At 39.2% G+C, this 57,671-nt stretch carries 44 protein-coding genes (1 of these 44 running past the window's edge); 23 read left to right on the forward strand and 21 right to left on the reverse strand.

Translation table 11 applies throughout. The features are described from left to right. Positions 1-192: 192 nt before the first annotated feature. The gene (locus GM920_RS22280) at positions 193-384 is read right to left on the reverse strand and encodes a hypothetical protein (protein ID WP_182961614.1); all 192 of its coding nucleotides are present in this window, start codon (positions 382-384) and stop codon (positions 193-195) included. Between the two features lie 254 nt (positions 385-638). Next, entirely contained in the window at positions 639-1,214 is a 576-nt protein-coding gene (locus tag GM920_RS22285; RefSeq protein WP_182961615.1) for an RNA polymerase sigma factor, read from the reverse strand. 258 nt (positions 1,215-1,472) lie between these two features. Between GM920_RS22285 and uvrA the strand changes: the two genes are divergently transcribed. Both uvrA and GM920_RS22295 read left to right on the forward strand, forming a co-directional pair. Then, positions 1,473-4,274, forward strand: a complete 2,802-nt coding sequence (gene uvrA / locus GM920_RS22290) for an excinuclease ABC subunit UvrA (protein ID WP_182961616.1) — start codon at positions 1,473-1,475, stop codon at positions 4,272-4,274. 53 nt (positions 4,275-4,327) lie between these two features. Then, positions 4,328-4,909, forward strand: coding sequence for a lysine transporter LysE (locus GM920_RS22295; RefSeq protein ID WP_235964612.1), 582 nt, complete (start codon positions 4,328-4,330; stop codon positions 4,907-4,909). A 53-nt stretch (positions 4,910-4,962) separates the two neighbouring features. On the opposite strand, the gene GM920_RS23775 is transcribed toward GM920_RS22295, so the two are convergent. The 9 genes from GM920_RS23775 to GM920_RS22340 all read right to left on the reverse strand — a co-directional run bounded on the left by GM920_RS23775 (position 4,963) and on the right by GM920_RS22340 (position 13,904). Next, a complete protein-coding gene (locus GM920_RS23775; protein WP_235964613.1) occupies positions 4,963-6,201 on the reverse strand; it encodes a DUF2157 domain-containing protein in 1,239 nt (412 codons plus the stop codon). 283 nt (positions 6,202-6,484) lie between these two features. Further along, positions 6,485-8,710: a cation:proton antiporter gene (locus tag GM920_RS22305; protein ID WP_182961618.1), complete on the reverse strand. Its 2,226-nt coding sequence runs from the start codon at positions 8,708-8,710 to the stop codon at positions 6,485-6,487. A gap of 59 nt (positions 8,711-8,769) precedes the next feature. After that, on the reverse strand, positions 8,770-9,132 hold the full coding sequence (locus GM920_RS22310) for a hypothetical protein (protein ID WP_182961619.1): 363 nt from the start codon (positions 9,130-9,132) through the stop codon (positions 8,770-8,772). Between the two features lie 60 nt (positions 9,133-9,192). Then, a complete protein-coding gene (locus tag GM920_RS22315; RefSeq protein ID WP_182961620.1) occupies positions 9,193-10,128 on the reverse strand; it encodes a bifunctional riboflavin kinase/FAD synthetase in 936 nt (311 codons plus the stop codon). 41 nt (positions 10,129-10,169) lie between these two features. Then, positions 10,170-11,036: a YitT family protein gene (locus GM920_RS22320; RefSeq protein ID WP_182961621.1), complete on the reverse strand. Its 867-nt coding sequence runs from the start codon at positions 11,034-11,036 to the stop codon at positions 10,170-10,172. Positions 11,037-11,042: 6 nt separating this feature from the next. Next, on the reverse strand, positions 11,043-11,795 hold the full coding sequence (gene truB, locus GM920_RS22325) for a tRNA pseudouridine(55) synthase TruB (protein WP_182961622.1): 753 nt from the start codon (positions 11,793-11,795) through the stop codon (positions 11,043-11,045). A 202-nt stretch (positions 11,796-11,997) separates the two neighbouring features. Then, positions 11,998-12,792 carry an undecaprenyl-diphosphate phosphatase gene (locus GM920_RS22330; protein ID WP_182961623.1) on the reverse strand — a complete coding sequence of 265 codons (795 nt, stop codon included), beginning with the start codon at positions 12,790-12,792 and terminating at the stop codon, positions 11,998-12,000. Positions 12,793-12,801: 9 nt separating this feature from the next. Beyond that, positions 12,802-13,026, reverse strand: a complete 225-nt coding sequence (locus GM920_RS22335) for a DUF3098 domain-containing protein (protein ID WP_182961624.1) — start codon at positions 13,024-13,026, stop codon at positions 12,802-12,804. Next, complete coding sequence (locus GM920_RS22340; RefSeq protein ID WP_182961625.1) at positions 13,026-13,904, reverse strand: cell division protein FtsX; 879 nt, start codon at positions 13,902-13,904, stop codon at positions 13,026-13,028. Before GM920_RS22340 ends, GM920_RS22335 begins: the two co-directional genes overlap by 1 nt. A 336-nt stretch (positions 13,905-14,240) precedes the next feature. On the opposite strand from GM920_RS22340, the gene GM920_RS22345 reads away from it, so the two are divergent. From GM920_RS22345 to GM920_RS22360, 4 genes are all read left to right on the forward strand, one after another. Continuing rightward, positions 14,241-14,657, forward strand: a complete 417-nt coding sequence (locus GM920_RS22345) for a hypothetical protein (RefSeq protein WP_182961626.1) — start codon at positions 14,241-14,243, stop codon at positions 14,655-14,657. Between the two features lie 196 nt (positions 14,658-14,853). Next, positions 14,854-16,125, forward strand: a complete 1,272-nt coding sequence (locus tag GM920_RS22350; RefSeq protein ID WP_182961627.1) for a chloride channel protein — start codon at positions 14,854-14,856, stop codon at positions 16,123-16,125. A gap of 94 nt (positions 16,126-16,219) precedes the next feature. Further along, positions 16,220-19,027, forward strand: coding sequence for a leucine--tRNA ligase (gene leuS, locus GM920_RS22355; protein ID WP_182961628.1), 2,808 nt, complete (start codon positions 16,220-16,222; stop codon positions 19,025-19,027). A gap of 460 nt (positions 19,028-19,487) precedes the next feature. Next, positions 19,488-21,941 carry an outer membrane beta-barrel family protein gene (locus tag GM920_RS22360; RefSeq protein WP_235964614.1) on the forward strand — a complete coding sequence of 818 codons (2,454 nt, stop codon included), beginning with the start codon at positions 19,488-19,490 and terminating at the stop codon, positions 21,939-21,941. Positions 21,942-22,040: 99 nt separating this feature from the next. Here the strand turns inward: GM920_RS22360 and GM920_RS22365 are convergent, their stop codons facing one another. After that, on the reverse strand, positions 22,041-23,672 hold the full coding sequence (locus GM920_RS22365) for an ABC transporter substrate-binding protein (RefSeq protein WP_182961629.1): 1,632 nt from the start codon (positions 23,670-23,672) through the stop codon (positions 22,041-22,043). A gap of 45 nt (positions 23,673-23,717) precedes the next feature. Between GM920_RS22365 and GM920_RS22370 the strand changes: the two genes are divergently transcribed. Continuing rightward, positions 23,718-24,173 (forward strand): substrate-binding domain-containing protein, encoded by a 456-nt coding sequence (locus GM920_RS22370; protein ID WP_182961630.1) that lies wholly within the window; start codon positions 23,718-23,720, stop codon positions 24,171-24,173. Between the two features lie 5 nt (positions 24,174-24,178). On the opposite strand, the gene GM920_RS22375 is transcribed toward GM920_RS22370, so the two are convergent. After that, positions 24,179-24,700, reverse strand: a complete 522-nt coding sequence (locus GM920_RS22375; protein WP_182961631.1) for an NADPH-dependent FMN reductase — start codon at positions 24,698-24,700, stop codon at positions 24,179-24,181. Positions 24,701-24,884: 184 nt separating this feature from the next. On the opposite strand from GM920_RS22375, the gene GM920_RS22380 reads away from it, so the two are divergent. The 8 genes from GM920_RS22380 to GM920_RS22415 all read left to right on the forward strand — a co-directional run bounded on the left by GM920_RS22380 (position 24,885) and on the right by GM920_RS22415 (position 35,878). Further along, a complete protein-coding gene (locus GM920_RS22380) occupies positions 24,885-25,688 on the forward strand; it encodes a ParA family protein (protein ID WP_062546947.1) in 804 nt (267 codons plus the stop codon). 10 nt (positions 25,689-25,698) lie between these two features. Then, complete coding sequence (locus tag GM920_RS22385; RefSeq protein WP_182961632.1) at positions 25,699-26,619, forward strand: ParB/RepB/Spo0J family partition protein; 921 nt, start codon at positions 25,699-25,701, stop codon at positions 26,617-26,619. Continuing rightward, positions 26,619-27,323: a DUF5683 domain-containing protein gene (locus tag GM920_RS22390; protein WP_182961633.1), complete on the forward strand. Its 705-nt coding sequence runs from the start codon at positions 26,619-26,621 to the stop codon at positions 27,321-27,323. The genes GM920_RS22385 and GM920_RS22390 overlap by 1 nt, the downstream gene beginning before the upstream one ends. Positions 27,324-27,363: 40 nt before the next feature. Further along, positions 27,364-28,104 (forward strand): 4-hydroxy-tetrahydrodipicolinate reductase, encoded by a 741-nt coding sequence (gene dapB / locus GM920_RS22395; protein ID WP_182961634.1) that lies wholly within the window; start codon positions 27,364-27,366, stop codon positions 28,102-28,104. A 6-nt stretch (positions 28,105-28,110) separates the two neighbouring features. Continuing rightward, a complete protein-coding gene (gene lepB / locus GM920_RS22400) occupies positions 28,111-29,307 on the forward strand; it encodes a signal peptidase I (protein WP_182961635.1) in 1,197 nt (398 codons plus the stop codon). Positions 29,308-29,516: 209 nt separating this feature from the next. Continuing rightward, a complete protein-coding gene (locus GM920_RS22405) occupies positions 29,517-30,710 on the forward strand; it encodes an ROK family transcriptional regulator (protein ID WP_182961636.1) in 1,194 nt (397 codons plus the stop codon). Positions 30,711-30,811: 101 nt separating this feature from the next. After that, a complete protein-coding gene (locus GM920_RS22410) occupies positions 30,812-33,925 on the forward strand; it encodes a SusC/RagA family TonB-linked outer membrane protein (RefSeq protein WP_182961637.1) in 3,114 nt (1,037 codons plus the stop codon). A gap of 69 nt (positions 33,926-33,994) precedes the next feature. Further along, a complete protein-coding gene (locus tag GM920_RS22415) occupies positions 33,995-35,878 on the forward strand; it encodes a SusD/RagB family nutrient-binding outer membrane lipoprotein (RefSeq protein ID WP_235964615.1) in 1,884 nt (627 codons plus the stop codon). Positions 35,879-35,952: 74 nt separating this feature from the next. On the opposite strand, the gene GM920_RS22420 is transcribed toward GM920_RS22415, so the two are convergent. The 8 genes from GM920_RS22420 to GM920_RS22455 all read right to left on the reverse strand — a co-directional run bounded on the left by GM920_RS22420 (position 35,953) and on the right by GM920_RS22455 (position 42,364). Then, positions 35,953-37,038 carry an Ldh family oxidoreductase gene (locus tag GM920_RS22420; RefSeq protein WP_182961639.1) on the reverse strand — a complete coding sequence of 362 codons (1,086 nt, stop codon included), beginning with the start codon at positions 37,036-37,038 and terminating at the stop codon, positions 35,953-35,955. 2 nt (positions 37,039-37,040) lie between these two features. Continuing rightward, positions 37,041-38,630 carry a bacillithiol biosynthesis cysteine-adding enzyme BshC gene (gene bshC / locus GM920_RS22425; RefSeq protein WP_182961640.1) on the reverse strand — a complete coding sequence of 530 codons (1,590 nt, stop codon included), beginning with the start codon at positions 38,628-38,630 and terminating at the stop codon, positions 37,041-37,043. Between the two features lie 46 nt (positions 38,631-38,676). Beyond that, positions 38,677-40,011 carry a 30S ribosomal protein S12 methylthiotransferase RimO gene (rimO, locus tag GM920_RS22430; protein ID WP_182961641.1) on the reverse strand — a complete coding sequence of 445 codons (1,335 nt, stop codon included), beginning with the start codon at positions 40,009-40,011 and terminating at the stop codon, positions 38,677-38,679. 41 nt (positions 40,012-40,052) lie between these two features. After that, positions 40,053-41,015 (reverse strand): signal recognition particle-docking protein FtsY, encoded by a 963-nt coding sequence (ftsY, locus tag GM920_RS22435; protein WP_182961642.1) that lies wholly within the window; start codon positions 41,013-41,015, stop codon positions 40,053-40,055. A 71-nt stretch (positions 41,016-41,086) separates the two neighbouring features. Beyond that, positions 41,087-41,245 carry a DUF4295 domain-containing protein gene (locus GM920_RS22440; protein WP_082461406.1) on the reverse strand — a complete coding sequence of 53 codons (159 nt, stop codon included), beginning with the start codon at positions 41,243-41,245 and terminating at the stop codon, positions 41,087-41,089. Positions 41,246-41,283: 38 nt separating this feature from the next. Beyond that, positions 41,284-41,466 carry a 50S ribosomal protein L33 gene (gene rpmG / locus GM920_RS22445; RefSeq protein WP_008242799.1) on the reverse strand — a complete coding sequence of 61 codons (183 nt, stop codon included), beginning with the start codon at positions 41,464-41,466 and terminating at the stop codon, positions 41,284-41,286. 40 nt (positions 41,467-41,506) lie between these two features. Then, positions 41,507-41,740: a 50S ribosomal protein L28 gene (gene rpmB / locus GM920_RS22450; protein WP_182961643.1), complete on the reverse strand. Its 234-nt coding sequence runs from the start codon at positions 41,738-41,740 to the stop codon at positions 41,507-41,509. Positions 41,741-41,926: 186 nt separating this feature from the next. Beyond that, the gene (locus GM920_RS22455; protein WP_182961644.1) at positions 41,927-42,364 is read right to left on the reverse strand and encodes a hypothetical protein; all 438 of its coding nucleotides are present in this window, start codon (positions 42,362-42,364) and stop codon (positions 41,927-41,929) included. A 191-nt stretch (positions 42,365-42,555) separates the two neighbouring features. Between GM920_RS22455 and GM920_RS22460 the strand changes: the two genes are divergently transcribed. From GM920_RS22460 to acs, 8 genes are all read left to right on the forward strand, one after another. Continuing rightward, on the forward strand, positions 42,556-43,146 hold the full coding sequence (locus GM920_RS22460) for an RNA polymerase sigma factor (RefSeq protein ID WP_182961645.1): 591 nt from the start codon (positions 42,556-42,558) through the stop codon (positions 43,144-43,146). A 90-nt stretch (positions 43,147-43,236) separates the two neighbouring features. After that, positions 43,237-44,445, forward strand: a complete 1,209-nt coding sequence (locus tag GM920_RS22465) for a FecR family protein (RefSeq protein ID WP_182961646.1) — start codon at positions 43,237-43,239, stop codon at positions 44,443-44,445. A gap of 167 nt (positions 44,446-44,612) precedes the next feature. Then, positions 44,613-48,044: a TonB-dependent receptor gene (locus GM920_RS22470; RefSeq protein WP_182961647.1), complete on the forward strand. Its 3,432-nt coding sequence runs from the start codon at positions 44,613-44,615 to the stop codon at positions 48,042-48,044. Positions 48,045-48,051: 7 nt separating this feature from the next. Further along, positions 48,052-49,800 carry a RagB/SusD family nutrient uptake outer membrane protein gene (locus tag GM920_RS22475; RefSeq protein ID WP_182961649.1) on the forward strand — a complete coding sequence of 583 codons (1,749 nt, stop codon included), beginning with the start codon at positions 48,052-48,054 and terminating at the stop codon, positions 49,798-49,800. A gap of 46 nt (positions 49,801-49,846) precedes the next feature. Beyond that, a complete protein-coding gene (locus GM920_RS22480; protein ID WP_182961650.1) occupies positions 49,847-52,576 on the forward strand; it encodes a SusC/RagA family TonB-linked outer membrane protein in 2,730 nt (909 codons plus the stop codon). Between the two features lie 21 nt (positions 52,577-52,597). Further along, the gene (locus GM920_RS22485; protein ID WP_182961651.1) at positions 52,598-54,244 is read left to right on the forward strand and encodes a RagB/SusD family nutrient uptake outer membrane protein; all 1,647 of its coding nucleotides are present in this window, start codon (positions 52,598-52,600) and stop codon (positions 54,242-54,244) included. Between the two features lie 55 nt (positions 54,245-54,299). Next, complete coding sequence (locus GM920_RS22490; protein WP_182961652.1) at positions 54,300-55,703, forward strand: arylsulfatase; 1,404 nt, start codon at positions 54,300-54,302, stop codon at positions 55,701-55,703. Between the two features lie 132 nt (positions 55,704-55,835). Next, on the forward strand, positions 55,836-57,671 hold the 5' portion of the coding sequence (gene acs / locus GM920_RS22495) for an acetate--CoA ligase (protein ID WP_182961653.1). Its footprint extends 57 nt past the window's final position; only the first 1,836 of its 1,893 coding nucleotides appear in the window; it begins with the start codon at positions 55,836-55,838; the stop codon falls past the right edge of the window.

The following is a 57,671-nucleotide window of genomic DNA, read 5'->3' on the forward strand; positions in this document are numbered from 1 at the left end:
AAATAACTAGTTTAAGGGCAATCCAAGATATTATTAGAACATAAAAGATGAAGTGTAATAAAATAAACTTAAACACATAAAGTCAACCTAGGCTTGAGAAAAAACAGCTTCATAGTCAGGTAGGAATAGCAAATCCTTTTAAAAAGAAAAAGCTGCCAGTAGGTTATCTGGCAGCTTCAATTCGTTTTTAAATTACTTGGCTCTGGAGTAAGCTAAAATTTTCGCGATGGTTTCATCGGAAGGATTTTTGATTAAGCCATCCAGTTGGTGCCTGATTTGGTCATAAAACATCATGTCGAGTTCTATAACTGCATCTGCAGCAGGTTTTTCCTGCTTTTGCAAAGCGCAATTTGACTTGTTAAAAGAGGTAAAGGTTTCCATCATAAGCAACAATAAATGTTCGTTCACTAATAGAAACGTTATTGTTATACATTTATTTTAACCTAAACTACATTTTGTGTAACTAGTTTGTTGCATGTTTTACAAGCGCTAAGCCCTTAATTTTATATGACCATTATTGCCTGTTTAAAGGGCGAATTGTGTATTATCTAACCGATAACCAATCATTAAATCAAATTTATTAAATTCGAATAACTACGCTTTGTAAGCGTAGATTACGCTTCGCTTCATCAAAAAAATCAAGAAACCTCTTTCACTTTCATCATCTTTCTAAGATTGCTCAATGCATAACGCATTCTGCCTAAAGCAGTATTGATACTAACCTCAGTGAGGTCTGCAATTTCTTTAAAACTTAGATCAGCATAATGGCGCATGATGAGCACTTCTTTTTGATCATCTGGTAATAAATGGATCATTGCGCGAAGATCGTAATGAGTTTGTTCTCTCAACATTTTTTCTTCTGCACTCTCTTCATGAACCTGAAGTAAGTTAAATATATCTGTTCCATCGGCACTTGTAATAACCGGTGCTCGTTTTTCACGTCTAAAATAATCGATTACTAAGTTGTGTGCAATTCGCATTACCCAAGGTAAAAATTTACCTTCTTCATTGTATCGACCAGATCTGAGCGTATTGATCACTTTAATAAAAGCATCCTGAAAGATATCCTCCGCGAGGTACTGATCCTTTACTAAAAGATAGATGGAGGTGTATATTTTTGACTTGTGTCTTTTGAGAAGTTCTTCTAAAACCGATTCTTCACCGGTAAGATATGACTTCACCAAGTCCTGATCACTATATAATTCTAATTTCATAGGAGTATCCGTACTAATAAGTTCCCTGCTAATTGCTATAAAATACTTAGTAGATGTTTTAATCGATATATCTCTCCTGTTAGTTAGTGGTTTAGTTTGTTCGTTAGTTCCCCAAAAGAACCAATTTTTTATTAGAATCCAATAGAAAAACTGTTAAAAAAAAATAAAACTGGATCTGGGGTCTTATTTTTGCATGATCTCAAAAATGGCAATATTGCTTTTTTTGGGTTAACTTAGCACTATTCTATCCAGAAGTCAATGAATAACGAAATCGATAAAGATCCACATCAACATATAATCATAAAGGGTGCCAGAGTCCATAATTTGAAAAATATAGACGTTGCCATTCCTAAAAATAAATTGGTAGTCATCACCGGAATGTCTGGTTCAGGGAAATCATCCTTGGCTTTTGATACGCTATATGCCGAAGGTCAAAGGCGTTATGTAGAGAGTCTTTCTTCTTATGCTCGACAATTCATGGGGCGTATGAACAAGCCGGATGTGGATTATATTAAAGGAATTGCACCAGCAATTGCGATTGAGCAAAAAGTGATCACTTCAAATCCGAGGTCTACTGTAGGCACTTCTACTGAAATTTATGATTATTTGAAACTTCTATTTTCCAGAATAGGTAAAACATTTTCACCGGTATCCGGCGAAATCGTAAAAAAGGATACGGTTAGCACAGTGGTTGATTTTATTTCTGGTTTAGAGCAGGACAGTGCAGTAACTATTTTTTGCCCACTGTTTCCACACAACAACAGATCAATTAAAGAAGAATTGGCCGTATTACTACAAAAGGGTTTTCTAAGAATTTTCTATAAAGGGGAGGTTTTGAAAATTGAGGCCATACTTGAAGATACTTCATTTGAAGATTTTGAGCTTTCGGATGCGGAAACTGTAAGAATTTTGATTGACAGGATTGTCGTAAGCACTGAGGAGGAAACGTTGAGTCGAATCGCGGATTCTGTACAAACAGCTTTTTTCGAAGGAAAGGGTGACTTATATGTAGAGCATGATGGGAAATCGAATCATTTTTGTGATCGATTTGAGTTGGACGGTATACGCTTTGACGAGCCTACCCCAAATTTTTTCAGCTTCAATAATCCATATGGGGCTTGTAAAAGATGTGAAGGTTATGGAAATGTGATCGGAATTGATGAGGATCTAGTAATTCCTGATAAGAGTAAGAGTTTATATGATAATGCAATTGCGCCATGGCGTGGTGAAAAAATGCGGGAATGGTTAAATAAATTGATCAAAAACGCGGATAAATTTAGCTTCCCTATTCATCGCCCTTTTAATGAACTGACAGAAGAGCAGCAAAGATTAATCTGGACAGGAAATAAATATTTTGAGGGATTAGATGCTTTTTTTAAGGAACTTGAAGAACAGACATTTAAAATTCAATATCGGGTAATGCTGTCCAGGTATCGTGGGAAAACGGTATGTCCAGACTGCAAAGGTTCCAGATTACGTAAGGATGCAGCTTATGTGAAAATTAATGGCAAGTCTATTATTGACGTGGTATTGATGCCTTTGGAAACTATTCTAAATTTCTTCAATCATTTGGAACTGTCTTCTAATGATGCAAAGATTGCAAAAAGACTATTGGCAGAAATCGTTAACCGAGTATTGTTCCTAAACAATGTAGGTTTAGGCTATCTGACTTTAAACAGGTTGTCCAACACCCTATCTGGAGGGGAATCTCAAAGGATCAACCTTGCAACCTCTTTAGGAAGTAGTTTGGTAGGATCTATCTATGTTTTGGATGAGCCAAGTATTGGTTTACATCCAAGAGACACTAATAAACTAATTGAAGTGCTACTTTCTTTGAGAAATGTTGGTAATACTGTTTTGGTGGTAGAACATGAGGAAGAAATGATGAAGGCTGCTGATCATATTATAGATATTGGTCCGGAAGCGGGTACCCACGGAGGAAACTTGGTATTCAGTGGTACTTACAAAGAAATTATAAAAGATAAAAACAGTCTTACCGGACGATATTTATCCGGGGCAGAAAAGATCGCAATTCCTGGTAGAAGAAGGGCTTGGAAGGACCATATTCTGATTAAGGGTGCTCGAGAGAATAACCTGAAAAATATTGATGTAAAGTTTCCTTTAGGCGTTTTCACAGTGGTGAGTGGTGTTTCAGGAAGTGGAAAAACGAGTTTAATCAAAAAAATCCTTTATCCTGCGTTGCAAAAAGCCATTGGTAATTATGCAGGTGAGCAAACAGGTGCTTATGATGGGATCTATGGTGATTATGAATTGGTGAGTCAGGTGGAAATGGTAGATCAGAATCCTATTGGAAGATCATCTAGGTCTAACCCTGTGACCTATGTCAAGGCTTGGGATGACGTCCGTGCACTGTTTTCAGCCTTGCCTGCCTCAAAAGCTGCCGGATTAAAGCCTGCGGCATTCTCCTTTAACGTAGAAGGCGGTCGATGTGATGTTTGTCAGGGAGAGGGGGAAGTGAAAATTGAAATGCAATTCATGGCTGATATCTATCTTCCTTGCGAAGCCTGTGGAGGAAGAAGGTTTAAACAGCAGGTACTCGACATCACTTATAATGAGAAAAATGTATCGGATATTTTAGATATGACCATAGATGAGGCTGTCGAGTTCTTCAAAGGAGAGCCTAAAATCTTGACTAAATTGCAGCCATTGGTGGATGTTGGCTTGGGCTATGTCCATTTAGGACAATCGTCAAATACTTTATCAGGGGGAGAAGCGCAGCGTATCAAACTTGCTTCATTTTTGATCAAAGGAAACAATGCAAACAAGACATTATTCATCTTCGATGAGCCGACTACTGGTTTGCATTTTCATGACATCAAAAAACTACTGATCGCTTTAAATACATTGATCGAACAAGGAAACACAATTTTGGTTATCGAGCATAATATGGACATGATTAAATCGGCAGATTGGATCATAGACATTGGTCCGGAAGGTGGAGATAAAGGTGGTCATGTTGTTTTTGAAGGAACCCCAGAAGAGCTCGTTGCTGCTAAATCATCATATACTGCTAAGTATTTATCAGCACACATGAAATAATTGTATCTTCGCGAATGCTATTTTTAACACTCTTTTTAGGGATAATCTTGAACATGGTTGGATATATCCCTCCGGGAAATATCAACCTAACAGTAGTTCAAATCACGATTACTCGAGGAATCAGACAAGCACTTTATTTTATTGGGGCCTTCTCTGCGATAGAAATACTTTTCACTTTTGGTGTGATGAGATTTGTACAATGGCTTTCTAGTGAGATCCAGTTGGGGAGTATTATTGATGTACTCATGGTTTTTATGTTTGGGATTCTGGGTGTTATCACCTGGAGATCAAGGAAGGAAATGCCGAAGGCTGACTATTCAAAGAAAGACAGTATAAAGTATGGAATGCTGCTTGGTGTAGTTAATCCTATGCAAATTCCATATTGGTTATTTGTGGGCACTTATCTGATTTCTAAAGAATGGATTGATATTGGTTATCTTTCATTAACTGTTTTTAGTATAGGATCTGGTATTGGTGCTGCACTTGCTTTATACGGTTTTGCTCGTTTTGCACAGTACATACAAGAAAAGTTTACTTTAAGTAGTTATGTGGTGAACAAAGGTATTGCGCTGTTGTTTTTTGCATTGTCTGCTTATCATATTGTAAAGATCATTTATATCTACGGGTTCAAATAAGGTTTTCATTTGAACCCATTGCTGCCCTTTAAATGGAACATAGTTTAAAAAACTTATGGTTTTAAAAACTCCAGATTCCATATTCTTTCAGCTCTTCTTCCGATGATCCAGAAGGAGGCTGCAAGTACGCAAAAGAAAAGTGCTTTATGCCAGCTGTCCCAGAAGTACTCAAAATAACGGGTATATAGATTGATGAAAAGAAAAGTAATACCGAATTCCCTGGCGATATCATCTCTGTATTTTAAGCCCACAAAAATGCTGATCACGCAGGCTGAAGCAGAAACAATGGCCCAATAGAACAAGCTAATTTGCTTTACGCCATACCATTCGGCTAATGTTCCGAAATTTCCAAATACGGAAAGAAGCCATAGGGAGAAAAACAAATACATCATACCGATGATATAGGTGATCTGAAAAAAGTGTCCTAAACTTCTATTGGATGAAGTTTGCGTGGCGACATGATCCGTTGAATTTTCAGCGTGATTTACAGAACTTCTAAATTCTTTTGATTGAACCTCTCGTTGATTTGAGAGCCCAGGATCTGCCGCATTTGTTTCAGTGGAAATGGGTTGTTCGTCCTTAATTCCATGGGGTGTTTTTTTTCCTGAGAAAGAGAAGTTTTTGACCGAAGTGCTGGAGCCTTTCATTAGGAAAGAAGCTGCAGTTAATACGAAACCAAAGCACACGAAGCGCAATGGATAATTCATTCCTGCAAAGTACCAGTTTCCTCTGGATAGATAGCCACTTTCCGTTCCGAACCAGGCGCCAAGGGAGATCAACATAAATGCCCATATCAATCTTGATTGAAAAATATAAGCAAGAATGCCATAGACGATTACTGCGATTAGAAGGAGCAAGGAAAAGTGCGTCCCACCGGCATGAATAGCCTTTCCTAAATAAGCAATTGTATTGGCAGTAAGCATAACTGCGGTAAATACCAGTGCTTCATTGCTAAACACCTGATGCGACTTAGTCTTCTTTCTTTTGAAACTGAGAAAATAAAGATAACCGGCAGCAATTGCTGAAAGTAGACTGATGACACCGTCAGAAGTTTCATATAAGCTTTCTAGGTATTTGAGTATTTTATTGTCTACTAGTAATGCGCCCAGGGAGATTACACCACATGCCATAGCAATCCAAAATGAATATTGTGCTAACCTCCTCCAGTCGAATTGTTTCGTTTCATAACTATTGCGTAACCTTTCCACATCAGTAGGGCTGAGTAACTTTTTCTCTTGCCAATGTTCCAGCATCTCGTCTAAAAACTCACTTTTTTCAGAATCTATTTTCATTAAAATATATTAAGCTTTTAAAAAGTATATTGCTAAAGTAAGATTATAAATGATTTATCGTATAGTGATTTCGGTTTAATATGTTGTTTTATAACAAAGGCACCTTATTTTATTTAAGTTCGTAAAATTGCAACCGTTTTTTTTGCAAAACGGACATCATTATATTCTTAATAACATTACTACATAAAAATACCCCCAGAATTTTCTAATTTCTTGGGGGTATGGTATGCTAAAATTTTGGGAGTATTGTGACTCAGTATGCTGATTTTCTAAATATTCCTGTTTAACTAAATAGCTCCGGAACTTTCTTGCTATTACCCACAATCCATACAATATCTTCATTTTCAAAGACGAGATTAGAGTCCGGATTTAATATTCGCTCTCCTTTTCTTTCAACACCGACAACCAGACCTTGAGTTTTCTCTCTGATTCCGGAGCTTCGGATACTCTGCCCATATACAGGTGAACTGCTGTTGATTACCATCTTTTGAAGCGTCATGTCCTTTTTAGGGAAGTTAGATTCGTTCATTAATTCTTCCTTTTGTCCTTCAAATAGTGGCTTTATGGCAGCCAGCTGATCATCTGTACCAATCACCAATACCTTATCATTCGGATATAATCTCTCCTCTCTTCCTGGTGTAGGAATCATGATTTTTCCACGTTCAATCAGTGCGATATTGACGCCATATTTTTCTCTGATGGACAAGTCAATTAGTGTTTTGCCTACAAGTTCTGATTCCGGAGCGACCATTAATTCGGCAAGGTGGGTATCCCAAGGCAGGATTTCTGGTTGTTCATTCTGCTTTTCACGCGCATTCAGGTTCAATAAGAACCTACTTTCCATCTTATTATAGAAACCTTGTAGTTTTCTGGAGAAGATGAACATGCCCAGTATAATCAATGCAATGGCCACCACTACGGCGATCCAATTGCTGTAGAATTGATAAATCAGAAAGCCAACAAAGAACAAGGCTAAGGAAATCCTAAGCACTTCTAAAGCGACCAATGGGCCACGTGTGTATTTCTTATTTAACCATAAATGGGAGTACGCTTTTTTCTCTATTTTTCTAATGGCCAATGCCCATAAGAACGGCGTCATTATGACTAAGGTCAAGATCAAGCTGATGATAATTCCGTTGTGACCGTTAATGATGTTTTCTGTAATAAATGGTTGCAGATACTTTGAACCCAGGAAAACAATGGCGATCAGGATAACAGAGTGTATGATGGTATTGAAAGTATAAGATTTCAATAGTACCTTCCAATCACTCATGGTGGTAATACCAGCGGTACTTGAACTGTACCTATTGATTGCCTCCACCCATTTTTTAGGTAGCGTACGTTCCAGAAAATTGTAAAAAGGTTCAGATGCCTGAATTAAATAAGGGGTGGTAAAAGTGGTAATTGCGGATACTGCTACAGCAATAGGGTAAAGGAAATCGCTGGTTACTTTTAGTGTTAGGCCAAGTGTGGCGATAATAAAAGAAAACTCTCCGATTTGAGCCAAACTCAAGCCTGTCTGTACAGACGTTTTTAAAGGCTGACCAGAAAGTAATGCGCCCATACCAGAGCTCAGGAACTTTCCTAAAATCGTTGCTACAGTAATCACTAAGATTGGGACCGCATAATCGATCAGGATACTTGGATTGATCATCATCCCTACGGACACGAAAAATATCGCTGCAAAAAGATCTTTTACTGATTTCGTCAGATGTTCAATGCGTTCTGCTTGTGTTGTTTCTGCTAAGATGGACCCCATGATAAAAGCGCCAAGGGCAGGGGAGAATCCTACTTTAACAGCCAATAATACCATCAATAAACATAAGGCGATAGAAACAATCAGCATGGTCTCATCATTCATCAGTTTCTTTGTTGCTTTCAGGAAAGTCGGCACTAAGAAAATACCACCAATGAACCACAAAATCAGGAAGAAACTAAGCTTTAGAATAGAGATTAGCATATCTGCACCGGCAAACTGCTGGCTTACGGCAAGGGTAGACAGTAATACCAATAATAAAATGGCGACTAAATCTTCTACAATCAGTACGCCGAAAACCAGTCCGGCGAACTTCTTATGTTTTACACCAAGCTCTTCAAAAGCACGTATGATGATGGTAGTAGAAGAAACAGAAAGGATACCTCCAAGAAAGATACTGTCCATGGTAGACCAGCCCATGGCCATTCCGGCAGCAAAACCAATCAACAGCATAAAGACCACTTCTACGATCGCGGTAATGGAAGCAGAACCTCCAACCTTAACCAGCTTTTTGAAACTGAATTCCAGTCCTAAGCTAAAAAGTAAAAAGATGACCCCAATTTCTGCCCAGATGGTGATGCTGGCATTGTCGGTAACAGTAGGGATAAAGTTAATATGTGGGCCAACCAATAATCCGGCAAGGATATAACCCAATACCAATGGTTGTTTTATTTTTTTAAATAGAAGGGTAGTGATCGCAGCTGCGGCAAGTATTAAACCTAAGTCGGTGATTAATACGGGTAAATGTATCATATAAAATGTGTTTTTTTAAAGTTATGAAATAATATCGATCAGATTTCGATGATTTTAAACTACCAAAAAACATGTTTAGGATACAGAAAATTGAAAATATAGGAGTATCCAAAATTCTGAAATATATGATAAGTTCTGGTTACAACCAGAGGGATATATAAAGTTTTATCCGTTCCTTTTAGATAGAACCAAGGGTTTAGGGATTGCTTTTGTACCGGATGGTTAATAAAGGAAAGGTCTTCTCGAAACACCTTCTTTAAAGAAGTCCGGTCTTTAGACAGGGGATTAAAATAATGCTTTTTGGTGTTGAAATTGGATTTGCTTACATAGGGGCTCACCTGAGTTACACCTTTTCCTTGTGCGGTTTGCAAGGAAATTACCTGGCTGAAAAAGAAAAATATAGCAGATAATAAAAGCCTCATTGAGGTAAATATAGCAAAAAAAAGCCTTTTTACCCAGTAAAAAGGCTTTTAAAATGCAACTTACTTCGTTTTTTCGAAGTAAGCAAGTGTATCTAATTTATCTTGATGCAGCTGGATTTTAAGTGTTTCTAATCCAGTAAATTTTACATCATGACGTAAAAACTCCAGGAATGTCATTGTGATATATTGGCCATAAATTTCTTTATTGAAGTCAAAAATGTTCACTTCAATATTTCTGGTCATTCCATTGATTGTTGGACGTTGTCCGATATAAGCCATTCCTTTATAAGATTCGTTGCCCATATCAATCGTAACCGCATAAATACCATCCGAAGGGATCAGTTTATAGGTTTCTTCCAGGAAAATATTAGCGGTAGGGAAGCCAATCGTACGACCAATTTTGTCGCCTTTAATCACCCTGCCATGGATAGAAAAATTATAGCCCAGGTAGTTTGCTGCCAATGCTACTTCACCATTCAGTAATGCTTTCCTGATTTTTGTAGAACTCACTCCCACGTCATCTACATCCTGCTCTGCGATTTCTTCAATTTTATAATCGAATTGTTTCGCTAACATTTCCAGTTCTTGCATCCCACCTTTACGGTCTTTTCCAAAACGATGGTCATAACCTACAATCAGCTGTTTAATGCCTATCGTGTCCACTAAAATATTCTTAATGTAATCTGTAGGGCTAAGGTTGGAAAAGTCCCGGGTAAAAGGGGTAATGATCAAATGATCAACTCCTAATTCAGAAAGTATCTTTATTTTTTCATCGATCGTATTGATCAGTTTTAAATCCTGGTTCTCCGGATCAATGATCATTCTTGGATGAGGAAAAAAGGTCAGGATCACACTCTCTCCACCGGTAGATTTTGCGAGTTCACAAAGTCTTTTGATGATCTTCTGATGCCCGTAATGTACACCATCGAAAGTTCCTATGGTGGCAACCGCATTGTCTAGTTTTTTAAACTCAGAAAGATGGTGATATGTTTTCATCAGTTTGTTTTATGATTTTTATGGTCAGGAAAGCAATTCTATTAATGTAAGGACTGGCGTTTCAATACTACACCTCCTTTGATATCGGCAATTTGTTGCTGGACAACAAAAGCATCCGGATCAATGTTTCTGATTTCCGTTTGCAGTTTCCCCATTTCCAGTTTGGTCAGTACTGTATACAGAATGTCAATGTCTTTTTTTACCCCATAACCACCTTCACCTTTATAAATTGTTACACCACGTTTCATCGTTTCAATGATGTACTCTTTAATCTCCTCACTTTTATCAGAAATGATGGTTACGCCGGTATATTGCTCCAGTCCATTCACCACAAAGTCAATGGTATTTGTGGCGGATAGGTAAGTCAAAATTGCATACATCGCTGTTTCCATGCCCAGGAATATCGCAGCAAAAGAGAATATAATGATATTCAATACCAGGATGATATTTCCTACAGTGAGCATGCTATTTCTGCTAATGTATAAAGCCAAAACCTCTGTTCCATCAATTACACAACCACCACGCATCGCCATACCAATTCCGCCACCTAGAAAGAAGCCACCAAAAAATGCGATGAGCAAAGGAACGTGAGTAACGGGTTTAAATGGGAGTACCACCAGGAAAATCGCCAATGCGATAATAGCCAATGCAGTTTTAAAAGCAAATGCTTTTCCAATTTGCTTGTAACCGAGTAGGATAAAAGGAACATTGATCAGTACAATGAGGTAGGAGAGTTTCCAGCCGGTCAGGGTACTGATCAAAAGAGAAATACCTGTGACTCCACCATCAATAAAATCGTTGGGAATCAAAAAGCTTTTTAAGCCAAAACAGGCAGAAACAACGCCACAAGTAATCAATAAGAAGTCCTTTAAGGACCTTGCATTCTTACTTTTAAGGTGGCTTTGCATAACAAATTAGATTTGTGGCGCTGTTGAAGGCGCCGGTAATTCTTTTTTACTACGTAGGTGAGCCACTAAATCGGCCACTTCATAAGCGTTTTCTAATAAGAAATTTCCACTACGAGTACGTGTTAATACAGATAGATAAGCTCCATTGTTTAAATGTTTTCCAAAATCGGAGATTAGCGACCTGATATAGGTTCCTTTACTACAAACAATCCTAAAATCAACTTCCGGAAGTGCAATACGTGTGATTTCAAATGTTGAAACCGTCACAAACCGCAAACGAAGCTCCGTTTCTTCTCCACGACGAGCCTTAACATATAAACGTTCACCATTTACTTTCACTGCAGAGTGTGCCGGTGGGTATTGCTGGATATCGCCTGTAAATGGGGCTGTTGCCGCATAAATTGCCTCCTCAGTTAAACCCTCCAAAGGGTACTCCTGATCTACAACAGTTTCCATGTCGAAAGAAGGAGTAGAAGCACCCAAGACCATGGTCCCAGTGTACTCTTTTTCTTCCGCCTGAAATGTATCAATTTGCTTGGTTAACTTTCCTGTACACAGAATCAGTAATCCGGTAGCCAAAGGATCTAGTGTACCGGCATGACCCACCTTAACTTTTAAAGGTTTTAGCGAGTTCCTGATTTTTCCAACTACATCAAAGCTGGTCCATTGATAAGGCTTATTGATGAGTAATAATTCACCCTCAGCAAAATTAAAGTCTGGAAAGGTCTTCGTATTTAAGTTATTTTCACTCTCTGTCATTGCAATACACGCTATATTTAATACGTTTTCTTGATAATATTTTGTCAGTTCGAGGGGGCAATTCCTAATGGTTGGGATACCTCATAAACAGTATTACTTCTGTTTATGAAAGCCCCATTAAATTGGAAAAAATCCCCAATCAATCTGTTTTTTGTAATTAAAGTAGAACCGTCAGGTTCCCTGAAATTACGATCAATTATAATTAAAGTACGGTTAAGTCAATTCCCGAGAAGTAAAGCGCGAGAATAACCACTCCAATAACTATTCTGTAATATCCAAAAACACGGAACCCGTGTTTAGATAAAAACCCAATGAATGATTTAATGGCAATGATCGCTACAATAAAAGCAATCAGGTTTCCAAAAAGTAACAGCTTAATATTTTCTCCATTTAACAGGTGGGCGCCTTTTAAAAGCTTATAACCTGTTGCAGCACACATCGTAGGAACGGCTAAAAAGAAAGAGAATTCTGCGGCAGCATGTCTGGTTAGTTTTTGCTGCATTCCGCCAATAATGGTGGCTGCACTTCTACTTAATCCTGGAAATACGACTGCCAATACCTGGAAACAACCAATTTTAAAGGCAGACATATTCGTAATGTCCGCTTCATGATCGATCTTAGGGTTTTTGAACATCTTATCAATAAATAGCAGTACAATACCACCTAATAATAAAATTACGGCGATAAAAATCGGACTTCCTAATTTATCATCAATAAAATCATTTAATAAATATCCGAATCCCAACGCAGGAATCACTGCAATTAGCAATTTTGCATAAAACTGCCATTTACTGAAATCAAAAAACTTTTTCCAATACAACACAACAACGGCAAGTATCGCTCCCAGTTGAATGGCAATTTCAAATAATTTAACAAATTCATCGGATCCTATTCCCATGACTGCACTTGCAATCACCATATGTCCGGTAGAAGAAACTGGCAAAAACTCCGTTAACCCCTCTATAATAGCGAGGATAAAAGCCTGTAAATAGTTCATGTAGGCGGGTTATTTTTTAAGAATGGCATAAACCCCAAAAGCAAAACCAAATAACACAGTCATCGGTGCCAATGTGGTTTTTCTGAAGTCATAAATATCAGTAGTACCCATCATTAAGATAAAGCCCAATACTACAATTGCAATGCTAATCAGTAACAATTGGTAGTTCTTTTTTGTAAAAACAAGTTCAGATTTGCTTTCCTGATTTACAGGCGCTGGTTTTTTTTCGGTCATTAGTTATAAAGGTCGTGAATTTTTAAACGTAAATATTTGCTCACTGCAAAAGCAGTACTGATCGCCGTAATAAAGATACCAATACCAACAAGGCTTAGCAATACAATACCAAATTCTGTATAATTTCTCAGAATGATGATCTCAGGAATTTCTCTTTGCGCATAATATAAAATGCCCAATAAGATTAGAATCGCGATAAATGCAGCGATTAGGCCATGTAATGCAGCTAACAAAATGAAAGGCTTGCGGATAAAATTTCTGGTTGCGCCTACTAACTGCATACTTTTGATTAAAAAGCGTTGAGAATAAATAGCCAAACGAATGGTATTATTAATCAGTGCAATAGAAATTACCAATAGGATCACTGCAAAAGCAAGGATAATCAAACCAATGGTGTTGATGTTTTTATTGACCATGTCAATTAAAGAACTCTGATAAATTACCTCTTTAACCACAGGGTTTTTTGCAATACTTGCTTTTAACTCATCAATGCTCTTATTGTTGGCATAGTCAGCCTTCAAATAAACATCTACAGTAGAAAGCAATGGGTTATACCCTAAAAAGTTCACGAAATCTTCGCCCAGATCTGTAGTCAGATTTTTGGCTGCCATCTCTTTATTTACATATTGCGTGTTTTTAATCGCTGGATTAGCATTCAACTCCTTTTGGAAAGTTAAAACGTCTGCTTCCTTAGCACCTTCGTCCACAATGATGTTCAATACGATATTTTCTTTAACGTAGTTGGAAAGATTTTTTGCATGTACTAAAATCAAACCCAACATGCCTAGCATCAACAGGACTAAAGCTATACTGAAAATCGTAGAAATATAAATGGTTTTTGTCTTCTTAGAAGCATCGCTAACTTCAAATTCTTCCATGTATGTGTTTTTATGTTGTGCGAAAATAAAAAAATATAAGCAACTAATTTAAAATTATAGCCTTTATCCCTTTTTAATCTTTAAAACTACAACGCCTGATCTGCCAAAATAGTTTAGATCTTTAGGTTTTGCCCTCCAATTTTAGCTTGAAAATCTAGACTATATACATTCTTGTGTAACATTTTTGTACCAAAAGCGCGTTTTTAGCGTTCTTTTCCTGTTGGCCGGAAGGTCGAAGATCGAAATCTTGTCATCATACCAATTCGGATTAACCGTAAAAATTTATAAATCAAACCATTCAATTGCTAAATCAATTGAAAAATAACAATTCAACCTATGAAAAAACAACTAACTTTTGCTACAATGCTGCTATTTATCATTGCTGGAATTACGACCGGATGTAAAAAAGAAAGCGGAGAATCCAGAACATTAAAAAAGAAAATCGAAGGAAAATGGTTGGTGAGTAAAATCGAATCGAAAGTAGAGGGTGGAGAAACCAAAGTCTACACCGGTCTGGCAGCTGATTTTATAGAATTTCGTAATGACGAAAATGACCAGCTTGATGTAAATATCAATGGAAAACGTAACCTCGGTTCTTACGCTGTTTTGGCAACTGATGGCCTTGAAATTTCAATACCCGGTGAACAACTAAGTTGTAATGTGACCACTGTTAATGACAGTACCCTGGAGTTTAGTGCAACCGTGGAACTGAGTAAACCTCAAGAAACCAGAAAATATTACCTACACAGATAATTCTCAAATGAGGCCAATTTTCCCTTCATAAAATCATTATGCTGGAGTAAATCATGATACCAGATTAAAATCCATTTTTTGGTAAAAGACAATAACATCCCTATTAGCTACCCTTTTGTTTTCAAAAACAATATGGGTAGCTTTTTTTATATTTGCCTTAAGCCAGATCGCTTTTGAAAATCCTCCGGCTATTATAATGACGGAAAACAGTACCAATTTTTTAAATTCTTTAGCCCGATTTCTTAACCAGGACACCATACTCCGCTATTTATTAAAATGGACGATACTCAGCATGTTGGTTGGAATTGCTGCGGGAACGCTCTCCGCTTTATTTTTAACACTTTTAAATTTAGCAACCGATTTCCGAACCGTTCATCCTCAAATTATTTACTTGTTACCATTAGCCGGATTTTTTATCGGCCTGCTCTACTATCATAAAGGAAAAACAGTAGAAAGAGGCAATAACCTGATCTTTGATACCATTCATAATCCAAAAGATGTTATCCCATTTAAAATGACCCCCTTGGTATTGTTTGGAACGATTATCACCCATTTATTTGGTGGCTCTGCCGGAAGAGAGGGCACCGCTTTACAAATGGCTGCCGCTACTGCCGACCAATTACACAAACCTTTTCAACTCCATAGTGCAGACCGTAAAATTCTGCTAATTGCAGGATTAAGTGCCGGATTTGCTGCTGTTTTTGGTACGCCTTGGGCAGGTGCGTTTTTTGGAATTGAGGTATTGCTGTTGGGTAATATCCCTCAGAAATCTATATTTCCGGCAATTGCATCCGCTTTTATTGGGGCGTACATGACGGAACTCTGGGGAGTAGGACATACCCACTACCACATCGATCTTGTCCCGGAAATTTCAATGATGGGTGTTATTTATAGCATTTTAGCGGGATTGGCCTTCAGTATTGCCGCTATCTCCTTTGTCAGGATAACAGATTTGTTTGCTGTTGTTTTCAAAAGATTGAAATATGCGCCCGTTCGTCCTGTTGTTGGAGGATTGGTCGTACTAGGAATTGTGTTGCTTTTAGGTACCTATAAGTACATTGGATTAGGAATTCCTGTCATTGTTGATGCTTTTCATCAGCCCTCGCAACTACAGGATTTTGCTTTTAAAATTCTGCTGACCGCCATCACCCTTGCCGCCGGATTTAAAGGTGGAGAAGTCACTCCCTTGTTTTTTATCGGCGCAACACTTGGTAGCGCACTCTCTATTTTTCTTCCTTTACCAGTAGGATTACTCGCCGGAATGGGCTTCGTAGCTGTTTTTGCCGGAGCAGCAAAAACGCCAATCGCCTGTTGCATCATGGCTTTCGAATTGTTCGGTATTTCCTGTGGATGGTATGTCGCTATTGCTTGCACGGTTGCTTTTCTCGCCTCCGGACACCACAGTATATACAATGCGCCAGAGAATAAATCGCCAAAACATTTGCTTTTCGGCAGACTTGGGATTTAGCCCATTTTAGCCCATTCCACCAGCTATTTTAGAAAGCGTTTCTAATCCAACCTTTATTTCCTTATTTTCGCGATATATATAAGGCATAGCTGTAATGGATTATCAATTTAAAGAAATAGAACAAAAGTGGCAAGAGTTTTGGGCTCAAAATCAAACGTTTAAAGCAGAAGATCATTCTGCAAAACCTAAATTTTATGTACTCGACATGTTTCCTTACCCTTCAGGAGCAGGTTTACATGTTGGTCACCCACTCGGTTATATTGCTTCCGATATATTTACCAGATACAAAAGGTTAAAAGGATACAATGTATTGCATCCGATGGGATACGACTCCTTCGGTTTGCCTGCAGAACAATATGCCATTCAAACTGGTCAACATCCGGCATTAACAACGGAAGTAAACATCAATACTTACAGAAGACAATTAGATCAAATCGGTTTCTCTTTTGATTGGAGTAAAGAAGTGCGTACCAGTGATCCTGAATATTATAAATGGACACAGTGGATCTTTATGCAATTGTTTAATTCCTGGTACAACAAGGAAACTGACCGCGCAGAGGACATTACCAGTTTAATTGAGAAATTTAATGTTTCCGGAAGCGCTGATGTAAAAGCAGTTTGTGATGAAGATACTAAGTCTTTCCTGCCTAGCGACTGGGCCACAATGTCCCCGGAAGAAAAACAGAGAGAATTGTTAAAATATCGCTTAACCTATCTTAGAGAAAGTACAGTGAACTGGTGCCCGGCATTGGGAACAGTATTGGCTAATGATGAGGTGATCGGTGGTTACTCAGAACGTGGTGGCCATCCGGTAGAGCAAAAGAAAATGATGCAGTGGAGCATGCGTATTTCTGCCTATGCAGAGCGATTGCTACAAGGCTTAAATACAATTGACTGGCCAGAACCGGTGAAAGAAATGCAGCGCAACTGGATTGGTAAAAGCGTGGGCGCAAGCGTTCGCTTTAAAATCGAAGACGCCGCGGAAATTTCTGGATTAACAGAAGATTTTATCGAAGTATTCACCACTCGTGTAGATACTATTTTTGGTGTTTCGTATCTGGTTTTAGCACCAGAGCATGAATTGGTCATTGCTTTAACGAAACCAGCGCAGTTGGATGGCGTTAATAACTACATCGCCCAAACTAAGAAAAAATCGGAATTGGATCGTATGTCTGATGTAAAAACCGTTTCCGGTGCTTTTACAGGTTCATATGTGATCAATCCGGTAAGCGGCGAACGTGTACAATTGTGGATTGCAGATTACGTATTGGCAGGATATGGAACAGGTGCGGTAATGGGTGTGCCAAGCGGTGATCAGCGCGATTGGTTATTTGCAACCAATTTCAATTTGCCAATTGTACAAATTCTGGATAGTCAGAAAGATATCGAAACTCAAGCTGATTCAACCAAAGAAGGTAAGTACATCAACTCAGGTTTCATCAATGGAATGACTTATGCCGAAGCTACCGAAACCTTAAATAACTGGTTGGAAGCGGAAGGAGTTGGAAAAGCAAAAATTAACTACCGCATGCGTGATGCGATCTTTGGTCGTCAGCGCTATTGGGGTGAGCCAATTCCAGTATATTTCAAAGATGGCTTGCCATACCTGATCAAGGAGGAAGAATTACCTTTATTGCTTCCGGAAATCGACAAATATTTGCCAACAGAAAGTGGTGAACCTCCTCTGGGAAGAGCCGAAAACTGGAGCTATGAGCATCAGTATGAATATGAATTGAGTACCATGCCAGGATGGGCGGGTTCCAGCTGGTACTGGTACCGTTACATGGACGCTAAAAATAAATCTGCTTTTGCTTCTGAACAGGCAATTGAATATTGGCAAGATGTGGATTTGTACATCGGAGGTTCAGAACATGCAACCGGACACCTATTGTACAGTCGCTTCTGGAATAAATTCCTGAAAGACCTTGGACATGTGAAAGTGGAAGAGCCTTTCAAAAAGCTGATCAACCAGGGGATGATCCAGGGAAGATCTAACTTCGTTTACCGTGTGGTTGATGAAGAGGGTAAAGGAACAAATACTTTAGTTTCTTACGGACTGAGGAAAGATTATAAAACTACGCCGCTTCATGTTGATGTAAATATAGTAGAGAATGAAATCTTAAATATTACTCAATTTAAAGTGTTCAGACCTGAATTTGCCGATGCAGAATTTATCCTTGAAAATGGAAAATATATCTGTGGAGTAGAGGTAGAAAAAATGTCTAAATCTAAATTCAATGTCGTAAATCCTGATGTATTGATCGCCAGTTATGGTGCCGATACCTTAAGAATGTACGAAATGTTCTTAGGTCCATTGGAGCAAAGCAAACCATGGAATACCAATGGAATTGAAGGCGTGTTTAAATTCCTACGCAAATTTTGGCGTTTATTCCATAATGATGCATGGGTATTCAATGTGAGTGATTCTGTGCCTTCAAAAGCAGAATTAAAAGCATTGCATAAAATCATTAAAAAGGTACAGGATGATGTGGAACGTTTTTCTTTCAATACTTCTGTTTCCAGTTTTATGATTGCAGTTAATGAACTGACTGAATTGAAATGTAAAAACCGTCAGGTTTTGGAAGATTTAGTAGTGGTGCTTTCTCCTTATGCGCCACATATCTGTGAAGAGCTTTGGGCAAGTCTGGGTAATGATGCAGGAAGTTTATCTTATGCGAAATATCCGGAATTCAATCCAGCATTTATGGTAGAAGATGAGTTCTCTTATCCGGTCTCTGTTAACGGTAAAACACGCTTGAACCTTAATTTAAGCCTGACACTGGAAGCTAAAGAGATTGAAGAAATCGTATTGGCAGATGAGCAGGTACAAAAATACCTGGAAGGTAAAACGCCTAAAAAAGTGATTATTGTGAAAGGTCGCATTGTAAATATCGTGATCTAATCAGAAATAAATATTTTGATTTTAAGCCCTGGACTTTTGTTCGGGGCTTTTTTGTACATATGGATTTGTGGAATGTTTGAAAAATAATTAAGGAATAATTATAATGGAATTGATGAAACAAGGAGGTTTAGTACTGATTTGGTTTGATGGGAGTCATGACTAGCTTTGCGGGGGCTTTACTCCGCCTTTACTTAACCTAGAAGCCTGTCTTGGCCCTAGCAAAGCCCTAGCAGTGCCCCGGTAGAGCTTGAGTAAATTGAAACTGTATTATGCTTGCAATCTATTCTTCAAGCCTACCTTTTACCGGTAAATAAACGCAGTTCACCGTAAAATAATTGCTAGAAGGCTAAAATCTATGGACATGAATTGTAACAATATATACCTTCGTTAGACTAATTGAAAAACAGGAAAGCGATCCGCTGGCTTGCACAACTATTCTATTAAAAAATTAAAAACTAAAATGAAAAAAATTATACTCTTATTTTTTGGTCTGGTCCTGACGATTGGGGCTAATGCACAGTTTCCAATGGCTGGTGGGACTACAAAAAAAATGGTCACCGGGAGGATATCCGCTGTTATCCTGGATTCGGTCACTAAAAAACCTATTGATTATGCTACCGTTTCCCTGATAAAAAATAAAGATAATAAATCTGTAAATGGAGCAGTAACTGATGAACGTGGAAAACTGAGCCTTTCAAATATCAATCCTGATGAATATAAGCTGTCTATCGGATTCATGGGCTACAAAACAAAAATTATGGTGGTGAAAACCACACCGGAAAGACCTGATTTAAATGTGGGGACGATTTACCTGAGCCCAACTGCAAGTAACCTGAAGGAAGTGGAAATTAGCGGTGTAGCGCCATTAATAGAAAACAAAGTTGATAAAATCGTTTACAATGCAGAGCAAGACATTACCAATGCGGGTGGTGATGCAACAGATGTGATGCGTAAAGTTCCGATGTTATCGGTTGATGTAAATGGAAATCTTCAAATGAGAGGAAGTGCAGTAAGGGTATTGATCAATGGAAAGCCGTCTGGAACGATGGCCAACAGCGTGGCTGATGCCTTAAAAATGATTCCTGCAGAGCAGATCAAAAGTGTGGAAGTAATCACCAGTCCCTCGGCAAAATATGATGCGGAAGGTTCTGGAGGTATTGTCAATATCATCACTAAGAAAAAAACTGCTGAAGGAACCAGTGGAAGTGTGAACGCCTCAGTAGGTACGCGTTCCAATAATGGCGCTTTCAACCTGAATGCTAAAACCGGACGATTGTCTCTTACCACTAGCCTGGGTGTAAATCAAGCCTATCCTCAGAATTCATTGGTGCGCTCCATGAATAGTTTAGTTGCTGCGGATGGCAGTTTGAGTACGGTATCGCAGGATGGTTACTCAAAATGGTCACGCGTAGGCTATAATGGTAGCGCAGGCTTGGACTATGATTTCAATAATTACCATAACATCAGTACGAATGTGAAAATAAATCGCTTCTCTAATGGTGGCCCGGGAAGTTCTAATGTGTTAACCAATGGTTTCCCTTCAGTAAACACAAGAGATATGGATATGGGGTTCAATAATATGGATTGGAATATCGATTATAGGAAAACAAGTAAAAGAGAAGGAGAGGAGTTCAGTGTCTCTGCACAGTTGACCACTGGAAGAAATACAAGCGATTTCAGTAATAGGACAGTATTTTCAGAAATGTATTTCCCACCTGGAGGAGGTCCGGGTGTAATGCTTCCAGATGTGATAATCGATGGTTCGAATACCGGAAAAAATAATGAATACACTTTGCAATCGGATTATGTTTATCCAATCAATAAAACGACAACTTTAGAAACCGGAATAAAAGGGATCTCAAGAAAAATCCTTAGTGCTTATGGAGAAAGCCTTCAGGATTTTGATTACGATCAGAAGGTAGGAGCTGCTTATGGGGTATTAGGCTTCAAATTGGGTAAGAATGTCACTGCCAAAGCAGGAGTAAGAGCGGAGTATACCGATATCAATGCAATATCTGGTCATAAGGATAAATTCGGTCATGATTATTTTAACGTGTTTCCTAGTGCAGTCATATCCCAAGCCTTAAAAGGAGGAAGCAGTGTTAAACTGAGTTATAACAAAAGAATTTCACGTCCGAGTTTATTCTATTTGAATCCTTTTGAAAACAAAAGTGACCAATACAATGTGATGCGCGGTAACCCGGAATTAGATCCGGAAATCACCCAAAATATGGAAATGGGTTATTCTACTTACATCAAAGGATCTGTGATCAATGCCTCTATCTTTTATCGCACCACGAAGAATGTAATTGAAAGTGCCATCTTGCCAATCCCCGGTACGGAAGCAGAAGGACAACGCTTTTTAACTACTTATCTAAACATTGGTAGAAGTCAATCTTATGGAATGAACGTATTTGCGAGTTATAATCCTAAGCCAAAATGGACTTTAATGACGAATGTTGGACTGAATACATATGAAGTGAACAATCCTGCTACTAACATCAATACAGGTACCTTTTTAAACTATACCGTTTTTGGACGTTCTGCTTATGCTTTGCCTGGCGGATGGAATACCGAAATTTGGGGGGTAGTCAATTCTCCAAAAAGAACATTCCAGGGTAAAACAGATGCCATGTATTTCTACGGTGGAGCGGTTAAAAAGGAGATCATGAAGAAAAAAGCAAGTGTCGGACTGAATGTCTTGAATCCTTTTAGTCGTGATTTAATAATCAATACTGTAAATAAAGGAAGTAATTATGAGCAAAAAAATAATATCCATTATCCACTGCGTTCATTTGGCGTTAATTTCAGCTATAACTTTGGTAAGTTGAAATTTACTCAACCTAAAAAAGGTGTGAAAAATGACGACGTGAAGAAAGAAGATCAAGGTGGAATGGGAGGCGTTCAGAACTAAACGTTAGTATAAAAAACAAATTGTATACGGAATAACAAGCTTTCCGAATATTTATTTATAACAATAAAAAGACCTTTTCCCATTCAGGAAAAGGTCTTTTTATTGCTTTTTAACGTGCTTTAAAATCATCAGATTTAGTGGGTTCAGGGGGTAGCCGCTAATGTTGTTCTGCAGCATGATCACTGACTGATCATAATATATCGGTACGATGTTGGCATAAGTCATCACCATACTGTCCATCTTTTGATAGAGCTTATACCTTTTTTGTGGATCCTTTTCGTAATAACTGCTTTCAAATAAGCGGTCATAAGTTTTATTATAATAGCCTGTGTAATTTGGTCCGTTAGGTACTTTGTTTTTGGAATAAAATACCGCCAGGTAATTTTCAGCATCGCCATAATCAGCAATCCAGGAACCTCGGAAAAAGTTAACCGCATTTTTAGACATCATATCCCTTAAACTGGCATTTGGACTCGCATCAATTTTTACTTTAATGCCAATTGCATTGAGCTCCCCCTGTATAAACTCCATCAGATCTTTGTAAGTGGTAGAAGTGCTCAGCGTAATTTGAGGCATGCCTTTTCCATTAGGAAAGCCCGTCTCAGCCAAAAGTCTGGCAGCTTTATCAGGGTCATAATGGTAACCTTTCACCACTGTACTGTCGAAACCAGGCATCCCCTCCGGTACAAATCCCGCCGTTGCAGGAATGCCAATGCTATTTCTCAGGTATTTGATCAGCTTTGGTTTGTCGATCGCGTAATTGATCGCCTGTCGCACTTTTAAATATTTTACCGGCGAGTTTTTAGCGATGATTTTTGAGGTGTCTACTAAAAAACCTAAATACTCCGTGCAGAGGTAGGGACTTTTAATCAACTGAAAATCCCCTTTGTATTTGTTGGTCATTTTTCCGCTCTTGGTCAGGATATCATCGCGATAACTTCCATCTACCTTGTCAAAAAAATCAAGGTCTTTCTTGAGGAAGTTCATGAATGCGCTTTGTTTATCACTGATGAAAGTAACTTTTACTGCATCCAGATAGGGTAATTGCTGGCCATTTTCCTTTTCCCAATATTTTTCATTTTTCAGGAATACTAAAACTTCATCTTCCTTCCAGTACTTAAATTTAAAAGGTCCGGTTCCTATCGGGTGACTACGGAAGTCTTTGCCATAATGTTCTACCACTTCTTTCGGAACTACTGAGGCATATTGTACGGTGAGTAAACTGAGAAATGGAGGGAAAGGTTTGTTCAGTTTAATTTGAAAAGTAGAGTCGTTGACTGCGATGAAATTATGCTGATCTTTGACTTTATCACTGAAAATCCAGCTCCCTGAAGAAGCTACTTTTGGATCAATTAACCGATAAAAGCTGAAGACAAAATCATTAGCCACTACTTTTCTCCCTTTTCCAGATGGAAATATAGGGTCGTCATGAAAGTAAACATCGTTTCTTAAATGAAATACATAGTCTAATCCGTCTTCAGATATTTCCCAGCTTTTCGCAATGCAGGGTAAGGTATTCAGGTTGCTGTCGATCTGCACCAAGCCATTGAAAACCTGGTTGACCATCCAAAGTGCGTTTTGATTGCGCGCAAAGGCCGGATCCAGGGAGGTTAGGTTCTGATCCAGGTTCATGTGGAAGACTTTCTTTTCCTGATCATCAGCCTTTCTGCCACAGGCTGCAAAGATAAAGAACAATAATCCGTAAAAAATATGGGCGATAATACGACGCATCGGTGTAGGAATACTAATTTTGCACAAAGTAATAAATAAATCAATATGTCTTTTTTAAATGCGGTTATAAATAAGGTGGAAGATGAAGCGTTAATTGAAATGCTTCAGGAGCGTGTGGATCTTGTCCAACATAAAATAAAATTTATGGAGAAGGTCGCAGTGGCCTGTCTGGATACCGAAAATCATTTAAACTGTGAGTTGGAAGGCGTAATTAATGATGCTGGTGGTGTTTTGCAAGCAGACCTCAACCAAGCCAGGGTAATTATTTATGTTGAAAAGGATACGAGTATGCTGGAAATGATGGGTGTTGTCCCTTCATTGCTTCAGAAAGAATGGCCTGCTGTAGAATACAACAGGGTTTATTTATTAGATGATCAGGCTGCGGCAGCTCAAAGTCCGGAAGAATTGGTGAGTTTACTGGAAGATATTGCAGAAATGCTTTATCCAGGGTACTTCGTATTCGGAAATGAAGGGAAAAGCTGGAGCAGTTTCGGCGTATAAGCCCCTTAAAATGCGATAAACTTGTCCATTTGCTGGTTGGTGAATTTTAAAGTATCTTCTTTGAAAAGCTCATCCAGCTCATTTAGTTCGGTTTTCACAATAGAAATATGAATTCTTAATGGGAGTACATTTAAGTGAAGGTAACTGCAGACCCCACCGAAATGATCAATGCCCCTGATATTGCCATATTTCCCAGAAGATAGACCCACTAAAGCGGCTTTTTTATCGTAAAAACTATCTGGAAACTGACAGGCATCAATGAAGGTTTTTAACACACCAGGGAAGCTACCATTGTATTCCGGAATGACAAACAAAAATTTGCTGGTTTTGGTCATCATTTCCTGGATGGGTTCAAAGGCCGGGCTTCTCTTTCCATACAAATCTGAAGCAATCAAATTGTCTGGCAATTGTTCCAGACTGAAGAGCTGCGTCTCTAATCCTTTTTCTAGCAGGACTTTTTGATAATATTTTGATACTTTCAGCGTATTACTTCCAGGTCTGTTTGTTCCCGATATGATGGTAATCATGTAAAAAATTGTTAATAAGATGTGTAAAACACTATATTGGTGCTATGCAGTAAGTGTCAAATTGTTTGTATCTTAGCTAATCGTTAAAATGTGCCTAAATCAATACAAAAATAGCATTTTTTATAGATTTAAATCAGGTAACAACAAGCCTTCAGTAAATAATTGGTAATTAGTAGAAAGATAAATGAGTAAAATTATTGCATTGGCAAATCAAAAAGGTGGTGTAGGTAAAACGACTTCATCTATAAACTTAGCCGCGAGTTTAGCCGTACTGGAATACAGAACTTTATTGGTGGATGCAGATCCGCAGGCTAACTCTACCTCAGGTATCGGCTTTGATCCAAGAAGTATTAAAAATAGCATCTATGAGTGTATCATCAATGATATCGAGCCGATGGATGCCATTCAGAAAACAGAAACCCCCAATTTAGATTTGCTCCCTGCACATATTGACCTGGTCGGTGCGGAAATTGAGATGATTAATCTCAATAATAGAGAGTATAAAATGAAAGCCGTATTGGAGAAGGTGAAAGATCAATACGATTTTATAATCGTGGATTGTTCCCCATCTTTAGGTTTAATTACCATCAATGCATTGACTGCTGCGGACTCGGTAATTATTCCGGTTCAATGTGAATATTTTGCATTGGAAGGATTAGGTAAGTTATTGAACACCATTAAAATTGTTCAAAATCGCTTGAATCCAGAATTGGAAATTGAAGGGATTCTTTTAACGATGTATGATGTGCGCTTGCGTTTGTCAAATCAGGTAGTAGAAGAAGTTAGAACCCATTTCCAGGACTTAGTTTTTGAAACTATCATTCAAAGAAATACACGCCTTAGTGAGGCACCTAGTTATGGTATATCTGTAATCATGCACGATGCCAATTGTAAAGGGGCGATCAACTATTTGAACCTGGCACGCGAAATCGTTCGTAAAAACGGACTGGTAACGGAAGTGCAGGATGTAAATAAAGCAATTATATAAAACTATTTTAATGACATCTTTTCAGCGAAAAACAGGTTTAGGTAAAGGATTAAGTGCGCTTTTAGATGACAGCGATTCGGTGAATCCACCGAAAAACGGAGTCAATCCTGTAAGCGAAAACAGGCAGGAAAATAGCAATAATAGCGCTATTGGACATGTCAAAATCAGTGATATTGATACCAATCCTTATCAGCCACGTACGGAGTTCGATCAGGTTGCTTTAATTGAACTTTCTGAGTCAATTAAAGTACAAGGTTTAATTCAGCCAATTACCGTTAGAAAACAAACAGGTAACCGGTTCCAGTTGATTTCAGGTGAACGTAGGTTGAGGGCTTCTAAACTAGCTGGCCTGACGGAAATTCCCGCTTATGTGCGCAATGCCAATGATCAGCAAATGCTGGAAATGGCATTGATTGAAAACATTCAGCGTGAAAATCTAAATGCCATGGAGGTCGCACTGTCTTTCCAAAGGATGCTTGAAGAATGTAACTTAAAACAGGAACAACTGGGTGAACGTGTTGGTAAAAACCGAACTACAGTGGCCAATTACCTTCGTTTGCTGAAGTTGCCACCAGAAATTCAAATCTCCATCAGAGATCAAAAGATTTCTATGGGCCATGCACGTGCATTAATCAATGTAGAAGAGGTAGAAAAACAACTTTTTATCCACCGTGAAATTATCGATAAAGGCCTTTCTGTAAGGAAAGTCGAAGAACTAGTAAGGAGTATCAATAGCTTAGATATTACTCCTAAACGTCCAAAACAATCAAATGGCGTGTCTTTTGAATACCAAAAATTGCAAAAAGACCTCACTACAAAGTTTTCTACGAAAGTGAAACTGAAAGTAGGAGAGAATGGTAAAGGTGCAATTGAAATTCCTTTCATGTCGGAAGATGACCTGAGCAGGATTTTAGAATTATTGGATTGGTAATGTCAAAGGCTTTACTCTTGTCTGGACTATTGTTTGTCGCTTCCATCGCTGTTCATGCGCAGGTAGCAACCCCCCTTAAAAAGGACAGTGCCCTGGCAAGTCCGGTTAAAAATAAAGTAGATACTTTAAAGCCCAAATATGTAAATCCTGGTAAAATTGCCGGGAGAAGGGCAATGATTCGCTCTGCGATTTTACCCGGTCTGGGTCAGATCAGAAGTGGCTTTAATCTTTATCGTGGACTAAAAGTAGCGGGTATCTATACCGGAGCTACTTTATTGACGATTTCTTATATAGATAACAATAAGAATTACCATATCTTTTTGACCGAATTGCAGGAACGGGAAAAGGCAAGGATCTATGCCGCCGCTTTGGCAGCAAATAATGGAAATCCAAACGCTCCAGGTCTGCCAGAAAAAGGGAATCCTAATGTGGAGGATTATGGACAAGTGTCCGATGCAAACCTGATTACTGCAAAAGATACCTACAGAAGAAATAAAGATGTAATCCTTTTCTCTTATGTCGGCTTATATCTTTTGAATGTTGTGGATGCCTATGTAGATGCCAGACTGAAATATTTTGATGTAGGTGATGTATCTGTTAAAATAAGGCCTGCAATGATCAATAATAATTCCATGTATGGTGGCAATACGATGTATGGATTAAATTTACCTTCCCCTGGACTTAAAGTAGCGATCGTTTTTTAAGCCTCAGAAAAAAAATATAATATTAATTGAACCAACAAAAATGAAAATAGCACTATTGGGTTATGGTAAAATGGGTCAGATTATTGAACGTTTTGCCCTGGAAAGAGGCCATGAGGTGGTCTTGAAAATCAACTCACGAAATCAAGACGAACTTAACGTAACGAATTTATCCAAAGCAGATGTTGCCATAGATTTTAGCGTTCCCGATGCAGCAATCCCTAATATTTACCTTTGTTTTGAAGCCAATGTGCCTATTGTTGTCGGTTCTACAGGTTGGTATGGACAATTGCAGGAAGTAAAAGACGCTTGTCTAAGCAGGAACAATACCTTATTGTATGGATCAAACTTCAGTATTGGGGTAAATATATTTTTCCATATCAATCAGGTTTTAGCAAAAGTTATGAATAACTTCCCCGCCTATGATGTGCAGGTAGAAGAAATTCACCATACCCAGAAACTGGATTCACCAAGTGGTACTGCAATGACTATTGCAGAAAGTATCATTGATGAACTGGATAGTAAGAAGGAATGGGTAAATGAATTGGTAGGGAGTCCTTTTGAAGATGTCGTTAAAAAAGATCAGGTACTGATCGAATCACATCGCATTGAACATGTCCCTGGAACTCATACTGTGGTGTATAGTTCTGAAGTGGATGATATTGAAATAAAACATACCGCACACAATCGTGCTGGTTTTGCTTTGGGCGCTATAGTTGCAGCGGAGTGGTTGCAAAATAAACAAGGCTTTTATAACATAGCCGATATATTTAATTTTAAATAAAAAAGTATGAATTGGAAATTCTGGCAAAAGAATAAGGATGCCAAGCCAGGTAAGAAAAAGACCAAAAGCCGCGAATGGTTCGACGCCATTTTATTTGCAGTAATCGCAGCCACCATTATCAGGGTGTTTTTTATTGAAGCCTATACGATACCTACAGCCTCCATGGAAAGGTCGCTATTGGTTGGCGATTTCTTATTTGTGAGTAAAGTGAATTACGGTGCGAGAATTCCGATGACGCCCGTTGCTTTTCCTTTTGCTCACCATACGATGCCAATTACGGGTACTAAAGCGTATTGGGAAGGCGTGAAATGGGACTTTCACAGGCTACCAGGTCTTTCTGATATCAAAAGAAATGACGTAGTGGTATTCAACTATCCACAAGGAGATACGGTTGCTGTAGAGTACCAGGATCAAGATTATTACCAAATGGTACGTTCTCTAGGTTGGAAACAAGTAAATAGTCAATTTACAATCATCAGCCGTCCGGTTGATAAAAGAGAAAATTATATCAAAAGATGTATCGGTATTGCTGGTGATACCATCAGTATGAAAAATGCTTTAGTTTACCTGAATGGTAAAGCTGATCCGTTAAAAAATACAGGTCAGATTTCCTATGAGGTGGTTTTTAAAACTACCGATGTGAATTTCAAAGTGTTTGAAGATATTGGCTTTAATGTTTCTGATGAAATTTCTGCCATGAATCAAAATACTTACCAGTTTACTGGAACTGCAGGAATGATGGATCAGGTGCGCAAACTGGATTTCGTTCAGTCTGTGCATGAAATGACCGAGCCAGCAGGTAAAAAAGATCCCGATATTTTCCCTTTTGATCCAAATAGAAATTGGAATGTAGATAATTTCGGGCCAATCATTATTCCTAAAAAAGGCTGGACAGTTAAATTGGATAGCGCAACAATGCCACTTTATGAAAGAAGTATCCGTATTTATGAAGGTAATAAAGTAGAAAAATCAGGTAAAGGCTGGTTGATCAACGGTGTTGCTGCGGATAGCTATACTTTTAAAATGAATTACTATTGGATGATGGGTGATAATCGTCATAGGTCTGCCGATTCTCGCTACTGGGGTTTTGTACCAGAAGATCATATCGTTGGAAAAGCATTGTTCATCTGGATGAGCTATGATACCAACGGATCTTTCTTTAGTAAGATTAGATGGAATAGATTATTCAGAGGAATTAATTAAGATAATTACTATTTGTTGAAGGCTGGCGTTTTACGCCAGCCTTTTTTTGTTGGTCATTTTTTTTTGGTAAAAATGCCATTTCATTAGCGCTAGCGCATAAATCTTAGTGTGTTTTATTTATAAGCATCGTATACTTAAAAAATAATTTAAAAAGAATTGTGGTTTTATGGTAATTTAATTTTAAGTTTGGGTAACTAAATTATAAACTTGTGACCGCCAGTATTAAGAAATACCATCAGTTACGGACGGATGTGATCAAACACTTGTATTACAGTAAGCATTTAACGCTTACTGAATTAAGTCGTTTGACGCATAAAAGTCTGCCGTTAATCACCAACGTGGTGAATGACCTGGTAGAAGATGGATATATTTTGGAGCATGGCTTGGCGCCCTCTACCGGTGGCCGAAGAGCATTAACCTTTCTTCTGAACCAAAAGAAGCAAAGATATATTGTTGCAGTGGCAATGGATCAATTGGTCACTCAAGTCGTAATTTATGATTTATTGAACCAGGTCCAAATGTTACCTGAATTGTTGAAATTCAATCTCAATGCCGCTGATGCATCACTTAATCAAACTTTAATAAGCTTTCTTAAAGATTACATTTCCCGTTCAGGTATTCTTCCTGAGCAGATTTTGGGGATTGGTATCGGAATGCCTGGTTTTGTAAATACCGCAGAAGGGATCAATTATACTTTTTTTGAAGTAAAAGGTGGTGGAAATTTAAGAACTTACTTAACTAAAGCACTCAATTTACCTGTATTTATCGACAATGATTCCAGCCTGATCGCACTGGCAGAACTGAAATTTGGTGCCGGAAAGGACCTGAAGGATGTGATGGTCGTGAATATAGGTTGGGGAATTGGTCTGGGTATGATCATTAACGGAAGCTTGTTTAGGGGACACAGCGGATACGCAGGGGAGTTTAGCCACATTCCCTTATCACAGAGTAATAAATTGTGCTCTTGTGGGAAACGTGGATGTCTGGAAGTCGATACCTCTTTGCTGGTATTGGTGGAAAGGGCAAAATCGAAAATCGCTGAGGGATTTAATTCCAGTTTAGAGCATCTTTTTCTGGACGACAGCAAATTACATGGGGATCATTTTTTGGAAGCGGCAAAGGCAGGGGATCCTTTAGCTGTTTCTATTCTCGCAGACGCCGCTTTTCTAATAGGAAAAGGTCTGGCTACTTTAATTCATATCATTAATCCCAAATTAATTGTGTTAGGGGGCAGGGGAGCCACCGCAGGAAAAATGATGATGGCGCCTATTCAACAGGCCATTCATGAATTTTGTATCCCGCGACTGGCAGAACACACCGAGATTAAAGTATCTGAATTGGGTACTGAATCCGGACTTTTAGGTGCCGCAACGCTTGTTATAGAGAACTGTAATTTTAATTAAATATAAAGGAAGCTTTTTAGTCTAGGGATAAGCTAAAAGCTTTTAAGTGCAACAGGAGTACCAATAATTAACCTAAATTTTAACAACTAAATCTTTACAAGATGAAACAGATGTACTTAAAGTGTATGGCCGTTTTGTTATTAAGCGTAATAACAATAACTGCTTATGCGCAACAAAAAGTTACCGGTACGGTAACGGAAAAATCAGGGCAGCCCATCCCTGGCGTAAGTGTAACAGAAAAGGGCTCAAAAAATGGAACTTCAACTAATGCAGATGGAAAGTTTAGCATTTCTGTAAAGAAAGGCGCAACATTAGTGTTTTCTTCTGTAGGCTTAGGTACTAAAGAAGTAAATGTAGGAAATAACGCAAGCCTTGGAAATGTGGTGCTTGAGGATGATGCAAATGCCCTGAATGAAGTTGTAGTAACGGCCTTAGGTATCAAAAGAGAAAAGAAATCTTTAGGATATGCGATGCAGGAACTTAAAGGGGAAACTTTGGTAGATGCTAGAGAACCTAACCTGGTAAACGCCTTGTCAGGTAAGGTTGCTGGTTTGCAAATTACCCGTTCTAGTAGCGGCCCGACTGGTTCATCCAAAATTACGTTAAGAGGTAACAACTCACTTACGGGTGAGAACCAACCCTTAATTGTGGTAGACGGTGTACCTATGGATAACTTTACAGGTGCTAAAAATAATGATTTTTCTAATCCTAGTTTGGATATGGGTAGCGGTTTAGCCGATATCAATCCGGAAGATATCGAAAGCATGTCGGTTCTAAAAGGCCCAACGGCTTCCGCCCTTTATGGATCAAGAGCAGGTAATGGTGTGATCTTAATTACCACAAAATCAGGTAAAGCACAAGCTGGTCTTGGAATCACAGTTACTTCCTCTTTGGGAATTGAAAGTGTTTTTACTGGTCCTAATTTGCAAAATTCATTCGGACAAGGAGAAAATAGCATTTATAAAAATATCTCAAACGCAAGTTGGGGACCTCACATTGAAGGGCAACTGGTTACAAAATGGAATGGTGAGCAAGTGCCACTTCAAAGTTTTGATAACATAGGGAATTATTTTCAAAATGGTATTTCATTAAACAACGGGATTTCATTCCAGCAACAATACAAAGGAACGTCTATTTATACTTCCCTAAATCGTGCTGACGATAAAAGTGTTATTCCTGGTGTTAAATTGACCAGAACAAATTTAACAGCAAGAGCCGTGAGTAAATTTGGAAAGGACGATCGTTGGACAACAGATACTAAAGTTCAGTACATCAATAGCAACGCAGAAAATAGACCTTTATTAGGTTCAAGAAGTGAAAATGCTTTTGCCGCAATTTATAACTTGCCAAGATCAATGGATATCCGTGATTTTAGTGCTGCCAAAAAAGCAGACGGCAATATGTTGTGGTACGGCGGAGGTAATCAGATCAACCCTTACTGGGCACGTCAATATAACTTGAATCAGGATATTAGAGATCGTTTCTTAATGAACGGATCATTGAAATATCAATTCAATAACTGGTTAACTGCAGAAGTAAAAGGTGGTGCGGATATGTATACGACCAACACGGAGACTAAAGTGTATGGCGGTAGTCCAATTGTTTCTACAGGAAGATACGGTGCAGGTAAGAACGTTTTCACTGAAACAAATTTCAGTACTTTAATTACTGCTAAACAAGATAATTTATTCAGCAAAGTTGGTGGTGCAATGACCTTGGGTGGAAATCTAATGTCAAGTAAAGCTTCTGGCTTAGCGGCAAACTCAGGTGAATTGGTTGTGCCAGACTTTTTCTCGTTAAACAACGGTGTAAACAGAGCAACCATAGAAGAAGACTTCAGAACAAAAAAGATCAACTCGGTATATGGATCAGGTCAGCTTAATTGGGATCAGTATTTATTCCTGGATGTGACCTTTAGAAATGACTGGACTACTACTTTGAACAGCAATAACCGTTCTTATTTCTATCCTTCTGTGAGTACCTCTTTCGTTTTTTCTGACATGATTACTAAAACAGGTGGAACATTGCCTTCTTGGATGAGCTACGGTAAAGTGAGAGCTTCTTATGCTGAGGTAGGTAATGATCTTGATGCTTATAAGCTATACAATACGTATACCATCAGTAAGGATCCAAACGGAAATACGACAGCTTCAAGAAATAAAGTTTTAAATGATCCCAATGTAAAAAGCGAGTTGATTAAAGCATTTGAAGTAGGTGCGGAGATGAGATTTTTCGATAGTAAGTTTGGTTTTGATATTGCTTATTATAAATCAAATGCAACCAGACAACTACTGGAAATCTCGATGGACCCTCTGAGTGGTTATGAGAAAAGAAGGGTAAATGCTGGTGATATTCAAAATACTGGATTTGAAGCAATGTTAGATGCAAGAATGATGTCAAATCAAAATGGTTTGAACTGGAATATGTTGCTAAACTTCTCAAGAAATAACAATACAGTTAAAGAAATAACTCCTGATGTTCGTGAATATCAATTAGGTGGCTATGATGATGTATATGTTTTAGCGGTAACCAATCAAAAATATGGAGAGATTTATGGAAGTAAATACCTTAGAGTAGAAGATGCTTCCAGCCCTTTTAATGGTCAATTGATTCTTGATGCAGATGGTTTGCCTCAAAGAGGTGCACAAAAAACAAGACTTGGAAATCAGCAGGCAAACGCTTTACTAGGTTTAACCAATAGTTTTGCTTACAAAGGATTTGGATTGTCATTCCTTGTAGATGCCCGTTTCGGTGGTCAAATTTTTTCTGGAACCAATGCTGCAATGCAGGAGAACGGAACTGCAGCAATTACAGCTCCTAATGGTTTAAGAGAGCAAATGGTAGTGGGTGGTGTGATCTTAAATGGTGGCCAATATGTTCAGAATAGTATTCCGGTAACTCCAGAAAGATATTGGGCTAAAGTTCATAGCTATGGAAACCTTGGAATCGGGGAAGAAAACATCTATAGTGCAACTAATATTCGCTTAAGAAATGTTCAGTTAAACTATACTATTCCAACCAAATTCCTTTCTAAAACACCTATTCAACGTGCAAAAATTGGTGTGTCCTGCAATAATGTATGGTTAATTTCAGGTGATATGAATGGCATTGACCCGGAGTCTGTATACGCTACAAAGGGCAATGCTACTGGATTTGAAAATTTCAGCGCGCCAACTACACGTACATTCTTATTCAACTTAACACTGGGCTTCTAATTTTTTTAACAAAGGAAATTTCCTTTATAAATCAAGATTCTGATGAAAACAATTATAAAAACTTCATGCATGCTTTTAACAACAACGTTGTTATTGGGATCATGTAAAAAATTCGAACAAATCAATGTGGATCCTTATGCTGCTACTGCTGAACAGGCGCAAACTGAGTATTTCCTTAACGGTTCTATTATTGGCGCCCAGATGAACCCGGATGTAGCAGAACGCTCGTTCGTGCTTTATTGGAAAACTGCAGGACACCAACATAGTAATGGCGGAATTTCTTCAGGTAGCTATAATGACGGCTGGACCAGTGCTTATTATGATAAGGTCTCTGCATGGTTAAATAGTGCCAATACGGCAATCCAAATTGGTGAGGGACAAATTGCCAATGGAACAGCAAAAGCTTATACCCCCAACCTGGTACAAGTGGCAAGAATCTGGAGAGCTTATTTAATGAGTGAATTGTCTGATAATTTTGGACCAATTCCTGCCAAAGCATTTAGTGGGGTTAACCCGGAGTTCTCAGATGTAAAAACCATCTATTATTACCTGTTGACGGAACTAAAGGAAGCAAGTGCTAAGCTTGATTTAACTGTTGCAAACACGGATGCATTGAAAAAACTAGATCCTGCTTATGCGTATGATTATGCAAAATGGAGAAAGTATGCAAATTCTATGCGTATGCGTTTGGCAATGAGGTTATCTGAAGTAGATCCTGCAAAAGCTAAAGCTGAATTTGAACTGGCTGTATCAGGAAGTGATTTCATTAAATCAACAGATGAGACTTTCCAAGTTCAGGAGAGACCAGGATGGGATGACCTTACTGGGGTAATGAGTAGAGAGTGGAATCCACAGTTTATCTCGGCATCGTTAAATAATATTTATTTAGGTCTTGGTGGAATTAAGTCAGAAACTCAGCTTGGCGCGAGTTATCAGCCATCTATTAAACCAGCAAATTACCTGGGCTTAAAATTTGACGATCACTTTACCTCTAAAACAAATAACCCATCTGCTGGATATTGGTTTGACGGTCTTCCAAATGTTATTGATCCACGTGCCTATAAAACGTTTATCATTCCAGGTGACTTCAGTAATCCTAATTTTAACTCTTATCCATCTTGGACTACTGATGCTAAAACGACGACGAGAAATCTATTCAGTGCAACAAATGAAGTGGTAAAAGTAATTGAGGCTAAAAATACCTGGAATGCTTCCAATACTGGCGATTGGGGTGCAAAAGGAACCAAAAATGAGGTGAGAGCCTATGAAGGTACGATGCCGCGTCTGTCTAACCAATTCAGAGCAAGTACTAGCAAACGTATTTTCTTTGCACCATGGGAAACTTATTTCTTGCTTGCCGAAGCAGCTGAACGCGGATGGGTAACCCCATTGGGCGGAAAGGCAGCATATGAGGCTGGTATACAATCTAGTTTTGAATATTGGGGTGTAAGCAATTCTATCGGTAGTTATTTGACATCCGAAGACTTCAATAGAGTAGGTACTTCTGTAAGCTGGGATCACGTAACTGAACCTAGTTCAAGCCATGCTATGAATTATATTGATGGATATACCAACGTAGCGGGGGTTGCTAACGTATTGTATCCGGTAAATAATTTATATAAAAATGGTACGGTTAAAAATGACCACTTAACAAAAATCATTACCCAGAAGTTTATTGCTCAAACTCCTTGGCTTCCATTAGAAGCTTGGAATGACCAAAGACGCTTAGGCTTGCCTTTCTTTGAAAATCCGGCGATCGAAAATGTCTTGCCTAATTTACCAGCCTTAAACAATAGTAATTATATGACAAGTAACATTAAGTTCTTCCCTCAACGTTTGAGATACCCTTCAAGTTTGCAATCGACAAACAATCCAGGTTACCTACAAGCAGTGACCGCTTTAGGTGGACCTGATGAAGTATTGACTCCATTATGGTGGGCTAAAAAGAACTAGTTTTTCTTTTTGATAAAAAAAACCTGCTGATCTGATCAGCAGGTTTTTTTTTACCTATAAATGAGTGTTGATACTTAGGATAATCCTTCAATCCCAAGTTTTTCTGCCAGTTCGTTCAGATCTTTGACAACAACATCAATGATTGGAATTCCCTGGACCTTACGTTCCTGCTCGAAAGCATATTCCGGCTCTCCAGGGATAATCACTTTTTGATCTTCTTTTATGGTCTTGGCAGATTGAAAACGTTCAATCCAGTTGTCCAAATGGTCTTTGAAATCTGCTGCGGGACGGAAGCCATCAATGCGCATGGCACCAAAGAAATGTCCGATACCTTCGCCAACAGGGTTTGCAGAAGGTTCTAAAAAAGCCACAAAAGGAGGAACCCATGGGCCGTAATTTGCGCCAGAGAGCACAGCAGATAAGATGTCCACTGTGGCACTTAAGCCATAACCTTTATGACTGCCATGGTCTTTATCGCTTCCTAATGGCAAAAGAGAACCACCATCTTTCAATTGATGTGGATTTGTAGAACTTTTTCCATCTTTATCTTGTACCCAGCCTTCAGGAATCGGTAGATTGGCCCTTTGCGCAATCTCTAATTTCCCATTTGCTGCTGCTGCGGTAGCCATGTCCACCACTACAGGAGGATATTTTCCAGCGGGAAAAGCATAGCACATCGGGTTGGTTCCCAATAATCTTTCATTGGCATAAGTAGGAGCAACCAGCGGACTCGCATTGGTCATGCTCACACCGATCATGTCTTGTTCTACCGCCATTAAAGCATGGTATCCGGCAATTCCAAAATGATTAGAGTTTTTCACGGCTACCCATCCACTACCATAGGTCTTCGCTTTTTCAATAGCTACTTTCATTGCAAAAGGAGCTACAACCAATCCTAATCCGGCATCTCCATCCACGGTAGCCGTTGTTGGAGTTTCATGAACCACACGAATATTTGGTGTAGCATTGATGCGTTCTTTTTCCCATAATCTAACATAGCCACTTAACCTGGCTACACCATGGGAGTCTATTCCACGTAAATCGGATTTTAGCAAAACATCTGCTGCCAATTGTGCATCCGCTATAGGGCATCCCATTTTTAGGAATACGCTTTCCGTAAATTGACGTAAACTTTGTTCGGTAAAAGTGTGAAAAATCATTCTTATGAAGCAAATAGAACCGTAAACTGGTGGTCCAATGGTTTGAAATTTAAAATCAGGGAATCAATAAACTCTTCACCATAGGCTACATACAAGGGGGCAATATTTAATACACGTTCCTGAAGTACACCTGTTGGGAAAAGTTTCCCTTTTAAATTGTCAATCTGTGACAAGGAAGTATCATGCTTACGCTTTTCAGCCCTTAACATTTTCTTCTCCAAATTGACAATCAGTTTTAAAGCCTTTGTCTTAGCGGCGTCAGCCGATTCAGAAAGGGTTTTATCGATCTTGTAAGCATTGAGCTTGATTTGATCGAATATAGCACTCAAGCTGCGCTGTTCATCGCCTAATGTGAGCTGTAAATTGACATGGGCCTTGATCCAGTCATTTTTAAGTGTTTCTGGTTTTTTAAAAAGGTCTTTATGGCTGATACCGAGAATTTGCATTTTCAGCTCAGCGCGTTTGTCGATCACCAAGGCCGAATTTCTAAGTAATAGCACCGGGAAATCTACCTGATAATAATCGAAATTGGTTTTTAATTGCAGCCAGTAAGTCAACTCTGCACCACCTCCGATGTAAGCTAAATTTGGCAGGATTACTTCCTGATATACCGGTCGCATGACTACATTCGGACTAAAGCGTTCTGGAAAATCTGTAATTTCTTTTTTCAATTCAGCTTCGGAAAACTGGATATCCGTATTCATGACCTTATACACCTCGTTTTCTTTTACAATGCGTTCCCTCAATTGGTCTGTCATGTAAAAGAAGTTGATTTCTCGGGGATTTACCTGGGTCTTATAACCTTTAGCTTCTAATGCTGCATTGCTTTCAGAAATCTGTTCAAAGCTATGCTGACCGATAATATCGGCTTCAATAATCGCTGCAAATTCCTTTTTTAATAGAGGCTCATCAGCATCTACACATACTAATCCATACTTTCCAAACAAACCGTTTACCAACGCTCTTGTGGCATCAGAAAGTTTTTCATGTTGAGTATAGGCATTTTCCACCAACTGGGCCAGTTGTAAGCCATTCTCGGTAATGCCGAGATAACCTTTATAAGCCAATAGGGTTTCAGTAATGTCTTTAGTGCTTAATCGTCCGGTTGCCCCAAGCGCTTTTTTATTCCAGCTGAGTTTTTTATCCTCAATTTTCACATGATTGATCTCTTCGAAATCATGGTCTTCCGTAGCCATCCAATACACAGGCACAAAGTTTTTATTTGGAAATTTCTCCTTTAACTCTTTTGCAAGGTTAATGGCAGTCACAATTTTATAAATGAAATAAAGTGGGCCGCTGAAGATATTAAGCTGATGACCGGTGGTAATGGTATAAGTCCGGTCATCAGCTAGTAGCTGTATATTTTGTTCCACTAAGGCGGGAGCCTGAATGGTAGCATATTGCTTTTTAAGGATCTGGGTCAATGTAGACCGGTTTCCTTTAAAATTACGGTTCGCGATGGCTTCAGCAAAGCCTTCAAAATCCGGTGTGTACTTGTAAAAAGTACTTAACTGATCCTTTCCGTCGATGTAATCCAGTACAGCGGAGGAGAAGGCATTGGTTTCCTGGTAAGAGATGTATTTGGCCTGCATTGCTACGAATTTAAGTTAATAAACCAGAAGTCAATACATCACAAATTTATTTTACAATTTGTCCATATAGATCGAAATCTTCTGCTCTGTCAATCTTTACATTTACAAAGCTTCCATTCGCTGCATAACCTGTTGTAGCATCAATTAAAACCTCATTGTCAACCTCTGGAGAGTCAAATTCAGTTCTGCCGATAAAGAAGTCACCTTCTTTTCTATCTACCAGTACTTTATAAGTATGACCGATTTTTTCTTGGTTAATCTCATAAGAAATACCTTGTTGTAATTCCATAATGGCATCTACACGCTCCTGTTTTACTTCTGCAGGAACATCATCAACCAGGTCATGGGCATGAGTTTTTTCTTCATGAGAATAAGTGAAACAACCTAATCTATCGAACCTGGTTTCTTCCACCCAGCTCAACATCTCTTCGAAATCAGCTTCAGTTTCTCCAGGGTAACCACAAATTAATGTAGTACGCATAGCGATATTAGGTACTTTATCTCTGATCTGGTTCACAATATCAATGGTCTTTTGTTTGGTAATACCACGACGCATAGATTTCAACATATTATCTGTGATGTGCTGTAATGGCATATCCAAATATTTACAAATGTTATCACGCTCGTTCATCGCATCTAAAATTTCCATAGGGAAACCTGACGGATAGGCATACTGTAATCTGATCCATTCGATTCCATTTACATCTGAAAGACGTCTTAACAACTCATCCAGGTTACGTTTTCCGTAAATGTCTAAACCGTAATAAGTCAAATCCTGTGCAATAAGAATCAGTTCTTTTGTGCCGTTAGCAGCTAGAATTTTTGCTTCATTCACCAATTCATTCATATCTCTGGAAACGTGTTTTCCACGCATCAAAGGAATGGCACAGAAAGAGCATGGGCGATTACAGCCTTCTGCAATTTTGAAATAAGCGAAGTGAGAAGGAGTGGTTAATAACCTTTCTCCAATCAGCTCATGCTTATAGTTCGCACCTAATGAATGTAAAATGTTATTCAAATCGTTGGTGCCAAAGAAAGCATCCACATTCGTGATTTCGGATTCCAATTCCGGCTTATATCTTTCAGATAAGCAACCAGTCACAATTACTTTGGAAATTTTCCCAGCTTCTTTAAGCTCACTATACTGTAAGATGGTATCAATTGATTCTTGCTTGGCATTGTCGATAAAACCGCAGGTATTGATGACTACAATATCATCTTTCCCCATTTTATCTGATTCATGGACCACATCCATGCTATTGCCACGAAGCTGACCCATTAAAACTTCTGAATCGTAAAGGTTTTTGGAACAACCCAAAGTAATTACATTGATTTTAGGTTTTTTAACAGGAATGATTTTAGATGTGGTTTTTGTATTCATGATTTTTTATTTGGAGTAGAATTCTTCTGTTGAACTAAAAATTAGTTAAACAAGCTGTCTACAAATGCTTTTTTGTCAAATAATTGAAGGTCGTTTACGCTCTCGCCAACACCTATATATTTTACCGGAATTTTAAACTGATCAGAGATCCCAATCACGACACCACCTTTTGCGGTACCATCCAGTTTGGTAATGGCCAATGCATTTACGTCGGTTGCCTCAGTAAACTGCTTGCATTGTTCAAAGGCATTTTGCCCTGTTGAACCATCCAATACCAATAATATTTCATGTGGTGCAGAAGGGATTACCTTTTCCATCACATTTTTGATTTTGCCCAATTCATTCATCAGGCCGATTTTATTGTGTAAACGTCCGGCAGTATCAATGATCACTACATCTTCACCATTCGCAACAGCAGATTGCAAAGTGTCGTAAGCAACAGAAGCAGGATCTGAACCCATTGCTTGTGCAACTACACGCACACCAACACGTTCTCCCCAAAGTTTGATTTGTTCCACAGCTGCTGCTCTGAAAGTATCGGCTGCGCCTAAAACTACGCTCAGTCCTTCTGCTTTGAGTTTATGTGCAAGCTTGCCAATGGTGGTCGTTTTACCTACACCATTTACACCAACAACCATAATTACATAAGGCTTATGTTGTCCGTATTCAAATTTGCGGAAATCATTGCTGTTGTTTTCAGAAAGCATCAATTGTATTTCATCACGCAACAGGCGATGCAATTCTGAAGTCGATAAATACTTGTCCTTAGCTACACGAGCTTGTATGCGGTCAATAATTTTTAAGGTGGTAGTCACACCAACATCGGAAGTCACTAAAACCTCCTCAAGATTATCGAGCACATCATCATCAACTGTCGATTTACCCGCAACGGCCTTTGTGATTTTACTCAAAAAGCCCTCTTTAGTTTTCTCTAAACCCTTGTCTAGCGCTTCCTGCGCCTCGGGAGCAGTTTCCTTTTTCTTGAAAAAATCAAATAAACCCATACAATGTCTAACTAAACAAAAAAAGCCCTCCCATTTAAAAGGGACGGCTTTAATATAATTAAATATTAAAATTATTTTTTGGATGCAATAGCATCTTGAACGTGATCGTTGTGAACAATAACTTCTTTGAAAGAATAAGCACCAGTTCTTGGTGATTTAGTCATTGTAATAACTTTCGAATATTCTTTACCTTTTCCCGTTTTAAGGGTTGCAACTACCTTTTTTGCCATGATCTAAATAGATTGTATTTAGTTAAATACTAAATGTATTACTTAATTTCTTTATGTACAGTTACCTTTTTCAAAACTGGGTTGAATTTTTTCAATTCTAATCTCTCAGTAGTGTTTTTACGGTTTTTAGTAGAGATATATCTAGACATACCAGGCATGCCACTAGTTTTATGCTCCGTACACTCTAGAATAACTTGTACTCTGTTACCTTTTTTTGCCATTTTATTAATCTTAAGGTTGATTCACATCAACCAATGTTATTTACAAATATCCTTTTTTCATGAAGCGACTGATCGCCTCAGTAATACCAATTTTATTAATGGTTTTGATAGCTGAAGTAGAAACTTTCAGTGTTATCCAACGATCCTCATCAGGAATATAAAATTTCTGAAGTTGTAAGTTGGGATAAAACTTACGCTTAGTTTTAACGTTTGAGTGAGAAACATTAAAACCTGTCATTGCCATTTTTCCGGTTAAATCACAAACTCTAGACATGCCTTTAAATATAGTGTTAATTATGTTTTCTTAATTTTTTTAAGAGTGTGCAAATATCAATAAAATATTTGTAATCATCAAGTAGGTATCTAAAATATTTTGAATTTATTTACAGCGTGTTACGGACTGCTGCCCAGATCCCTACCGTGGATGCTCTCGGGGCGCAATATACAACAATTATACGGATTACAAGGCCACAGATTCTTCTAAATCACCCAACAGGTTTTCAAATTGTAAGACAAATCTCCTCAAATCATTAATATAATGTGTCAGTTCCGGCTTTTCATCTGTTTTCAATTGTGCCAACCAAACCGATTTATATTCTTCCATATGATATAAAGTAGGGGTAATACCATAGGCTGGCTGAACAATCTGGAGATCAGGATGCAATACTTCATGTAAGATGAGGTTATTTATTCCCGGAAGTTCAATGGCTTTCATCATAGATACAATCGTTAGCGGAATCCTAACCTGATAAATTTCTTCTAGCGTAGTCCTCATTTCTTGATGCGCGGTATGATCAGGGTCAATATTCCATATTAAGGATTCTGTCTGGTAATATTGGTTCGCCAGTTCTGCCCTTCTTAAAATTCCTGCAATCTGATCGTATAACTGTTTGCTCATGGTTTGCGATTAGGTATTAGAGCATAGACAATTAATACCGCCTTTTAGTTTAATTTCTTAAATAATATATCTGCTCGCAACTTGTAAGGATAAATGAATTGGAATGCCAAATAAATAATAAGAGAATCTGAATAAAATGTAACTTGAGCAAGTTTTATAGGGGATATTAATATTGTTAACATTTTGGGGGAGTGCAAACGAGTATTGAAAATCAGGATTTATTAGAGAAGGTAGCTTCAGGGGACTGGGAAGCATTTGCTGCGCTATATAATACCTATGTGCCTAAACTTTATCGTTTTATTTATCCATTTGCCAATCAGAATAAAGAAGATACAGAAGAAGTTATTCAGGATGTATTCCTTAAAGTATGGATGCGGAAAGAAAAGATTGCAGAACTGCGGTCTTTTGAATCCTATCTTTTTAAAATGGCGAAAAATCAGCTGCTGGATCAACGGGGGCGTCAGAGTTCACAGCTACGCCTGATCACTAAGGTAGGGAATGATGCCTGTAAGGAGCTAGCCTCCGTCCATGATCAATTGGTATATGATGAGTATTATAAAATAGCAAAGCAGGCACTACAGGATTTATCTCCGCAAAGGCGTAGGATTTTTGACATGCGCATGGAAGAGGAGATGTCTATAGATGAAATAGCTAAAGCGCTGAACATTTCTACATCTGCCGTAAAGAAGCAACTTTACGAAGCCATTCATACCATTAAAAAGGAGCTGCGTCATAAAACCGGCTGGCCTTTGTTATGCTGGTTTATTTTTATTCTTTCATAGTCTTTTTCAGTTAGCGTTTTATTTTAATAAATCTTCTGAAAAGGAGGTGTACTTTTTTCAATCGGCTCCGTCTTACAGGTAATCGAAGACATGGAAAGGCAGGATATAGAAAATATTTTAGATAAATTCTCAAAAGGAATTGCTTCAGAAACCGAACACCAGGTATTTAATGAATATCTGGCGGAACTGGATGATGATGCTTATGAAATACTGCTTATGGCGTATCAGGATAAGCTTACTGATGAGCTCAAATATGAGCTTCCTGATCCTCTTTTATTGGGTAAAATTAAAGAGAAAGCCCTTCCTAAAGCAGTAAAACGATATAAATTGAAAACAATTTATGGCTATGCAGCGGCTGCAATTCTGCTTATTAGTTTATCTGTAACGATGTTTCTGAACCAGGATATTCCGCATGAAATACCTGTGCAATATGGCAAGCATCAGGAGTACGCGATAAAAGCACCGGAAAATAAGGCCGTCCTGACCCTCGCTAATGGTACCGAAATCAGTCTTACTGATGCTGCAAATGGGAAGATTGCAGAGCAATCAGGAGTAAGAATTACTAAGACTTCCGATGGGCAATTGATCTATGATATAGCTGCGGGGAAGGAAACCGATGCTTCAAACCATAGAAAAACAGGTCAATCTGCATACAATAGCATTTCCACTCCTGCAGGGAGCAAATATCAGATTAACCTTCCAGATGGAACCAGAGTCTGGTTAAATGCCATGTCCAGCATAAAATATGCGCCACAGTTTATGGGTAAAGAAAGGTTGGTTATCCTAACCGGTGAAGCCTATTTTGAAGTGGCAAAACATGAAGGTGTACCTTTTAAAGTAAGCAGCAGAGGGCAAGTCGTGGAAGTGATGGGAACACATTTTAACATCAATGCCTACCAGAATGAACCCGCAGTAAAAACTACACTCGCAGAAGGAAGTGTACTGGTGAATATGGAACCAGACATTAAAAAGCAAGCATACACAAACCAGAAGAGACTCGTTCCCGGGGAACAATCCGTTTTAGAAAATGGAGCGTTGAACGTAAAGAAAGTTGACCTGCAAGAAGTCCTCGCCTGGAAAGATGGCTATTTTTCTGTAGATGATGACCTGAAAACCATCATGAGAAACATCGAAAGGGTGTATAACGTAGAGGTTGTCTATCAAGGAGAAATAGAAAATGTAGAACTCGGAGGAATCGTTTCAAAGTCAAGAAGCCTCGCCGATATCCTCAATGTATTAGAATCAACAGAAAAATTCCGATTTAAAGTAGAAGGAAGGAGGATCACCGTTATGAAGTAAATTTTACAACTCGAATCGGTGGACTAAATAAAACCAGAAGCGTTGGAGCGCTCCTGGCCTAATGCGTTTAGGCCCTGTTCAAAAATATGATAGAGAATCAAAATTGATGAATGGCCAGCTCATTTTCATGTGCCGGCATTTGTCTCAAACCTAAACAAACCAAATGTATGAAATTTTACGATTTTAACTCGTATAGGGCATCCTATGTCAAGGATAAGATATTACTAACCATGAAATTAACCCTGTTATTGAGTTTTACGGTAATGCTGCAAGTCAGCGCCTCCACCTACGCTCAGAATAAAATCACCTTATCCAGGACAAATACATCCCTGGAACGGGTGTTAAAAGCTATTGGGAAGCAAAGTGGTTATGATCTGGTTTATATTTCCAATTCCATAAAAAATGCGAATCTGGTAAATATTAACGTCGACAAGCTCTCTTTAGAAGAAACACTAGAAAAACTATTCATCAATCAACCATTAACCTATTCTGTTAACAATAAGATAATTACGGTTAAAGTCCGTAAAGAAAGCCCATCCTTTTCCCAGCAAATGTTCCTCATGACTGATGTTTCTGGAAAAGTATTAGATGAAACCGGACAAGGGATTCCAGGCGCAACGGTAAAAGTAAAGCGCTCCGGACAAGTCGCCATCACCGATGCACAGGGCAAATTCGCCATTAAAGGCCTATTGAACGATGATGTCCTCGTAATCAGCTATGTTGGGTTCAACACTCAGGAAGTAAAAGTCAGCAATAATGTAGTCATTAAACTGGTTCCTACTTCCAATGATTTGGATGGCGATATCGTGATTGTTGGTTATGGTAAGCAAAAAAAAGCTACAGTAACCTCCTCTGTGGCTCAGGTAACCAGAGAAGAAATCAACAGCACCCCAGGTGCAAGTTTACAGAACATGTTAACCGGCAAGGTAACAGGGCTAACCACCTTGCAGAGAACCGGCCAACCAGGTAATGATGCTGCCCAGATCTATGTGAGGGGAGTAAGTACACTCTCAGGTTTCTCTACCTCACCATTAATTTTAGTAGACAACATAGAATATGATTTGAGTCAGTTTGCAATGATTGACCAAAATGAAATTGAAAATGTTTCCATATTAAAAGATGCTGCTTCAACCTCCATCTATGGAATTAAAGGTGCCAATGGTGTTATCCTCGTGACTACAAGAAGAGGTAAATTGGGTAAACCAGTGATCAATCTTAGGTCGGAAGTAGGAGTTAATTTGGCAGTATCCCCATTTAAAGCATTGGGTTCTTACGATGCGGCGGTTTTACGCAATGAAGCACTGAAAAATGACAACCTTAACCCTCAGTTTACACAGCAGGATCTGGATCTTTTTCAATCTGGTGAAGATCCTTATGGTCATCCAGATATCAATTGGTACGACAAAGTTTTCGGTAAGTCCGCCATTCAAACAGACCACAACGTAGACATCTCCGGAGGTACTGAAAAGGTGAAGTATTTCACTTCTGTAGGCTACCTGTTTCAAGATGGTTTATTCAATAAGATGGAATACAAAGGCGCAATGCCGGTCCCTGATAAATCACCAATCAATACCAATTACTATTTTAAACGGTATAAATTCAGATCCAATCTAGACATAGATGCAACACCCTCGCTTAAATTAAGCCTGGATCTAAATGGCACTTTCAGTGAGCGGAATTCACCGGATGTTGGAAACCTGGGCTTCCAGATGACACAATACGAGTATGTGAATCCTTACGCTTATCCGGTTTACAATCCAGACGGAAGTTTCGGCTTTGCAAACCCTGCAGTCTTCTCTCCAAGAGATGGTATGAATAGTGTAGCCGCAATTGTGGCCTTAAGTGGTTACAACAGAAATTTCAACAATTTCCTGAGCTCTAATTTTTCTGCAGTTCAGAAATTGGATGCCATCACAAAAGGCTTGTCTCTAAAAGGACTTTTCGCCTATTCAAATAACAATGCTGCCACACGTACCCTAAGCAGAGGAGCAATTCCTTCTTTTTATTACAATCCGGTGGATGGCAGCTATACACCCAAAGATATTAACGTATATCGGGTGTCTCCATTGAGCCTTGGCTATACCGGATCAGGAACCGATCTGCCTGCCAAAATCATGACCTATCAGGGAATTTTAACCTATCAGCGAACTTTTGGAGACCATGACGTTGCGGGACTTCTGCTTTACAACAGATCCAGTAGAATTGTGGCCGCAAAACCACCAAGTAACTTCCTGGGATATACATTCCGTGGGACGTATAATTTTAAAGAAAAATACCTGTTTGAAGTGAGTGGTGCCTATAACGGTTCCTCTAATTTTACGTCTCAGAAGCGATATACCTGGTTCCCCGCAGTCTCCGCAGGCTGGAACATCTCTAAAGAATCTTTTATGGAGAAAGCCCTGCCTTTTATCGAGATGTTTAAATTCAGAGGCTCTTATGGTTATACCGGAAGTGATGATATTGCTGGTTACCAGTATGGTTATGAAAGTTATTATAGCAATGGTACAAACTATAATCTAGGGGAAACAGCGAATTCTTTTCCAACCATTTTTGAAGGAAAACTTGGAAATAATGATGTGACCTGGGCAACAGAACGGAAAGCGAATATCGGATTGGATTTCTCCATGTTTAGTGGAAAACTGAGTGGTAGCTTTGATTACTTCGATAATTTTAGGGATAAAATCCTAATCAATCGCCGGACAGTACCATCTTCTTTTGGGGTACCAACCTCAACTTTACCTCCCGTGAATCTGGGTGCCGTATCTAATAAAGGATTTGAAATCGAATTGACCCATAAATCCAGAATCGGCAACTTAGGCTATAGCATAAAAACAAATTTCAGCTATGCTAAAAATAAAATAGTCTTTATGGATGAACCTGAACCGGATGCTTCAAAACCATGGCAGAGAGGAACAGGACTATCGGTTGGACTGGCTAAAAAATACATCTGGACCGGCCAGTTTTACACACAGGATGAGGTCAATGATCCTGCAACACCAAAACCTTCTGGAACAATCAAAGCAGGTTGGTTAAAGTATAAAGATCTGGACGGAAATGGCATCATCAACGTAGAAGATATGGCATTTGTGGGTAATCCAAACGTCCCAAATACGGTTATAGGAACCACCATAGGTTTCGATTACAAAGGCTTTAGTATTTCCATGCTTTTCCAGTCTAACCTGAATGGAGAATCTTATACCGGTTTTGACTCCGCAGTGCCTTTCAAGACACAGTTACAAGAATTTCATAAGGAAAGATGGACGCCGGAAACAGCTACCACCGCTACTTTTCCTGCATTGACCACCACGTTTGCAGGAACTTACATGAACCCTGAGGGAAACCTGTCTACTTTTTGGGCTACCAGTACTAATTTCCTACGACTGCGTTCTGCGGAGATTGGATATAGAGTGCCAAAAACATTTGCAGATAAATTAGGAATGAGCGCAGTTAGGATTTATGCAAATGGATACAATCTTTTTACCATCTCCGATTTTTATAAACGCTATCAATTTGATCCTGAGGTTGCTAGTAATGTCTACGGATATGTGTATCCAACCACGCGATTAATAAACATTGGATTATCGGTAACGCTTAAATAGGACAATTATGAAAAAGATATATTATACACTTACTATAGGCATTGCCCTTATTCTTGGGGTTACAACAGGATGTAAAAAAGCAAATAGTTTCCTGGATAGCCAATCCACTAACGATCTGGATGAAGTAACTGTCTTTGCAGATAGTGCCAGAACTTCTGCTTTCCTGCTTGGGATTTACGGACGTATTGGTTTTGAGTCGGATCCCGTAGAAGTAAATCAGCTTGGTGCACCTTTTACTGCGGCAACTGATGAAGCAGAATCCCGCTGGCCAGGTGGACAAAACGTACCCATTCAAATGTTTCAAGGGAGCTTTGGTACAGGCTTTATCAATGCAAACAATCAAAACTGGACTTTTTTATATACTGGGATAAGAATGGTGAATATCTACCTTAAAAATGTAGATAATGCACCCTTATCGGCCAATTTAAAAGCAAAGTCGAAAATGGAAGCCAGATTCTTAAGGGCCTATTTTTATCATTTTCTGCTGAAATTTTATGGAGGTGTACAATTGGTGGGAGATGATGTTAAAGGTCTCTCAGATGAGAATGTAAACCCAAGAGCTAGTTTTGAAGCTACCGTCAATTACATTGTTTCTGAATTGGATGCTGTTGCGGCTCAATTGCCTTTAAAGAACCAGGGCCTGGATTATGGAAGAGTGACCAAAGGAGCCGCATTGGCATTGAAAGCAAGAGTGTTACTTTCCGCAGCAAGCCCATTGTTTAATGGAGGAAGTTTTGCTACAGATGCTTCCGTAATTCCATTAACCGCCTACCCAACCGCTGATGCAAGTAGATGGCAGAAAGCAATGGAGGCAAGTAAGGCGGTGATGGACCTGAATCAATACCAACTGGTTGAAGACAATATCACCAGGCCAGGGAATGGATTTTATAAAATGTTCCTGGATAGAGTAAATTCAGAAGCTATTTTTCAAAGAATGCTCGGCAATAATAAATTGTTTGAAAGCAATTGGCTACCACCAACAAGAGGTGGGACCTTTTTAATTTATCCCTCTCAACAACTGGTAGATGCTTTTCCCATGAAAAATGGTAAACTTAAAGGGGATCCAGGATCCGGTTTTGATGCCGCAAACCCGTATGCCAACCGGGATCCACGATTAGATTATACCGTAATTTATAATGGCGCGATGTATTTTGATGGTCGGGTTAATGCCATGGCACCCGTATTTACTTATGTTGGTGCTGCACAGGATGGAATTCAGGCCGCAACCGCAAATACAGCCACAAATACCGGGTACTATTGTCGCAAAATGTGTGATGAGCTAATTTATGGAAATAGCAACGCCAACGCGCAACGCTGTCAGCCGCTAATCCGCTATGCGGAGGTACTGCTTAATTATGCAGAAGCAGCAAATGAAAGCGGACAAACCAATACTGCCTTGGATCAATTGATCGCCCTGAGGAAACGTGCAGGAATACTTGCAGGGGCCGACTTTAGGTACGGTATTCCAAGTACGATGTCGCAAATCGATGCCAGATCACTCATTCAAAATGAAAGATTTATTGAGCTGGCTTTTGAGGAACAGCGCTACTTCGATTTAAGAAGATGGAGGCTAGGGGCAGATTACGACGGAAAATTCCTGAAAGGTATGAGAGTAACCAAAACTGGTAACAATTATACCTATGCAGAAATCAACGTTAGAACTGCCCGATACTTTAAAGTAAACAGCTATTTATTCCCTATTCCAGTTGCCGAAATCAGCATCAACAGGGAAATGAAACAGAATCCAGGATGGTAATCTACTTGGATTTTGGAATTTATCAATCAATCTTAAACCGTAACTCATGATCTCATATTTATATCATACCATTCGACGCCAGAAGCGATTGTTATTGCTCCATACAGGCATCGTTATTTTTACAGTCGCCAGCGGGAATGCCCAAGAGAAAACAGATAGCCTCCAACTTAGGCAGGTCAGCGCAATTGGTGTGTTGGAAGGTGGAAAAGCATTTACTTCCAACCCAACCTCGTCTATTTATAATGCTTTATCCGGTAGGTTGGCAGGATTATACACTTTGCAAGGTACCGGGCAACCAGGCCTTGATGCACCAAATGTTATCCTAAGAGGTAGGGTGCCATTGATCGTTGTAGATGGGATTCCCAGAGACCTTACCGGAATTAATCCAGAGCAAATTGCCTCAGTAACGGTGTTAAAGGATGCTTTGTCTACCGCGATGTATGGCAATAGAGGCGCAAATGGGGTTTTATTGATCACCACAAAAAAAGGAAAAAAAGCTGCGGGCTATTCTTTTGAAGCCAGCGCACAAACAGGACTGAGTAGCAGCTTGAAAGAACGTAAAGCGCTTTCTGCAGGTGATTACGCCACACTTTATAACGAAGCACTCAGAAATGATGGCCGTCAGCCGATTTATACACCCGAAGCAATTGCCGGCTATAAAAGCGGTTCAGACCCTTTCCTGTTCCCTAATGTAAATTGGAATGATCAGATTTTTAAAAACAATGCACCATTTAGCAGATATAACCTGAATTCTGAAGGCTCAGATAAAAATGTGAATTATTTTATCTCTCTTGATTATTTGAAACAAGAGGGCTTACTCAAGCCTCTTGCCCAAAATACTTACAATACCAACACAGATTATGAGCGTTTTGTGTTCAGGACCAATCTGGAGATGCAGTTGACGCCACGGTTAAAAGGAAGTATCAATTTGTACTCTAGTATCGGAGATCAGAATTCGCCAGGATCCACTGGCTTATTAATTTACAACTCGATATTGAACACCCCTTCAAGTGCTTATCCTGTGCTTAACCCAGATGGATCTTTAGGAGGGAATGCCTTGTTTAGCAATAACATTTATGGCCAATCAGTCTATAGAGGATACCAGCGAAATTCGACTTCAGATGGGTTTGGGGATCTTGCCTTAACCAGGCAAATGGATGATGTATGGAAAGGATGGTGGATCAAAGCCAATATTTCATTCTATGCAAAATCATTACAGCTGATAGATCGTAGTAAGAATTTTCAAACTTTTCAATTGCAGATCGATCCGGTTACCGGACAAGCAAGCTACCAGCGTTATGGTACCCAAACTTCTCAGGTAAATAATTCGGCTGTGATCAATAGAAATCAGCAATTCTTCGCTGAAGGTGCTACAGGGTATAGCCATGAAGTAGATGGAAATAAACTGGATGTAGTAATGGCTTATAACCTGCAAAGTTATAGAAGTAATAGTCAGCTGCCTCAAAACTTTAATACCGGAAGGGTATCTGCAAACTATAGTATTAAAGACAAGTATGTACTAGAGGCGACTGGTTCCTACAGTGGTAATAATTGGTATAAAAAAGGAAAACAGTATGATTTTTATCCTGCAGGAGGCCTGAGCTGGAACCTGAATAATGAAGATTTCTTTAATCAAGATGGGTTCTTGAATACCTTAAAACTAAGGACAACCTATGGAAAGGTGGGAATGATTGATCCATTATATTATGCCTATCTGTATTCTTATGTGAACACAGGGAATGCTTATTATTTTGGGACAGGACCTTCTGCCGTTCAAGGAACGCAGGAAGCAGGCTTGCCTTCTTCAGTTGCCGCCTCAAAATCAACGAAATTTGATGCTGGTTTGGATATGGGCTTTGCGAACAACAGAGGTTATGTACAGGCAGATTATTTTATAAATACTTATACTGATGTACTACAGATTCGTGGACAAGCGTCATCGCTTTTGGGGATTGCATATCCTTTAGAAAATCTGGGTAAATCCAGAATGTCTGGTCTGGAATTTACTGCCGGATGGAAGGATAAAATCGGAGATGTTGGCTACCATATTAGTGGTAATGTATCCATGAACCGCAGTAAAATTATTGAAAATGATGAGCCGAAAATGCCTTACAGCTGGATGTCTAAAAAAGGACAGCCAATGGAGCAGCTTTACGGTTATATGGCCGATGGTTATGTGCAAACTGCTGGAGAAGGCCCGGTAGTAGAAGGCTATAAATCTCAAGCCGGTGATATCAAATACAAAGATTTAAACAATGATGGGGTCATCAATCAATATGATGTAACCGCAATCGGTGGCAATAAACCATTGGTGTATTATGGTTTTAACCTGGGCTTTGATTACAAGAATTTTGAGGTTTCAGTTTTGTTTCAGGGCATCACCAACCGAAATATAATGGTTACCGGTTTAGGAGAATGGGCTTTTCAAAACAACGGTACAGGGAATGGATTTGAGCAGCACCTGAACAGATGGACTCCGGAAACAGCCTCAACCGCAAGCTATCCGCGTTTATCAGTCGGACCAAACATCAATAACAATGTGGGCTCTTCGTATTGGATCCAAAAGGCAAACTTCTTAAGGTTGAAAAATGCAGAAATCGCCTATAAGCTTCAAGGTAGCTTCCTTGAAAAAATTAAGGTGAAACAGGTTCGCCTGTTTGTCAATGGAGCCAACCTGCTTACTTTCTCAAAAATTAAGCGCTTTGATCCAGAAGGATTAAGTCTGGATTATCCATTACAAAGGATGATTAACGGTGGTTTAACAGTTAAGTTTTAGGAGTTACAAACTGAAAAAATTATGAAAGCGACAAAAATTATTATCCTGCTATATATAGGAATACTGGTCTCCTCCTGCAAAAAATATGAAGAGGTACCGAATGAATTGGTGAACCCGGATATCATTTACGATCAGTTTGATAAGAATGGCACCTATGCGCAATGGGTAAGAAATGATCTTTATACGTATTTACCAGATGGTTTTAATCGGATAGACAATGTAGTACTCGATGCCGCTACCGATGATGCAGTAGCTTCGAGGTACGGAAGTCCGATAGAGTTATTGGCAAAATCAGGGATCACAGCCGGAACAAATCCAGATGATCGCTGGGCAACAAGCTATGCCGCCGTTAGAAAGGTGAATATATTCCTATCCAAGATTGATGTGGTGCCTTATGATGCCGCTTCCATCAAGTTTTGGAAAGCGGAAGCCCGATTCATCAGAGCCATGAACTATTTTGAGTTGCTCAAAAGATATGGTGGCGTGCCACTATTGGGAGATCAGGTATTTGGACTTAATGACAACCTCAGCAATATTCCAAGAAATACCTTCGATGAAGGTGTGCAGTATATTCTGGCCGAATGTGAGGCGATCAAACCATTGCTAAGAACAGAGCCGGTATTGGATACTTTCCTGGGTAGTATCACGAGGGGAGCTGCGTATGCTTTAAAATCAAGAGTGCTTTTGTATGTAGCCAGCCCACTCAATAATCCTGCTAACGACCAGAATAAATGGTTGGCAGCGGCAAATGCAGCAAAAGACCTGATCAATTTAAATGTTTATAGCCTTACTCCAGCCTTTACCAGCGCATTCCTGAATAGAAAAAATTCTGAAGTGATTCTAGCTTATCAAAAAGCACAAAACAGAACACTGGAAACAGGAAATGCACCCATTGGCTTTGCAGAGCCTAATGCCAGTAATGGTTATGTAAATCCTTCGCAAAATTTGGTAGATGCTTTCCCGATGAGTGATGGTAGAGCAATTGATGCCACTGCTGCAACTTTGCCATATAAAGCACAGGATCCGTATGCAAATAGAGACCCAAGGTTAGGATTAACGGTTTTCTACAACGGAGCAAGTTGGTTAAGTAGAGCAGTAGAAACATTTGATGGCGGTTTAGACAGACCTGGGGGGATGCGTTTACAAACCCGTACCGGTTATTATATGCGTAAGTTCCTGGGCCTTTTCGGTACGGCAACTGCCTATCAGGATCAAACACATAATTTCCCAATTTTCAGGTACGCCGAAATTCTGCTAAACTATGCCGAAGCAATCAATGAAACAGGAAATCAGGCGGAGGCTTTAACGCAACTGAAATTGATCAGAAACCGTGCTGGAATACCTTTAGGTAATGTGGTTGGTTATGCCCACGGAATCAGAACAGACCTAAATCAGGTAGAGATGCGCAAAGTAATTCAAAATGAAAGAAGGATTGAGATGGCCTTTGAAGAGCAACGTTTCTGGGACATCAGACGCTGGAAAATTGCAGAACAGGTTGGGAATTCTTCAGTAAGAGGAATGCAAATCGTAAAACAAGGAAGTACCTTTACCTATACACCGATCGTAGTCGATCAGCTGAGTTTTGTAGCACCGAAAATGTATTTATACGCCATACCATTGAAAGAAATCGTAGCGGATCCTGCATTGCAGCAAAACCCAGGCTATTAATCTATAAAACCAGGAGCAACAGCAATGTTGCTCCTTTTTTAAGGAAATTAAGAATATGAAAAAATCAATTTTTACAGCGCTGATCATCACGCTTGCGCTATTTTCTCAGGCACAACAAAAACCAAATGTGGTGTTTATTCTAGCCGATGATATGGGCTATGGGGATCTTGGTGCATACGGTCAGCGACTGATTGAAACCCCAAACATTGACCGTCTGGCAGCTGATGGTATGCGTTTCACGCAATTCTATGCAGGAACCTCTGTATGCGCACCCTCCAGAGCTTCCCTAATGACCGGCCTCCATACCGGACACAGCCCGATAAGAGGGAATTATGAAATAAACCCCGAAGGTCAGTTGCCATTGCCCGATGCTACTTTTACCATGCCCGAAATGTTCAAGAAAGCAGGATATACGACCGGCTGTTTTGGGAAATGGGGAATGGGATACCCGGGTTCTGAAGGAGATCCTGTAAAACAAGGAATAGACCAGTTTTATGGTTATAACTGCCAGCGGCAGTCGCATAATTTTTTCCCAGATCATCTTTGGGATAATGAAAAACGTGTGGAGCTTAACAATACAACGACACAACAAAAGGATTATGCACCGGAAATGATTCAAAAACGTGCCATGTCATTTATGGAAGCCAATCAGTCCAAACCATTCTTTATGTACCTGTCCTATACTCTGCCACATGCCGCCTTGCAATTACCTGATGGCGATCTATCCTTTGAATACTATAAGAAAAAATTCAATGAGCAGCCAAAAATGATTAAAAAGGAATGGGATGGTAAAGGATATCAGCCACAAGCTTATCCTCATGCCGCTTATGCAGCCATGGTAACCCGTCTGGATAACTATGTAGGAGCAGTAGTGGCGAAACTGAAAGCCTTGGGTCTCGATAAAAACACGCTGATTGTCTTTACCAGTGATAACGGACCACACCGCGAAGGTGGAAATGAACCGGAATTCTTTAACAGCAGTGGTGGATTTAAAGGGATCAAAAGACAACTGACAGAAGGTGGCATTAGGGAGCCTATGATTGTGGCCTGGCCAGGGAAAATTAAAAACGGACAGGTATCCGATCATGTTGGTGCTTTCTGGGATTTCTTTCCAACTTTTGCAGCCCTTGCCGGTCAACCGGCGCCGCCACAAACTGATGGCCTTTCTATCTTACCTACCTTACTTAAAAAAGGAAAACAGCAACAACACCCTTTTCTTTACTGGGAATTTCATGAAGATGGAGGAAGACAAGCAGTACGAATGGGGAAGTGGAAAGCCATCAAAGAACAGGTGATCAGGAATCCAAATGCCAAGATTCAATTGTATGATCTTAGTGTAGATCCACAGGAAATCAGTGATTTATCGGAAAATCATCCTGATATCGTAAAACAGGCACTGCAAATTATGCAAAGAGAACATACGGAGCACAAAGATTTTCCTTTTATCTCTAAAAAATGATAACCTAAGTATTAATCTTAAGATTTTTTCTTAAAATTCAAGCCCAAAACAAGAGGAAAACCTTGTATTAAAATTTTGATAGGGACTGAATAAAGTTATATTTGAGTTTTAGTTGTTGACATAAACCAAATCATGCAAATTAATTCTATTGAAGAGTATCAAGAAACTTATAAGTTGAGCGTGGACCAACCTGAACAGTTCTGGGCAGGTATCGCTGATAATTTCTTGTGGAGAAAGAAATGGGATAAAGTACTATCCTGGAATTTCTCAGAACCAAATATCAAATGGTTCGAGGGCGCTAAGCTAAACATCACAGAAAACTGTCTTGACCGTCACCTTGCAGAAAATGGCGATAAACCTGCCATTATCTGGGAACCTAACGATCCTACAAAAGACAGCATTACCCTAAGTTATAAAATATTACATGAGCAGGTTTGCCGTTTCGCAAATGTGCTGAAGAAGAATGGCGTTAAAAAAGGCGATCGTGTATGTATCTATATGCCGATGGTGCCTGAACTTGCCGTGGCAGTTTTGGCTTGTGCGCGTATTGGTGCAGTACATTCTGTAGTTTTTGGTGGGTTCTCTGCCAAATCTATTGCCGACAGGATCAATGATGCTGAATGTAAAGTCGTAATCACTGCCGATGGAGCATTCAGAGGAAACAAACAGATTCAATTGAAAGAAGTAATTGATGATGCTTTGATTGGTTGTCCAACAGTAGAACGTGTCATCGTTTTAACGCATACCAGGACACCAGTATCTATGCTGAAAGGTCGTGACATCTGGTGGGAAGATGAAATTAAACTGGTAGATACCAACTGCCCGGCAGAAGAAATGGACGCCGAGGACCTGTTGTTTATCTTATATACATCCGGTTCTACTGGTAAGCCAAAAGGGGTAGTACATACCATTGGCGGCTATATGGTGTATGCAGGTTATACTTTCTCTAATGTGTTTCATTACCAGAAAGATGAAGTATTCTTCTGTACTGCTGATATCGGCTGGATTACCGGTCACTCTTATATCGTGTACGGTCCGCTTTCTCAGGGAGCAACCACACTGATGTTCGAAGGTATCCCTACTTATCCTGATGCATCCAGAATGTGGCAGGTGGTAGAAAAACATAAAGTAAACATCCTGTACACTGCGCCAACGGCGATTCGTTCCCTAATGAGCTTCGGATTAGCGCCTTTAAACGGTATCGATATGAGCTCTCTTCGTGTATTAGGCTCCGTAGGAGAACCGATCAATGAAGAAGCATGGCACTGGTTTGATGAAAACATCGGAAAAGGAGAATGTCCAATCGTTGATACCTGGTGGCAGACAGAAACCGGTGGAATCATGATCTCGCCAATAGCCTTTGTTACGCCAACAAAACCTAGTTTCGCAACCTTACCATTGCCTGGTATCCAACCAATTTTGGTAGACGAAAAGGGTGTTGAGATTGAAGGTAATGGTGTAAATGGTAACCTTTGTATCAAATTTCCTTGGCCTGGAATGTTGCGCACCACTTATGGCGATCATGAGCGTTGCAAGCTGACTTATTTCTCTACATATGAAAACCTTTACTTTACCGGTGATGGTTGCTTAAGAGATGAAGATGGTTATTATAGAATCACCGGAAGGGTAGATGATGTGATCAATGTATCTGGTCACCGTATTGGTACTGCAGAAGTAGAAAATGCCATCAACATGCATGCAGGTGTTGTTGAAAGTGCAGTAGTAGGTTTCCCTCATGAGGTAAAAGGACAAGGTATTTATGCTTTTGTAATTTTCCCAAATATCCATGATGATGCAGACCTTACCCGTAAGGATATCCTTCAAACGGTAACCCGTGTAATTGGTGCCATTGCTAAACCGGATAAAATTCTTTTTGTTACAGGTTTACCTAAAACGCGCTCAGGTAAAATCATGCGACGCATCTTAAGGAAGATCGCAGAAGGTGACATCAGTAATCTTGGCGATATC

This window comes from Pedobacter gandavensis, from assembly GCF_014172405.1.
GTDB classification, from domain to species: domain Bacteria; phylum Bacteroidota; class Bacteroidia; order Sphingobacteriales; family Sphingobacteriaceae; genus Pedobacter; species Pedobacter gandavensis.

What these genes read in the sequence shown, in the direction of transcription:
- truB (WP_182961622.1), bottom strand. Translation starts at nt 11,795, where the DNA reads ATGACAGAGAGTGAAAATAACTTAAATACGAAGACCTTTCCAGACTTT.
- GM920_RS22420 (WP_182961639.1), bottom strand. Translation starts at nt 37,038, where the DNA reads ATGATTTTTCACACTTTTACCGAACAAAGTTTACGTCAATTTACGGAA.
- GM920_RS22335 (WP_182961624.1), bottom strand. Translation starts at nt 13,026, where the DNA reads ATGACCGAAAAAAAACCAGCGCCTGTAAATCAGGAAAGCAAATCTGAA.
- GM920_RS22360 (WP_235964614.1), top strand. Translation starts at nt 19,488, where the DNA reads ATGAAAAAAATTATACTCTTATTTTTTGGTCTGGTCCTGACGATTGGG.
- GM920_RS22455 (WP_182961644.1), bottom strand. Translation starts at nt 42,364, where the DNA reads ATGAGCAAACAGTTATACGATCAGATTGCAGGAATTTTAAGAAGGGCA.
- leuS (WP_182961628.1), top strand. Translation starts at nt 16,220, where the DNA reads ATGGATTATCAATTTAAAGAAATAGAACAAAAGTGGCAAGAGTTTTGG.
- GM920_RS22285 (WP_182961615.1), bottom strand. Translation starts at nt 1,214, where the DNA reads ATGAAATTAGAATTATATAGTGATCAGGACTTGGTGAAGTCATATCTT.
- GM920_RS22295 (WP_235964612.1), top strand. Translation starts at nt 4,328, where the DNA reads ATGGTTGGATATATCCCTCCGGGAAATATCAACCTAACAGTAGTTCAA.
- rimO (WP_182961641.1), bottom strand. Translation starts at nt 40,011, where the DNA reads ATGAATACAAAAACCACATCTAAAATCATTCCTGTTAAAAAACCTAAA.
- GM920_RS22370 (WP_182961630.1), top strand. Translation starts at nt 23,718, where the DNA reads ATGTCTTTTTTAAATGCGGTTATAAATAAGGTGGAAGATGAAGCGTTA.
- GM920_RS22310 (WP_182961619.1), bottom strand. Translation starts at nt 9,132, where the DNA reads ATGAGGCTTTTATTATCTGCTATATTTTTCTTTTTCAGCCAGGTAATT.
- GM920_RS22330 (WP_182961623.1), bottom strand. Translation starts at nt 12,792, where the DNA reads ATGAACTATTTACAGGCTTTTATCCTCGCTATTATAGAGGGGTTAACG.
- lepB (WP_182961635.1), top strand. Translation starts at nt 28,111, where the DNA reads ATGAATTGGAAATTCTGGCAAAAGAATAAGGATGCCAAGCCAGGTAAG.
- GM920_RS22305 (WP_182961618.1), bottom strand. Translation starts at nt 8,710, where the DNA reads ATGATACATTTACCCGTATTAATCACCGACTTAGGTTTAATACTTGCC.
- GM920_RS22440 (WP_082461406.1), bottom strand. Translation starts at nt 41,245, where the DNA reads ATGGCAAAAAAGGTAGTTGCAACCCTTAAAACGGGAAAAGGTAAAGAA.
- GM920_RS22280 (WP_182961614.1), bottom strand. Translation starts at nt 384, where the DNA reads ATGATGGAAACCTTTACCTCTTTTAACAAGTCAAATTGCGCTTTGCAA.
- GM920_RS22490 (WP_182961652.1), top strand. Translation starts at nt 54,300, where the DNA reads ATGAAAAAATCAATTTTTACAGCGCTGATCATCACGCTTGCGCTATTT.
- GM920_RS22375 (WP_182961631.1), bottom strand. Translation starts at nt 24,700, where the DNA reads ATGATTACCATCATATCGGGAACAAACAGACCTGGAAGTAATACGCTG.
- dapB (WP_182961634.1), top strand. Translation starts at nt 27,364, where the DNA reads ATGAAAATAGCACTATTGGGTTATGGTAAAATGGGTCAGATTATTGAA.
- GM920_RS22415 (WP_235964615.1), top strand. Translation starts at nt 33,995, where the DNA reads ATGCTTTTAACAACAACGTTGTTATTGGGATCATGTAAAAAATTCGAA.
- GM920_RS22365 (WP_182961629.1), bottom strand. Translation starts at nt 23,672, where the DNA reads ATGCGTCGTATTATCGCCCATATTTTTTACGGATTATTGTTCTTTATC.
- GM920_RS22465 (WP_182961646.1), top strand. Translation starts at nt 43,237, where the DNA reads ATGGAAAGGCAGGATATAGAAAATATTTTAGATAAATTCTCAAAAGGA.
- GM920_RS22315 (WP_182961620.1), bottom strand. Translation starts at nt 10,128, where the DNA reads ATGAAAACATATCACCATCTTTCTGAGTTTAAAAAACTAGACAATGCG.
- GM920_RS22410 (WP_182961637.1), top strand. Translation starts at nt 30,812, where the DNA reads ATGAAACAGATGTACTTAAAGTGTATGGCCGTTTTGTTATTAAGCGTA.
- GM920_RS22350 (WP_182961627.1), top strand. Translation starts at nt 14,854, where the DNA reads ATGACGGAAAACAGTACCAATTTTTTAAATTCTTTAGCCCGATTTCTT.
- GM920_RS22390 (WP_182961633.1), top strand. Translation starts at nt 26,619, where the DNA reads ATGTCAAAGGCTTTACTCTTGTCTGGACTATTGTTTGTCGCTTCCATC.
- GM920_RS22320 (WP_182961621.1), bottom strand. Translation starts at nt 11,036, where the DNA reads ATGCAAAGCCACCTTAAAAGTAAGAATGCAAGGTCCTTAAAGGACTTC.
- GM920_RS23775 (WP_235964613.1), bottom strand. Translation starts at nt 6,201, where the DNA reads ATGAAAATAGATTCTGAAAAAAGTGAGTTTTTAGACGAGATGCTGGAA.
- GM920_RS22470 (WP_182961647.1), top strand. Translation starts at nt 44,613, where the DNA reads ATGAAATTTTACGATTTTAACTCGTATAGGGCATCCTATGTCAAGGAT.
- bshC (WP_182961640.1), bottom strand. Translation starts at nt 38,630, where the DNA reads ATGCAGGCCAAATACATCTCTTACCAGGAAACCAATGCCTTCTCCTCC.
- GM920_RS22345 (WP_182961626.1), top strand. Translation starts at nt 14,241, where the DNA reads ATGAAAAAACAACTAACTTTTGCTACAATGCTGCTATTTATCATTGCT.
- GM920_RS22475 (WP_182961649.1), top strand. Translation starts at nt 48,052, where the DNA reads ATGAAAAAGATATATTATACACTTACTATAGGCATTGCCCTTATTCTT.
- ftsY (WP_182961642.1), bottom strand. Translation starts at nt 41,015, where the DNA reads ATGGGTTTATTTGATTTTTTCAAGAAAAAGGAAACTGCTCCCGAGGCG.
- GM920_RS22485 (WP_182961651.1), top strand. Translation starts at nt 52,598, where the DNA reads ATGAAAGCGACAAAAATTATTATCCTGCTATATATAGGAATACTGGTC.
- rpmB (WP_182961643.1), bottom strand. Translation starts at nt 41,740, where the DNA reads ATGTCTAGAGTTTGTGATTTAACCGGAAAAATGGCAATGACAGGTTTT.
- rpmG (WP_008242799.1), bottom strand. Translation starts at nt 41,466, where the DNA reads ATGGCAAAAAAAGGTAACAGAGTACAAGTTATTCTAGAGTGTACGGAG.
- GM920_RS22380 (WP_062546947.1), top strand. Translation starts at nt 24,885, where the DNA reads ATGAGTAAAATTATTGCATTGGCAAATCAAAAAGGTGGTGTAGGTAAA.
- uvrA (WP_182961616.1), top strand. Translation starts at nt 1,473, where the DNA reads ATGAATAACGAAATCGATAAAGATCCACATCAACATATAATCATAAAG.
- GM920_RS22480 (WP_182961650.1), top strand. Translation starts at nt 49,847, where the DNA reads ATGATCTCATATTTATATCATACCATTCGACGCCAGAAGCGATTGTTA.
- GM920_RS22340 (WP_182961625.1), bottom strand. Translation starts at nt 13,904, where the DNA reads ATGGAAGAATTTGAAGTTAGCGATGCTTCTAAGAAGACAAAAACCATT.
- GM920_RS22385 (WP_182961632.1), top strand. Translation starts at nt 25,699, where the DNA reads ATGACATCTTTTCAGCGAAAAACAGGTTTAGGTAAAGGATTAAGTGCG.